Origin of the sequence: Enterobacter sp. V89_11 (assembly GCF_029967775.1) — a bacterium.
Taxonomy (GTDB): Bacteria; Pseudomonadota; Gammaproteobacteria; order Enterobacterales; family Enterobacteriaceae; genus Enterobacter; species Enterobacter ludwigii.
Genome location: NZ_JASCAN010000024.1, coordinates 1 through 56,270 on the forward strand (window position 1 = coordinate 1; position 56,270 = coordinate 56,270).

56 protein-coding genes (1 of these 56 running past the window's edge) are annotated in these 56,270 nt (G+C 55.0%); 34 read left to right on the plus strand and 22 right to left on the minus strand.

The window, feature by feature from the left end; all coding sequences use genetic code 11:
• Positions 1-322: 322 nt before the first annotated feature.
• Positions 323-1,462 (minus strand): tRNA epoxyqueuosine(34) reductase QueG, encoded by a 1,140-nt coding sequence (gene queG / locus QLG09_RS17360; protein ID WP_049023719.1) that lies wholly within the window; start codon positions 1,460-1,462, stop codon positions 323-325.
• Between queG and nnr the strand changes: the two genes are divergently transcribed.
• From nnr to rlmB, 14 genes are all read left to right on the plus strand, one after another.
• Entirely contained in the window at positions 1,461-2,984 is a 1,524-nt protein-coding gene (nnr, locus tag QLG09_RS17365) for a bifunctional ADP-dependent NAD(P)H-hydrate dehydratase/NAD(P)H-hydrate epimerase (protein ID WP_040018457.1), read from the plus strand. The two genes, queG and nnr, sit on opposite strands and share 2 nt — an antisense overlap.
• On the plus strand, positions 2,977-3,438 hold the full coding sequence (gene tsaE, locus QLG09_RS17370; RefSeq protein WP_020882947.1) for a tRNA (adenosine(37)-N6)-threonylcarbamoyltransferase complex ATPase subunit type 1 TsaE: 462 nt from the start codon (positions 2,977-2,979) through the stop codon (positions 3,436-3,438). The genes nnr and tsaE overlap by 8 nt, the downstream gene beginning before the upstream one ends.
• A gap of 16 nt (positions 3,439-3,454) precedes the next feature.
• Positions 3,455-4,792, plus strand: a complete 1,338-nt coding sequence (gene amiB / locus QLG09_RS17375) for an N-acetylmuramoyl-L-alanine amidase AmiB (RefSeq protein ID WP_014168308.1) — start codon at positions 3,455-3,457, stop codon at positions 4,790-4,792.
• Between the two features lie 9 nt (positions 4,793-4,801).
• Positions 4,802-6,646 (plus strand): DNA mismatch repair endonuclease MutL, encoded by a 1,845-nt coding sequence (gene mutL, locus QLG09_RS17380; protein ID WP_025206257.1) that lies wholly within the window; start codon positions 4,802-4,804, stop codon positions 6,644-6,646.
• Positions 6,639-7,589: a tRNA (adenosine(37)-N6)-dimethylallyltransferase MiaA gene (gene miaA / locus QLG09_RS17385; protein ID WP_282489204.1), complete on the plus strand. Its 951-nt coding sequence runs from the start codon at positions 6,639-6,641 to the stop codon at positions 7,587-7,589. Before mutL ends, miaA begins: the two co-directional genes overlap by 8 nt.
• Positions 7,590-7,674: 85 nt before the next feature.
• Positions 7,675-7,986, plus strand: a complete 312-nt coding sequence (gene hfq / locus QLG09_RS17390; protein ID WP_014168311.1) for an RNA chaperone Hfq — start codon at positions 7,675-7,677, stop codon at positions 7,984-7,986.
• 74 nt (positions 7,987-8,060) lie between these two features.
• Positions 8,061-9,341 carry a ribosome rescue GTPase HflX gene (hflX, locus tag QLG09_RS17395; RefSeq protein WP_020882944.1) on the plus strand — a complete coding sequence of 427 codons (1,281 nt, stop codon included), beginning with the start codon at positions 8,061-8,063 and terminating at the stop codon, positions 9,339-9,341.
• 56 nt (positions 9,342-9,397) lie between these two features.
• A complete protein-coding gene (gene hflK, locus QLG09_RS17400; RefSeq protein WP_014168313.1) occupies positions 9,398-10,660 on the plus strand; it encodes an FtsH protease activity modulator HflK in 1,263 nt (420 codons plus the stop codon).
• 2 nt (positions 10,661-10,662) lie between these two features.
• Complete coding sequence (gene hflC / locus QLG09_RS17405) at positions 10,663-11,667, plus strand: protease modulator HflC (RefSeq protein WP_014168314.1); 1,005 nt, start codon at positions 10,663-10,665, stop codon at positions 11,665-11,667.
• A gap of 71 nt (positions 11,668-11,738) precedes the next feature.
• Positions 11,739-11,936: a DUF2065 domain-containing protein gene (locus tag QLG09_RS17410; protein ID WP_014168315.1), complete on the plus strand. Its 198-nt coding sequence runs from the start codon at positions 11,739-11,741 to the stop codon at positions 11,934-11,936.
• Between the two features lie 104 nt (positions 11,937-12,040).
• Complete coding sequence (locus QLG09_RS17415; protein WP_025206256.1) at positions 12,041-13,339, plus strand: adenylosuccinate synthase; 1,299 nt, start codon at positions 12,041-12,043, stop codon at positions 13,337-13,339.
• Between the two features lie 192 nt (positions 13,340-13,531).
• On the plus strand, positions 13,532-13,957 hold the full coding sequence (gene nsrR / locus QLG09_RS17420; protein ID WP_014168317.1) for a nitric oxide-sensing transcriptional repressor NsrR: 426 nt from the start codon (positions 13,532-13,534) through the stop codon (positions 13,955-13,957).
• 38 nt (positions 13,958-13,995) lie between these two features.
• Positions 13,996-16,437 carry a ribonuclease R gene (gene rnr, locus QLG09_RS17425; RefSeq protein ID WP_041162388.1) on the plus strand — a complete coding sequence of 814 codons (2,442 nt, stop codon included), beginning with the start codon at positions 13,996-13,998 and terminating at the stop codon, positions 16,435-16,437.
• Positions 16,438-16,506: 69 nt separating this feature from the next.
• The gene (gene rlmB / locus QLG09_RS17430; RefSeq protein ID WP_014168319.1) at positions 16,507-17,241 is read left to right on the plus strand and encodes a 23S rRNA (guanosine(2251)-2'-O)-methyltransferase RlmB; all 735 of its coding nucleotides are present in this window, start codon (positions 16,507-16,509) and stop codon (positions 17,239-17,241) included.
• Positions 17,242-17,308: 67 nt separating this feature from the next.
• Here the strand turns inward: rlmB and QLG09_RS17435 are convergent, their stop codons facing one another.
• On the minus strand, positions 17,309-18,583 hold the full coding sequence (locus QLG09_RS17435) for an MFS transporter (protein ID WP_047954945.1): 1,275 nt from the start codon (positions 18,581-18,583) through the stop codon (positions 17,309-17,311).
• A 194-nt stretch (positions 18,584-18,777) separates the two neighbouring features.
• On the opposite strand from QLG09_RS17435, the gene QLG09_RS17440 reads away from it, so the two are divergent.
• Positions 18,778-20,400, plus strand: a complete 1,623-nt coding sequence (locus QLG09_RS17440) for an isovaleryl-CoA dehydrogenase (protein ID WP_032681874.1) — start codon at positions 18,778-18,780, stop codon at positions 20,398-20,400.
• On the opposite strand, the gene QLG09_RS17445 is transcribed toward QLG09_RS17440, so the two are convergent.
• The 3 genes from QLG09_RS17445 to bsmA form a co-directional block, all read right to left on the minus strand.
• Positions 20,397-22,328, minus strand: coding sequence for a methyl-accepting chemotaxis protein (locus QLG09_RS17445; RefSeq protein WP_049023717.1), 1,932 nt, complete (start codon positions 22,326-22,328; stop codon positions 20,397-20,399). The two genes, QLG09_RS17440 and QLG09_RS17445, sit on opposite strands and share 4 nt — an antisense overlap.
• Positions 22,329-22,500: 172 nt before the next feature.
• Positions 22,501-22,776 (minus strand): DUF1471 family protease activator YjfN, encoded by a 276-nt coding sequence (yjfN, locus tag QLG09_RS17450; protein WP_025206250.1) that lies wholly within the window; start codon positions 22,774-22,776, stop codon positions 22,501-22,503.
• Positions 22,777-22,924: 148 nt separating this feature from the next.
• Positions 22,925-23,254, minus strand: coding sequence for a biofilm peroxide resistance protein BsmA (gene bsmA, locus QLG09_RS17455; RefSeq protein WP_025206249.1), 330 nt, complete (start codon positions 23,252-23,254; stop codon positions 22,925-22,927).
• A 137-nt stretch (positions 23,255-23,391) separates the two neighbouring features.
• Between bsmA and yjfP the strand changes: the two genes are divergently transcribed.
• The gene (gene yjfP / locus QLG09_RS17460; RefSeq protein ID WP_025206248.1) at positions 23,392-24,114 is read left to right on the plus strand and encodes an esterase; all 723 of its coding nucleotides are present in this window, start codon (positions 23,392-23,394) and stop codon (positions 24,112-24,114) included.
• Here yjfP and ulaR read toward each other — a convergent pair.
• Positions 24,111-24,866, minus strand: a complete 756-nt coding sequence (ulaR, locus tag QLG09_RS17465; protein WP_014168326.1) for an HTH-type transcriptional regulator UlaR — start codon at positions 24,864-24,866, stop codon at positions 24,111-24,113. The two genes, yjfP and ulaR, sit on opposite strands and share 4 nt — an antisense overlap.
• Positions 24,867-24,977: 111 nt before the next feature.
• Positions 24,978-26,042, minus strand: coding sequence for an L-ascorbate 6-phosphate lactonase (gene ulaG, locus QLG09_RS17470; RefSeq protein WP_020882936.1), 1,065 nt, complete (start codon positions 26,040-26,042; stop codon positions 24,978-24,980).
• 358 nt (positions 26,043-26,400) lie between these two features.
• On the opposite strand from ulaG, the gene ulaA reads away from it, so the two are divergent.
• The 6 genes from ulaA to QLG09_RS17500 are packed head-to-tail and all read left to right on the plus strand — an operon-like array spanning position 26,401 to position 30,809.
• The gene (ulaA, locus tag QLG09_RS17475) at positions 26,401-27,801 is read left to right on the plus strand and encodes a PTS ascorbate transporter subunit IIC (protein ID WP_025206247.1); all 1,401 of its coding nucleotides are present in this window, start codon (positions 26,401-26,403) and stop codon (positions 27,799-27,801) included.
• A gap of 12 nt (positions 27,802-27,813) precedes the next feature.
• Positions 27,814-28,119 (plus strand): PTS ascorbate transporter subunit IIB, encoded by a 306-nt coding sequence (ulaB, locus tag QLG09_RS17480; RefSeq protein ID WP_014168329.1) that lies wholly within the window; start codon positions 27,814-27,816, stop codon positions 28,117-28,119.
• Between the two features lie 9 nt (positions 28,120-28,128).
• On the plus strand, positions 28,129-28,596 hold the full coding sequence (gene ulaC, locus QLG09_RS17485; protein ID WP_014168330.1) for a PTS ascorbate transporter subunit IIA: 468 nt from the start codon (positions 28,129-28,131) through the stop codon (positions 28,594-28,596).
• 13 nt (positions 28,597-28,609) lie between these two features.
• The gene (gene ulaD / locus QLG09_RS17490) at positions 28,610-29,260 is read left to right on the plus strand and encodes a 3-keto-L-gulonate-6-phosphate decarboxylase UlaD (protein WP_106503662.1); all 651 of its coding nucleotides are present in this window, start codon (positions 28,610-28,612) and stop codon (positions 29,258-29,260) included.
• 9 nt (positions 29,261-29,269) lie between these two features.
• The gene (locus tag QLG09_RS17495) at positions 29,270-30,130 is read left to right on the plus strand and encodes an L-ribulose-5-phosphate 3-epimerase (protein WP_014168332.1); all 861 of its coding nucleotides are present in this window, start codon (positions 29,270-29,272) and stop codon (positions 30,128-30,130) included.
• On the plus strand, positions 30,123-30,809 hold the full coding sequence (locus QLG09_RS17500) for an L-ribulose-5-phosphate 4-epimerase (protein WP_032679424.1): 687 nt from the start codon (positions 30,123-30,125) through the stop codon (positions 30,807-30,809). Before QLG09_RS17495 ends, QLG09_RS17500 begins: the two co-directional genes overlap by 8 nt.
• Before the next feature lie 141 nt (positions 30,810-30,950).
• Here the strand turns inward: QLG09_RS17500 and yjfY are convergent, their stop codons facing one another.
• Positions 30,951-31,226 (minus strand): DUF1471 family protein YjfY, encoded by a 276-nt coding sequence (gene yjfY / locus QLG09_RS17505; RefSeq protein ID WP_086533158.1) that lies wholly within the window; start codon positions 31,224-31,226, stop codon positions 30,951-30,953.
• Positions 31,227-31,567: 341 nt separating this feature from the next.
• On the opposite strand from yjfY, the gene rpsF reads away from it, so the two are divergent.
• The 5 genes from rpsF (at position 31,568) to QLG09_RS17530 (ending at position 34,086) form a co-directional block, all read left to right on the plus strand.
• Positions 31,568-31,963 carry a 30S ribosomal protein S6 gene (gene rpsF, locus QLG09_RS17510; protein ID WP_014068637.1) on the plus strand — a complete coding sequence of 132 codons (396 nt, stop codon included), beginning with the start codon at positions 31,568-31,570 and terminating at the stop codon, positions 31,961-31,963.
• Between the two features lie 6 nt (positions 31,964-31,969).
• Positions 31,970-32,284: a primosomal replication protein N gene (gene priB, locus QLG09_RS17515; protein ID WP_014068638.1), complete on the plus strand. Its 315-nt coding sequence runs from the start codon at positions 31,970-31,972 to the stop codon at positions 32,282-32,284.
• Between the two features lie 4 nt (positions 32,285-32,288).
• The gene (gene rpsR / locus QLG09_RS17520) at positions 32,289-32,516 is read left to right on the plus strand and encodes a 30S ribosomal protein S18 (protein WP_000135199.1); all 228 of its coding nucleotides are present in this window, start codon (positions 32,289-32,291) and stop codon (positions 32,514-32,516) included.
• 41 nt (positions 32,517-32,557) lie between these two features.
• Complete coding sequence (gene rplI, locus QLG09_RS17525; RefSeq protein WP_014168334.1) at positions 32,558-33,007, plus strand: 50S ribosomal protein L9; 450 nt, start codon at positions 32,558-32,560, stop codon at positions 33,005-33,007.
• Positions 33,008-33,156: 149 nt separating this feature from the next.
• Positions 33,157-34,086, plus strand: coding sequence for a DMT family transporter (locus QLG09_RS17530; protein ID WP_176586936.1), 930 nt, complete (start codon positions 33,157-33,159; stop codon positions 34,084-34,086).
• 45 nt (positions 34,087-34,131) lie between these two features.
• On the opposite strand, the gene QLG09_RS17535 is transcribed toward QLG09_RS17530, so the two are convergent.
• A complete protein-coding gene (locus QLG09_RS17535; protein WP_020882930.1) occupies positions 34,132-34,776 on the minus strand; it encodes an OapA family protein in 645 nt (214 codons plus the stop codon).
• Positions 34,777-35,009: 233 nt separating this feature from the next.
• On the opposite strand from QLG09_RS17535, the gene fklB reads away from it, so the two are divergent.
• Both fklB and cycA read left to right on the plus strand, forming a co-directional pair.
• The gene (fklB, locus tag QLG09_RS17540) at positions 35,010-35,630 is read left to right on the plus strand and encodes an FKBP-type peptidyl-prolyl cis-trans isomerase (RefSeq protein WP_025205816.1); all 621 of its coding nucleotides are present in this window, start codon (positions 35,010-35,012) and stop codon (positions 35,628-35,630) included.
• A gap of 313 nt (positions 35,631-35,943) precedes the next feature.
• On the plus strand, positions 35,944-37,353 hold the full coding sequence (cycA, locus tag QLG09_RS17545; RefSeq protein WP_014168338.1) for a D-serine/D-alanine/glycine transporter: 1,410 nt from the start codon (positions 35,944-35,946) through the stop codon (positions 37,351-37,353).
• Between the two features lie 65 nt (positions 37,354-37,418).
• Here the strand turns inward: cycA and ytfE are convergent, their stop codons facing one another.
• Positions 37,419-38,081 carry an iron-sulfur cluster repair protein YtfE gene (gene ytfE, locus QLG09_RS17550; RefSeq protein WP_014168339.1) on the minus strand — a complete coding sequence of 221 codons (663 nt, stop codon included), beginning with the start codon at positions 38,079-38,081 and terminating at the stop codon, positions 37,419-37,421.
• Positions 38,082-38,325: 244 nt separating this feature from the next.
• Between ytfE and QLG09_RS17555 the strand changes: the two genes are divergently transcribed.
• Positions 38,326-39,975 (plus strand): methyl-accepting chemotaxis protein, encoded by a 1,650-nt coding sequence (locus QLG09_RS17555; protein WP_282489205.1) that lies wholly within the window; start codon positions 38,326-38,328, stop codon positions 39,973-39,975.
• On the opposite strand, the gene QLG09_RS17560 is transcribed toward QLG09_RS17555, so the two are convergent.
• The 3 genes from QLG09_RS17560 to QLG09_RS17570 all read right to left on the minus strand — a co-directional run bounded on the left by QLG09_RS17560 (position 39,972) and on the right by QLG09_RS17570 (position 42,767).
• Positions 39,972-40,937 carry a DMT family transporter gene (locus QLG09_RS17560; protein WP_032681866.1) on the minus strand — a complete coding sequence of 322 codons (966 nt, stop codon included), beginning with the start codon at positions 40,935-40,937 and terminating at the stop codon, positions 39,972-39,974. The genes QLG09_RS17555 and QLG09_RS17560 overlap by 4 nt on opposite strands.
• A gap of 75 nt (positions 40,938-41,012) precedes the next feature.
• Positions 41,013-41,837 carry an AraC family transcriptional regulator gene (locus tag QLG09_RS17565; protein ID WP_104440417.1) on the minus strand — a complete coding sequence of 275 codons (825 nt, stop codon included), beginning with the start codon at positions 41,835-41,837 and terminating at the stop codon, positions 41,013-41,015.
• Positions 41,838-41,918: 81 nt separating this feature from the next.
• Positions 41,919-42,767, minus strand: a complete 849-nt coding sequence (locus tag QLG09_RS17570) for an SDR family oxidoreductase (RefSeq protein ID WP_163304290.1) — start codon at positions 42,765-42,767, stop codon at positions 41,919-41,921.
• 84 nt (positions 42,768-42,851) lie between these two features.
• On the opposite strand from QLG09_RS17570, the gene QLG09_RS17575 reads away from it, so the two are divergent.
• Positions 42,852-43,238 (plus strand): helix-turn-helix domain-containing protein, encoded by a 387-nt coding sequence (locus QLG09_RS17575; RefSeq protein ID WP_014168344.1) that lies wholly within the window; start codon positions 42,852-42,854, stop codon positions 43,236-43,238.
• 44 nt (positions 43,239-43,282) lie between these two features.
• On the opposite strand, the gene QLG09_RS17580 is transcribed toward QLG09_RS17575, so the two are convergent.
• Positions 43,283-45,226, minus strand: coding sequence for a bifunctional 2',3'-cyclic-nucleotide 2'-phosphodiesterase/3'-nucleotidase (locus tag QLG09_RS17580; protein ID WP_176586933.1), 1,944 nt, complete (start codon positions 45,224-45,226; stop codon positions 43,283-43,285).
• Positions 45,227-45,416: 190 nt separating this feature from the next.
• Here QLG09_RS17580 and cysQ point away from each other — a divergent pair, with 190 nt between their 5' ends.
• Complete coding sequence (gene cysQ, locus QLG09_RS17585) at positions 45,417-46,157, plus strand: 3'(2'),5'-bisphosphate nucleotidase CysQ (protein ID WP_014168346.1); 741 nt, start codon at positions 45,417-45,419, stop codon at positions 46,155-46,157.
• Here cysQ and QLG09_RS17590 read toward each other — a convergent pair.
• The gene (locus QLG09_RS17590; protein ID WP_014168347.1) at positions 46,151-46,708 is read right to left on the minus strand and encodes a YtfJ family protein; all 558 of its coding nucleotides are present in this window, start codon (positions 46,706-46,708) and stop codon (positions 46,151-46,153) included. The genes cysQ and QLG09_RS17590 overlap by 7 nt on opposite strands.
• Positions 46,709-47,032: 324 nt before the next feature.
• Here QLG09_RS17590 and QLG09_RS17595 point away from each other — a divergent pair, with 324 nt between their 5' ends.
• Positions 47,033-47,239: a DUF1107 domain-containing protein gene (locus QLG09_RS17595; RefSeq protein ID WP_003856054.1), complete on the plus strand. Its 207-nt coding sequence runs from the start codon at positions 47,033-47,035 to the stop codon at positions 47,237-47,239.
• Between the two features lie 78 nt (positions 47,240-47,317).
• Here the strand turns inward: QLG09_RS17595 and QLG09_RS17600 are convergent, their stop codons facing one another.
• The 6 genes from QLG09_RS17600 to QLG09_RS17625 form a co-directional block, all read right to left on the minus strand.
• The gene (locus tag QLG09_RS17600; protein WP_014168349.1) at positions 47,318-48,655 is read right to left on the minus strand and encodes a hemolysin family protein; all 1,338 of its coding nucleotides are present in this window, start codon (positions 48,653-48,655) and stop codon (positions 47,318-47,320) included.
• 193 nt (positions 48,656-48,848) lie between these two features.
• A complete protein-coding gene (locus tag QLG09_RS17605) occupies positions 48,849-50,396 on the minus strand; it encodes an MFS transporter (protein ID WP_025205807.1) in 1,548 nt (515 codons plus the stop codon).
• Positions 50,397-50,463: 67 nt separating this feature from the next.
• Complete coding sequence (locus QLG09_RS17610) at positions 50,464-51,498, minus strand: Gfo/Idh/MocA family oxidoreductase (RefSeq protein WP_163304293.1); 1,035 nt, start codon at positions 51,496-51,498, stop codon at positions 50,464-50,466.
• 12 nt (positions 51,499-51,510) lie between these two features.
• Positions 51,511-52,578, minus strand: coding sequence for a Gfo/Idh/MocA family oxidoreductase (locus QLG09_RS17615; RefSeq protein ID WP_032681859.1), 1,068 nt, complete (start codon positions 52,576-52,578; stop codon positions 51,511-51,513).
• Between the two features lie 2 nt (positions 52,579-52,580).
• Positions 52,581-53,759 carry a Gfo/Idh/MocA family oxidoreductase gene (locus QLG09_RS17620; RefSeq protein WP_282489210.1) on the minus strand — a complete coding sequence of 393 codons (1,179 nt, stop codon included), beginning with the start codon at positions 53,757-53,759 and terminating at the stop codon, positions 52,581-52,583.
• A 16-nt stretch (positions 53,760-53,775) separates the two neighbouring features.
• Positions 53,776-54,927, minus strand: a complete 1,152-nt coding sequence (locus QLG09_RS17625; RefSeq protein WP_282489211.1) for a Gfo/Idh/MocA family oxidoreductase — start codon at positions 54,925-54,927, stop codon at positions 53,776-53,778.
• Between the two features lie 193 nt (positions 54,928-55,120).
• Here QLG09_RS17625 and QLG09_RS17630 point away from each other — a divergent pair, with 193 nt between their 5' ends.
• Positions 55,121-56,179, plus strand: coding sequence for a LacI family DNA-binding transcriptional regulator (locus QLG09_RS17630; protein WP_014168356.1), 1,059 nt, complete (start codon positions 55,121-55,123; stop codon positions 56,177-56,179).
• On the opposite strand, the gene msrA is transcribed toward QLG09_RS17630, so the two are convergent.
• Positions 56,180-56,270: the 3' end of a peptide-methionine (S)-S-oxide reductase MsrA gene (gene msrA, locus QLG09_RS17635; RefSeq protein ID WP_078774351.1), read on the minus strand. Its footprint extends 551 nt past the window's final position; 91 of the gene's 642 nt are visible here — the last part of the coding sequence; its start codon lies beyond the right edge, outside the window; it ends in the stop codon at positions 56,180-56,182. It lies immediately after the preceding gene.

Below are 56,270 nucleotides of genomic sequence, written 5' to 3' on the forward strand. Positions count from 1 at the left end.
GCACGACCTTGCCAAGGTCGGGGTCGCGAGTTCGAGTCTCGTTTCCCGCTCCAAATTCTTATCATCTCCAGATTATCCACAGCGGAATGCTTCGTTGGGGACATTTTCTATTGCATCTGAAATACTCTTGTGAACAGAGTTATCCACAGAAGCCCTACTCAATTACAGACCAGAAGAAAATTAGCAGGGTGAATAATATCTTCGTAACATACTGAATTTAATGAAGTAAATTTCATTTCAAAATGTTATTTAGATCACTTGACCTCATGGCCAGCCCCGATGGCGCTTGAGTTTTTATTTTTATTCACAGGCTGTGAATATATCAAGCATCCCGTACAAGCCCTTTTTCAATCACTCTCACCAGCCGTTGTTTCTTCGGCAGCTGCACCTCGACAACACAGGCATTACGCTTCTCGATTTGCTGCGCAATCGCCCATTCTATGTGTTCATCAAGAAGTGGGTGCTCACCTCTGCGACTTTCGAGCGCCTGAATATTGGCTTCATCCCAGGGCGCATTACCCAGCGCAACGGCGACATTTCGTAGCCAGCGCAGATGCCCAATACGCCGAATGGCGGATCCTTCGGTGACTTTCAGGAACCAGTCCTCACTCCAGGCGAAGAGATCGATAAGCTGAGGCGCATGAAGCGCTTTACGAGGACTGAAATCGTCTTCATCCGTAAGCTGCGAGTAACGATTCCAGGGGCAGATCAGCTGGCAGTCATCGCAGCCGTAGATACGGTTCCCGATGAGCGGACGGAATTCTTCCGGTATCGCCCCTTCGAGTTCAATGGTGAGATAGGAGATGCAGCGGCGCGCATCCACCGTATAAGGCTCAACGATGGCACCCGTCGGGCAAATGGTCATGCAGGCCACGCAGCGCCCGCAACCTTCCTCTACCGGACCATCTACCGGCAGCGGCAAATCTATGAGCAGTTCACCGAGGAAAAAGAACGATCCGGCGTCGCGGCTAAGGATAAGTGAGTGCTTACCTGTCCAGCCAAGCCCGGCTTTTTCTGCTATCGGGCGTTCAAGAACAGGCGCAGAGTCTACAAACGGTCTAAAATTCAGCGACACACAGTGCTGCTGAATAGTTTCCCCAAGTTTTTTTAAACGGTTACGCAGAAGCTTATGGTAATCACGGCCCAGGGCGTACCGGCTGACGTAACCGAGAGCGGGATTTTTTAACGTGCGAGCAAACGCCGCGTTGGCGGGCAGGTAGTTCATGCGTACGCTGATGACGCGTAATGTACCGGGTAACAGCTCGTGTGGGCGGGCACGCATCATGCCATGACGCGCCATCCACTCCATTTCGCCATGGTATTGTTTATCCAGCCATGCCTGCAGTTTCGGCTCGCTGGCGGAAAGGTCGGTATCGGTGATACCCACCTTCTGGAAGCCAAGCTCAGCACCCCACTGTTTAATTTTTTGCGCTAATTCATTGAGATCGAGGGGCTGTGACATGACGGACCATACTGTGAAGAAAAACCCCGAAAGTATACCACATTCCATCTGGCATGCGGATGACCTCCGGCACGCCGAAAAAGAGGCCGCAGACAGCCTCGGCATTACCCTGTATGAACTGATGCAACGCGCGGGCGAAGCGGCGTTTAACGTTACCCGCACGGCTTACCCTGAATCGTCGCATTGGCTGATTTTATGCGGACACGGCAATAACGGCGGTGACGGTTATGTCGTCGCCCGACTGGCGGTTGCCGCCGGGATCCACGTGACGTTGCTGGCGCTGGAGAGCGATAAACCGCTGCCAGAAGAGGCCAGTGCGGCGCGGGAAGCCTGGCTGAACGCGGGCGGTGTTATTCATGCCACCGATATCGTCTGGCCGGAAGAGATTGATGTGATTATTGATGGCCTGCTGGGCACCGGACTACGCAGTGCGCCGCGCGACCCGGTTGCCACCCTGATTGCACGTGCCAATGCCCACAGCGCGCCGGTGGTGGCCCTGGATATACCTTCTGGCCTGATGGCGCAAACCGGCACGACGCCGGGCGCGGTGATTCAGGCCGCGCACACCGTTGCCTTTATCGCCCTGAAACCGGGGCTGCTTACCGGTAAAGCGCGGGATGTCACGGGAACGTTGCACCATAACGCACTGGGGCTGGAGAGCTGGCTTGCCGGACAGGAAACCCACGTTTCGCGCGTTGATGCTTCGCTGCTGGCACAGTGGCTACCGCCGCGCCGCCCGACGTCCCATAAAGGCGATCACGGCAGGCTGGTGATCATTGGAGGTGACCACGGCACGGCGGGGGCTATCCGCATGACGGGGGAAGCGGCATTGCGTTGTGGTGCCGGTTTAGTGCGGGTGCTGACGCGCATCGAAAATAGTGCGCCAATTATTACGGCCCGTCCGGAGCTGATGGTGCATGAATTGACGCCGCAGTCGCTTGAAGAGAGTCTCGAATGGGCGGATGTCGTGGTCATTGGCCCGGGGCTTGGGCAGCAGGCCTGGGGGAAACAGGCCCTGCAGAAGGTCGAGAATTTTCGTAAACCGATGCTGTGGGATGCCGACGCGCTGAACCTTCTGGCAATCAATCCTGATAAGCGTCACAATCGCATTCTGACGCCGCACCCCGGCGAAGCCGCGCGCCTGCTTAACTGCAGCGTGGCAGAAATTGAAAGCGATCGCTTACTTTCTGCCCGGCGTCTGGTAAAACGTTACGGAGGTGTTGCCGTTCTGAAAGGGGCAGGAACCGTTGTCGCCAGCGACGAGGCACTGGGCATTGTCGATGCCGGAAATGCGGGCATGGCGAGCGGCGGAATGGGCGATGTGCTTTCCGGCATCATTGGCGCATTGCTTGGACAGAAACTTCCCCTTTATGATGCAGCCTGCGCTGGCTGTGTGGCCCATGGTGTCGCGGCGGATAAGCTGGCGGCACGTTACGGTACACGCGGAATGCTGGCCACCGATCTTTTTTGCACGCTACGGCGTGTTGTTAACCCGGATGTGATTGACGTAGAAAATGACTAATCGAGCGATTTCTTTACCTGATGAACAAGCCACTTTAGATCTTGGCAAACGCGTGGCACAGGCCTGTCAGGGGGCAACCGTCATTTATCTGTATGGTGATTTAGGTGCGGGTAAAACCACCTTCAGCCGGGGTTTTCTGCAGGCGTTAGGCCATAAAGGCAATGTGAAAAGCCCAACCTACACGCTGGTAGAACCGTACACCCTTGAAAATCTCATGGTGTACCACTTTGATTTATACCGCCTTGCGGATCCCGAGGAGCTGGAATTTATGGGGATCCGTGATTATTTTGCCAATGATGCCATCTGCCTGGTGGAGTGGCCGCAACAAGGTGCGGGTGTGTTGCCTGACCCGGATGTCGAAATTCACTTAGATTACCAGGCACAAGGGCGTGAGGCACGCATCAGTGCTGTTTCCTCATCAGGTAGTTCCTTACTGGCGCGTCTGGCCGGTTAAGCGTAGGGATGACGGGATGATTAGTCGCGTTAAAGGTTGGTTATTGGCTGCCACGGTGCTGCTGTGCGCGCAGGCCGGGGCGGCAAGCCTGTCGGATATTCAGGTGTCGAACGGCGAAAGCCAGGCCAGGATCACATTCAGCTTTATGGGCGATCCGGAATATGCTTTTTCACAGCCAGACAGCCACAGCGTGGCGCTGGATATCAAACAAACCGGGGTTATCCAGGGGTTACCGCTCCAGTTCAGCGGCAATAATCTGGTTAAAAGCATTCGTTCCGGCTCGCCAAAAGATAGCCAGTCATTGCGTCTGGTGGTCGACCTAACCGAAAAGGGTAAAACCAGAGCGGTTAAACAGCAAAACGGTGCGAATTATACGGTGGTCTTTACCATCAACGCTGACGCCCCTCCGCCGCCTCCGCCTCCACCTGTGGTGGCGAAACGCGTGGAAGAGCCGGTATATACCCCGCGCCCATCTGAACCGGCACGTAATCCGTTTAAAACGGACAGCGACCGCATTACCAGCGTTACCAGCAGCAATACCGTGACGCGGCCGGCGGCCAGCGCACGTCGCGCGGTCAGCGGTGATAAAGTGATTATCGCCATTGATGCGGGGCACGGCGGTCAGGATCCCGGCGCAATTGGCCCGGGCGGTACGCGGGAGAAAAATGTCACCATCGCGGTTGCCCGTAAGCTGCGGACGCTGTTAAACGACGATCCTATGTTTAAAGGCGTGCTGACGCGCGACGGCGATTACTTTATCTCGGTGATGGGCCGTTCGGATGTAGCACGTAAGCAAAATGCCAATTTCCTGGTGTCCATTCATGCGGATGCCGCGCCAAACCGTAACGCCACGGGAGCCTCAGTGTGGGTGCTGTCAAACCGTCGGGCGAACAGTGAAATGGCAAACTGGCTTGAAGAGCACGAGAAACAGTCCGAACTGTTAGGTGGAGCGGGTGATGTGCTGGCAAACAGCCAGGCCGATCCCTATCTCAGCCAGGCGGTGCTGGATTTACAATTCGGTCATTCCCAGCGCGTCGGGTATGATGTCGCCACAAATGTATTGAACCAGCTGCAGGGCATCGGGTCATTGCACAAGCGCCGTCCGGAGCATGCGAGCCTTGGCGTTCTGCGATCGCCGGATATTCCATCGATTCTGGTGGAAACAGGCTTTATCAGTAATAACGCTGAAGAACGCCTGCTGGGCAGCGACAGCTATCAGCAGCAAATTGCCGAAGCGATCTATAACGGTCTGCGTAAATACTTTGATGCGCATCCGCTGCAGTCCGCGCCACAGGGCGGTGCCGCCCAGACGGCCAGCGCAGCGCAGCCAGGTGAGATGACCGCGACCAATTAAGGAGAATTCATGCCGATTCAGGTTCTACCGCCGCAGCTCGCGAACCAAATCGCCGCCGGTGAGGTGGTGGAGCGCCCTGCATCGGTGGTGAAGGAGCTGGTAGAAAACAGCCTTGATGCGGGGGCCACCCGCATTGATATTGATATCGAACGCGGCGGCGCAAAGCTGATTCGCATTCGTGACAACGGCTGTGGAATTAAAAAAGACGAGCTGGCGTTAGCGCTGGCGCGTCATGCCACCAGTAAAATTGCCTCTCTTGATGACCTGGAAGCGATCATCAGCCTCGGTTTTCGCGGGGAAGCGCTGGCCAGTATCAGCTCCGTTTCCCGTCTCACGCTCACCTCCCGTACCGCTGAACAGCAGGAAGCCTGGCAGGCGTACGCCGAAGGGCGTGATATGGACGTGACGATTAAACCAGCGGCGCACCCGGTCGGTACGACGCTGGAAGTGCTGGATCTGTTTTATAACACCCCCGCCCGACGCAAGTTTATGCGTACCGAAAAAACCGAGTTTGGGCATATCGATGAGATCATTCGTCGCATTGCCCTGGCGCGGTTTGACGTGACCATTAACCTTAGCCATAACGGCAAAGTCATGCGCCAGTACCGCGCTGTGGCGGAAGGTGGGCAGAAAGAGCGCCGCTTGGGCGCTATCTGCGGCGTACCCTTCCTCGAGCACGCGCTGGCCATTGAGTGGCAGCATGGCGATCTGGCCATGCGCGGCTGGGTGGCTGACCCCAACGCGAGCAGCGCCGCCTTCGCTGAGATCCAGTATTGCTACGTGAACGGCCGCATGATGCGTGACCGCCTCATCAACCACGCCATTCGTCAGGCCTGTGAAGATAAACTGGGCGCAGATCAGCAACCGGCGTTTGTGCTCTATCTAGAAATCGATCCACACCAGGTGGACGTTAACGTCCATCCTGCCAAGCATGAAGTGCGGTTCCACCAGTCACGTCTGGTGCATGATTTTATCTATCAGGGCGTGCTGAGCGTATTGCAACAGCAGGCTGAACCGACGCTGCCGCTGGAAAAAGAAGAACCCGCCCCGCGCGCGTTTCCGGAAAACCGTGTTGCAGCGGGCCGGAACCATTTTGCTGAACCTGCCGTGGCGCGTGAGCCGGATGCCCCGCGTTTCTCTGCTGCGGGTAGCACACCGCGCCCAACGGGAGCGAACTATCCCAACGCCCAACCTGGCTATCAAAAACAGCAGGGAGCGTTGTACCGGAAATTGCTGGAAACTCCCGCGGTGGAGCGCAAAGCGCCTGTCGCGGTGCCAGCGCCTTCGCTGGATGGCCACAGCCAGAGTTTTGGCCGGGTTCTGACGATTATCGCACCGGATATGGCGCTGCTGGAGCGCGAAGGCCACGTGATGCTTCTGGCATTGCCGGTGGCGGAACGCTGGCTTAAACAAGTGCAGCTTACTCCGGGTGAAAACGCGGCCTGTGCACAACCGTTGCTGATCCCCGTTCGGCTAAAAATATCCCCTGAAGAAACAGGGGTACTGCGTCGCGCAGAGGCCCTGTTGGCGCAGATGGGCATTGAAATGGTGCTCGAACCGCAACATGTGACCATTCGCGCAGTGCCTTTACCCTTACGCCAACAAAATTTACAAAACTTGATTCCTGAACTGATAGGCTACCTGGCGCAGCAAACGTCGTTTGATGCCGCCAACACCGCGCAGTGGATCGCCCGCCATCTGGCAAGCGAACATGCGCCGTGGAGTATGGCGCAGGCCATTAGCGTGCTGGCGGAGGTTGAACGCCTTTGTCCGCATCTGGTGAAGACACCGCCAGGTGGGTTATTACAACCTGTTGATTTACAAACGGCGATGAATGCCCTGAAACATGATTGACGTAAGCAAGGCGAGCCTGCCAAAGGCGATTTTTTTAATGGGCCCTACGGCCTCCGGCAAAACGGCACTGGCCATTGAGTTGCGTAAAGTTTTGCCTGTAGAGTTGATTAGTGTCGATTCTGCCCTTATCTACCGAGGGATGGACATCGGCACGGCGAAGCCTGACGCAGACGAACTGCGTGCGGCACCGCATCGTTTGCTGGATATTCTCGACCCGTCTCAGGCATACTCCGCAGCGGATTTCCGCCGCGATGCGTTAGCTGAGATGGCCGAGATAACGGCGGCGGGACGTATACCGCTGTTGGTTGGCGGAACCATGCTTTATTTCAAGGCGTTGCTGGAGGGTCTTTCACCTCTGCCATCAGCGGATCCGGAAGTAAGAGCAAAAATTGAGCAGCAGGCGGCAGAGCAGGGATGGGACGTTTTGCATAAGCAACTGGCCGAGATTGACCCGGTTGCCGCAGCACGGATCCATCCAAATGATCCGCAAAGGCTTTCCCGGGCACTGGAAGTTTTTTTCATTTCGGGTAAAACTTTAACGGAACTGACGCAAACGTCAGGAGACGCTCTGCCGTATCAGGTGCATCAGTTCGCCATCGCCCCGGCGAGCCGTGAACTGCTCCATCAACGAATTGAGCAGCGTTTTCATCAGATGTTAGCTTCAGATTTTGAAGCAGAAGTGCGGGCGCTATTTGCCCGTGGAGATTTGCATACGGATATGCCTTCCGTTCGTTGTGTGGGATACCGCCAGATGTGGTCATATCTTGAAGGCGAGATTTCATATGATGAAATGGTTTATCGAGGTGTTTGCGCCACGAGACAGTTAGCGAAGCGCCAGATCACCTGGTTGCGCGGTTGGGACGGTGTTCACTGGTTAGACAGTGAAAAACCGCAACAGGCGTTAAACGAAGTGATTGAGGTTGTTGGTGATATCGCTCACTGAATGTGTACAATTGAGTCGTATCGTGCGCAATTTTTCAGAATCGCAAGGTTCTAAGTACAAAACAAGCATATAAGGAAAAGATAGAATGGCTAAGGGGCAATCTTTACAAGATCCGTTCCTGAACGCATTGCGTCGGGAACGTGTTCCAGTTTCTATTTATTTGGTGAATGGTATTAAGCTGCAAGGTCAGATTGAATCTTTCGATCAGTTCGTGATCCTGTTGAAAAACACGGTCAGTCAGATGGTCTATAAGCACGCTATTTCTACAGTTGTTCCGTCTCGTCCGGTATCCCATCACAGCAATAACACTGGCGGCGGCACGGGTAGTAACTACCATCATGGCAGCAGCGCGCAGGGTTCTTCTTCTCCTGCGCAGGACAGCGAAGATACCGAATAAGGTTTCGGGCTGTTATCCACACGGGGAGCCAGGGATCCTGCGTTCCCCGCTGATCTTTTTTGAGGAATTTACGCTTGTTTGACCGTTATGATGCCGGTGAGCAGGCGGTGCTGGTACACATCTATTTTACGCAAGACAAAGATATGGAAGACCTCCAAGAGTTTGAATCTCTGGTCTCTTCCGCCGGTGTCGAAGCAATGCAGGTGATTACCGGTAGCCGTAAAGCGCCGCACCCAAAGTATTTTGTTGGTGAAGGTAAAGCAGTTGAAATTGCGGATGCCGTAAAAGCAACCGGCGCGTCAGTCGTGTTGTTTGATCATGCGCTGTCTCCGGCTCAGGAACGTAACCTGGAACGTCTTTGCGAATGCCGTGTTATCGATCGCACGGGTTTGATTTTAGATATTTTCGCTCAACGTGCGCGTACTCACGAAGGTAAGCTGCAGGTTGAGCTGGCGCAGTTGCGCCATCTGGCAACGCGGCTTGTGCGTGGCTGGACCCACCTTGAAAGACAAAAGGGCGGGATTGGTTTGCGCGGTCCGGGTGAGACCCAGCTTGAAACCGACCGCCGTCTGTTGCGTGGCCGTATTACCCAGATCCTTTCACGTCTGGAACGCGTTGAAAAACAGCGTGAGCAAGGACGTCGGGCGCGATCGAAAGCTGACATCCCGACGGTGTCGCTGGTGGGGTATACCAACGCCGGTAAATCCACCCTGTTTAACCAGATTACTGAGGCCCAGGTTTATGCCGCAGACCAGCTGTTTGCGACCCTGGACCCCACATTGCGTCGTATTGACGTCGCCGACGTCGGTGAAACGGTGCTGGCGGATACCGTAGGGTTTATCCGTCACCTGCCGCATGACCTGGTGGCTGCGTTTAAAGCCACCCTGCAGGAGACGCGTCAGGCGACCCTGCTGCTGCACGTCATTGATGCTGCAGACGTTCGCTTGCAGGAGAACATCGACGCGGTAAACGTGGTGCTCGACGAGATCGACGCCGACGACATCCCAACGCTGTTGGTGATGAACAAGATCGATATGCTGGAGGATTTTGAGCCGCGTATCGACCGAGATGAAGAGAACAAACCGATTCGGGTCTGGCTTTCCGCTCAGACCGGTATTGGTGTGCCACTGCTTTTCCAGGCTTTGACAGAACGTCTTTCCGGTGAGGTAGCCCAGCACACGCTGCGATTGCCGCCACAGGAAGGCAGGCTGCGCAGCCGGTTTTATCAGCTTCAGGCGATAGAAAAAGAGTGGATGGAGGATGACGGCAGCGTGGGGATGCAGGTGCGTTTGCCGATCGTTGACTGGCGTCGCCTCTGTAAACAAGAACCTGCGCTGGTCGACTATATCGTCTGATCAGAAAGGGGATGCCTGAATAATTCGCCCTTGCATAACAAATATGGAGCATATACATGGCGTGGAATCAGCCCGGTAATAACGGACAAGACCGCGACCCGTGGGGAAGCAGCAATAATCAAGGCGGCAACTCTGGGGGAAATGGCAACAAAGGTGGTCGCGAGCAGGGGCCGCCGGATCTGGATGATATCTTCCGCAAGCTAAGCAAGAAGCTTGGTGGTCTTGGCGGAGGTAAAGGTTCTGGCTCTGGTGGGGGTTCCACTCAGGGGCCGCGCCCGCAGTTAGGGGGCCGCGTGGTGGGCATTGTTGCCGCTGCCGTGGTGATCATCTGGGCTGCCAGCGGGTTCTACACCATTAAAGAAGCGGAACGCGGTGTGGTCACCCGTTTCGGGAAGTTCAGCCATCTGGTTGAGCCAGGTCTGAACTGGAAACCGACTTTCATTGACGACGTGACCGCGGTGAACGTGGAGTCTGTCCGTGAACTGGCGGCATCCGGCGTGATGCTGACCTCCGACGAGAACGTTGTGCGCGTTGAGATGAACGTCCAGTACCGCGTCACCGATCCGCAGCACTACCTGTTTAGCGTGACCAGTGCAGATGACAGTCTGCGTCAGGCCACAGACAGTGCGCTGCGCGGTGTGATCGGTAAATACACCATGGACCGCATTCTGACCGAAGGTCGTACCGTTATTCGTAGCGATACCCAGCGTGAGCTGGAGGAGACCATTCGCCCGTACAACATGGGTATCACCCTGCTGGACGTCAACTTCCAGGCTGCTCGTCCGCCGGAAGAGGTGAAGGCCGCGTTTGATGACGCCATTGCCGCCCGTGAAAACGAACAACAGTACATCCGTGAAGCGGAAGCGTACACCAACGAAGTTCAGCCACGTGCTAACGGTCAGGCGCAGCGTATTCTTGAAGAAGCGCGTGCGTATAAAACCCAGACCGTCCTGGAAGCTCAGGGTGAAGTGGCGCGCTTCGCGAAGATTTTGCCAGAATATAAAGCGGCTCCGGAGATTACCCGTGAACGTCTTTATATTGAGACCATGGAAAAAGTGCTGAGCCATACGCGTAAGGTACTGGTTAACGACAGCAAAGGTGGAAACCTGATGGTACTGCCGTTGGATCAGATGCTGAAAGGCGGTTCGGCGCCGGCGGCAAAGGCGGATACCAGCGGTGCCAACAACCTGCTGCGTCTGCCACCTGCGGCATCCGGTAGCTCAAGCGCCACAACCACGCCTTCTTCGAACGATGGTGACATTATGGACCAACGCCGTGCTAACGCGCAGCGTAACGACTACCAGCGTCAGGGGGAATAAGGATGCGTAAGTCAGTTATTGCGATCATCATCATCGTATTGGTCGTGCTTTATACCTCTATCTTTGTGGTGAAAGAGGGCGAGCGTGGAATTACCCTGCGTTTTGGTAAAGTTCTGCGCGACAGCGAGAACAAGCCGCTGGTGTTTGAGCCGGGCCTGCACTTTAAAATGCCACTGATTGAATCGGTGAAAACGCTCGACGCCCGTATCCAGACCATGGATAACCAGGCCGACCGTTTCGTGACCAAAGAGAAGAAAGACCTGATCGTTGATTCCTATATCAAATGGCGTATCAGTGATTTCAGCCGCTACTACCTGGCAACGGGCGGTGGCGACGTTTCTCAGGCGGAAGTGCTGTTGAAACGTAAGTTCTCTGACCGTCTGCGCTCTGAGATTGGTCGTCTGGATGTGAAAGACATTGTCACCGACTCCCGTGGTCGTCTGACGCTGGAAGTGCGTGATGCGCTGAACTCCGGTTCTGCAGGAACCGAAGACGAAGTCACCACCCCGGCAGCGGATGATGCCATTGCCAAAGCGGCAGAACGCGTTCAGGCTGAAACCAACGGCAAAGTGCCGGTGATCAACCCGAACAGTATGGCTGCTCTGGGTATCGAAGTGGTCGACGTCCGTATCAAGCAGATCAACCTGCCAGCGGAAGTGTCCGAGGCGATTTACAACCGTATGCGCGCCGAGCGTGAAGCGGTAGCACGTCGTCATCGTTCACAAGGTCAGGAAGAGGCGGAGAAACTGCGTGCGGCAGCGGATTACGAAGTGACCAAGACGCTGGCAGAATCTGAGCGTCAGGGCCGTATTCTGCGCGGTGAAGGGGATGCCGAAGCGGCAAAACTGTTTGCCGATGCCTTCAGCCAGGATCCCGACTTCTACGCCTTTATCCGTAGCCTGCGTGCTTACGAGAACAGCTTCCAGAGCAACCAGGATGTGATGGTGCTCAGCCCGGACAGCGATTTCTTCCGTTACATGAAGACGCCGGCTAACGCAACGCGATAAACTCAGGCCAGTTTGAGTATTCAAACCACCGCTCTCAACGGAGCGGTGGTTTTCTTTTATAAGGATGAAAAATGAATTCAACGATTTGGCTTGCGCTGGCCCTGGTTCTGGTGCTGGAAGGCCTTGGACCGATGCTTTATCCGCGTGCATGGCGTCGGATGATAGCCTCTCTGAGCCAGTTGCCGGATAATATTTTGCGTCGATTTGGGGGCGGACTTGTGGTTGCCGGCATCGTTATCTACTACATGTTGAGGAAAACGATTGGCTGATCAAAAAGTAATCTGGTTTGGCGTATTTTGAGGTCAAAAAGTGCTGTATATCTGAAAAAGCGATGGTAGAATCCATTTTTAAGCAAACGGTGATTTTGAAAAAAATGGGTAACAACGTCGTCGTACTGGGCACCCAATGGGGTGACGAAGGTAAAGGGAAGATTGTTGATCTTCTGACTGAACGGGCTAAATATGTTGTACGCTACCAGGGCGGTCACAACGCAGGCCATACTCTCGTAATCAACGGTGAAAAAACCGTCCTCCATCTTATTCCATCAGGCATTCTTCGCGAAAACGTCACCAGCATCATCGGTAACGGCGTTGTGCTGTCTCCGGCTGCTCTGATGAAAGAGATGAAAGGTCTGGAAGACCGTGGTATCCCCGTTCGCGAGCGTCTGCTGCTCTCCGAAGCCTGCCCGCTGATCCTTGATTATCACGTGGCGCTGGACGTAGCGCGTGAAAAAGCGCGTGGCGCGAAAGCGATCGGCACGACCGGTCGTGGTATCGGCCCGGCTTATGAAGACAAAGTTGCTCGTCGCGGTCTGCGCGTGGGCGATCTGTTTGATAAAGAGACGTTCGCTGAAAAACTGAAAGAAGTGATGGAATATCACAACTTCCAGCTGGTGAACTTCTATAAAGCTGACGCTGTTGACTACCAGAAAGTGCTGGATGACGTCATGGCGATTGCTGACATTCTGACCGGTATGGTTGTTGATGTGTCCGATCTGCTGGACCAGGCGCGCAAGCGTGGCGATTTCGTCATGTTCGAAGGTGCGCAGGGTACACTGCTGGACATCGACCACGGTACCTATCCGTACGTTACCTCCTCTAACACCACCGCAGGTGGCGTTGCGACCGGTTCTGGTCTGGGTCCACGTTATGTGGATTACGTTCTGGGCATCATCAAAGCTTACTCCACTCGCGTGGGTGCGGGTCCATTCCCGACTGAGCTGTTTGATGAAACCGGCGAGTTCCTGTGCAAGCAGGGTAACGAGTTTGGCGCGACCACCGGTCGTCGTCGTCGTACCGGCTGGCTGGACGTGGTAGCCGTGCGTCGCGCAGTACAGATTAACTCCCTGTCTGGCTTCTGCCTGACCAAACTGGACGTGCTGGACGGTCTGAAAGAGGTGAAACTCTGCGTAGGCTACCGTATGCCTGATGGTCGCGAAGTGACCACCACTCCGCTGGCTGCGGATGACTGGAAAGGCATCGAGCCAATCTACGAAACCATGCCAGGCTGGTCTGAAACGACGTTCGGTGTGAAAGAGCGTAGTGGTCTGCCGCAGGCAGCGCTGAATTACATCAAGCGTATTGAAGAACTGACCGAAGTGCCGATCGACATTATCTCTACCGGCCCTGATCGTACTGAAACGATGATCCTGCGCGACCCGTTCGACGCATAATCTTCGTGACTGCTGGCCTGCGGGACAACCCGCAGGCTGGATACGCGTCGCGCCATCCGGCGAACGCTCCTCGATCTCCGCTTTTTCGCCCCGTCTGTCAAATAAATTAGCCGCTTACTATCTGGCTGGTTTATCATCATTAATGAATATCTGTGCGGTTTATCCGCGTTTTCCCTTTTTCCTGAGGTTGATGTGCAGTTAACAAGTTTCACCGATTACGGCTTACGCGCGCTGATTTACATGGCGTCGTTACCCGATGGGAAAATGACCAGTATCTCTGAGGTTACAGAGGTATACGGTGTGTCCCGTAATCATATGGTCAAAATAATCAATCAACTTAGTCGTGCCGGATACGTTGCTGCCGTCCGCGGGAAGAATGGTGGGATCCGTCTCGGTAAACCGGCGCAGAGTATTCGTGTTGGGGATGTGGTACGTGAACTGGAGCCGTTGTCTCTGGTGAACTGCAGCAGCGCGTTCTGCCACATTACGCCCGCTTGTCGCCTTAAACAGGCACTTTCTCTGGCCGTGCAAAGTTTTCTCAAGGAACTGGATAACTACACGCTGGCCGATTTGGTTGAAGAGAATCAACCACTTTATAAATTATTGCTGGTGGAATGAAGAAAATTTCCACCGGAGCTGACAACGGAGGAACCGATATGTCACATGATCCTTTCCAGGAACGCGAAGCCGAAAAATACGCGAATCCTATCCCCAGCCGCGAGTTCATCATTGAACACTTAACAAAACGCGAAAAACCCGCCAATCGTGAAGAACTTGCCGTTGAATTAAACATTGAAGGTGAAGAGCAAATTGAAGCCCTTCGCCGCCGCCTGCGCGCGATGGAGCGCGACGGGCAACTGGTCTTTACCCGCCGTCAGTGCTATGCGCTTCCCGAACGTCTTGACCTGCTGAAAGGCACCGTCATCGGCCACCGTGATGGCTATGGCTTCCTGCGCGTAGAAGGCCGTAAAGACGATCTTTATCTTTCCTCTGAGCAGATGAAGATGTGCATTCACGGTGACCAGATCCTGGCGCAGCCGCTGGGCGCGGACCGTAAAGGTCGACGCGAAGCGCGCGTGGTGCGTGTCCTGGTCCCTAAAACCAGCCAGATTGTTGGCCGCTACTTTACCGACGCTGGCGTGGGCTTTGTGGTGCCGGACGACAGCCGCCTGAGCTTCGATATCCTGATCCCGCCTGAAGAGGTGATGGGCGCCCGTATGGGCTTTGTGGTGGTGGTTGAACTCACCCAGCGTCCTACCCGCCGCACCAAGGCGGTCGGGAAAATCGTCGAAGTGTTAGGCGATAACATGGGCACCGGCATGGCCGTTGATATGGCGCTGCGTACTCATGAAATTCCTTACGTCTGGCCGAAAGCGGTTGAAGAGCAGGTTGTCGGCCTGAAAGAAGACGTGCCGGAAGAGTCCAAAGTGGGCCGCGTGGATCTGCGCGATCTGCCGCTGGTGACTATTGATGGTGAAGATGCCCGCGACTTCGATGATGCCGTTTATTGCGAGAAAAAACGCGGCGGCGGCTGGCGTCTGTGGGTTGCCATCGCTGACGTAAGCTATTACGTTCGCCCGCATACTCCGCTGGATAACGAAGCGCGCAGCCGTGGAACGTCGGTCTACTTCCCGTCACAGGTAATTCCGATGCTGCCGGAAGTCTTGTCTAACGGCCTGTGCTCCCTGAACCCGCAGGTTGACCGCCTGTGCATGGTCTGCGAGATGACCATCTCCACCAAAGGGCGCTTAACGGGTTACAAATTCTACGAAGCGGTAATGAGCTCCCATGCGCGCCTGACCTACACCAAGGTCTGGCATATGCTGCAGGGCGATCAGGATCTGCGTGAGCAGTATGCGCCGCTGGTGAAACACATCGAAGAGCTGCATAACCTCTACAAAACGCTGGATCAGGCGCGTGAAGAGCGCGGCGGGATCTCGTTTGAGAGCGAAGAGGCGAAGTTCATCTTTAACGCTGAACGCCGCATTGAACGTATTGAGCAGACCCAGCGTAACGATGCCCATAAGCTGATTGAAGAGTGTATGATTCTGGCAAACATCTCGGCGGCACGTTTCGTTGAGAAAGCCAAAGAACCTGCGCTGTTCCGTATTCACGATAAACCGTCGACCGAAGCCATCACTGCGTTCCGCTCCGTGCTGGCTGAACTGGGTCTGGAACTGCCTGGCGGTAACAAGCCAGAGCCGCGTGATTACGCTGAATTGCTGGAGTCGATTGGCGATCGCCCGGATGCAGAAATGCTGCAGACCATGCTGCTGCGTTCCATGAAGCAGGCGATTTACGATCCGGAAAACCGCGGTCACTTCGGTCTGGCGCTGCAGTCTTACGCCCACTTTACCTCGCCGATCCGTCGTTATCCGGACCTTTCCCTGCACCGCGCGATCAAGTATCTGCTGGCGCAGGAGCAGGGTCATAAAGGTAATACGACCGAAACCGGTGGCTACCATTATTCAATGGAAGAGATGCTGCAACTCGGTCAGCACTGTTCCATGGCCGAACGTCGTGCAGATGAAGCGACGCGCGACGTGGCAGACTGGCTGAAGTGTGACTTTATGCTGGACCAGGTGGGTAACGTCTTTAAAGGCGTGATTGCCAGCGTCACCGGCTTTGGTTTCTTCGTCCGTCTGGATGAACTGTTTATCGACGGTCTGGTGCATGTCTCCAGCCTGGATAACGACTATTACCGTTTCGACCAGGTCGGGCAGCGCCTGATTGGTGAATCTGGCGGCCAGACCTATCGTCTTGGCGATCGCGTGGAAGTGAAGGTCGAAGCCGTTAATATGGACGACCGTAAAATCGACTTTAGCCTGATCTCCAGCGAGCGTGCCCCGCGTAATGTGGGTAAAACGGCGCGTGAAAAGACGAAAAAAGGGGGCAACGGCAACAGCGGTGGCAAACGTCGTCAGGCGGGTAAGAAGGTAAACTTCGAGCCAGACAGCGCGTTCCGCGGTGAGAAGAAACAGAAGCCGAAGGCCGCAAAGAAAGAGGCCCGGAAGGCGAAAAAGCCGTCCACCAAAACGCAGAAAATTGCGGCTGCCACCAGGGCAAAGCGCGCAGCGAAGAAACAGCAGGCGGAGTAATTCTCCCCCTCAACCTGACCCTCTCTCCTGCGGAGAGAGGGAAAAGAAAAGACAGAACGAGAACCATCAATGAGTGAAATGATTTACGGCATCCACGCGGTGCAGGCCCTGCTGGAGCGCGCACCGGAGCGTTTTCAGGAAGTGTTTATTCTGAAAGGGCGTGAAGACAAACGTCTGATGCCGCTGATCCACGCCCTGGAAGCACAAGGTGTCGTGATCCAGCTGGCGAACCGCCAGTTCCTGGATGAGAAAAGTGAAGGTGCCGTTCACCAGGGCATTATTGCCCGCGTTAAGCCCGGTCGTCAGTATCAGGAAAACGATCTGCCGGATCTTATCGCCGGGCTGGAAAATCCATTCTTCCTGATCCTTGACGGCGTGACCGACCCGCACAACCTTGGCGCATGTCTGCGAAGCGCAGATGCGGCAGGTGTTCATGCGGTTATCGTGCCGAGGGATCGCTCTGCACAGCTTAACGCGACGGCGAAGAAAGTGGCCTGTGGCGCAGCGGAAAACGTACCGCTGATCCGCGTCACCAACCTGGCGCGCACCATGCGTATGCTGCAGGAAGAGAATATCTGGATCGTCGGTACCGCGGGTGAAGCGGATCATACTCTGTATCAGAGCAAGATGACCGGCCGTCTGGCCCTGGTGATGGGTGCTGAGGGCGAAGGTATGCGCCGTCTGACCCGTGAGCATTGCGATGAGCTGATCAGCATTCCAATGGCGGGCAGCGTGTCGTCTCTGAACGTCTCCGTGGCAACAGGTATCTGCCTGTTTGAAGCGGTACGTCAGCGCGGGGAATAAACAGCAAGGCCGTCCTGAGGACGGCCTTTCGTATTTTCTGTGGGAGAGTCACCAGACGGTGAAAAACTCACTCCTCCAGTGACCGCAAATGGTCATCCTTCCTGAGCGTCATTAGCGCGAAGATACTCACTACCGCCGTCGCCATGACGTAATAAGCCGGAATATCCAGGTTGCCCGTCTCTTTAATCAGCCCGGTAATAATCAGCCCCGCACAGCCCGAGAAAAGGGCGTTCGACAGGGAATAAGCCAGCCCAAGCCCGGTATACCGTACGCGCGTCGGGAACATCTCTGAGAGCATCGCCGGCCCGGGACCTGCCAGCATCCCCACCAGACCACCCGCAATCAGCACCACCAGCGCTTTGATGGCCAGCGTGCTGGACTCCGCCTGTAAAACCTTCAGCAGCGGCAGGGCAAGGAGCAGCAGCAACGTGGTGGCGACGATCATCACCGTGCGGCGTCCGATTTTGTCGCTCAGGATCCCGGACGGAATAATCGTCAGCGCAAAACCGATATTCGAAATCACCGCAATCAACAGCGCCTGGTTAAACCCGGTATGCAGCGCCGACTGCAGATAGGTGGGCATTATCACCAGATAGGTATAACCCGCCGCTGACCAGACCATCACCCGGCCAATACCCATCACAATGGCGTTGAGCGTGGCGACGGTATCAGCCTGAGCGGCAACCGGCTTTTCCTGCTGTTGCACAAAGCTTGGCGTCTCTTCCATACTCACCCGCAGCCACAGCGCCACCACGCCCATCGGTAATGCCAGGAAGAACGGGATGCGCCAGCCCCAGTCATGCAGGGCTTCCGGTGTCAGAAGGGTGGAGAGCAGTGCGACAATGCCAGCGCCTGCTAACAGGCCCAGCGCGACGGTAAATGACTGCCATGCACCGTAGAGGCCCCGCTTGCCGCGTGGGGCAAACTCGGTCATCAGCGAGACGGCGCCACCATACTCACCACCGGCGAACAACCCCTGCAGGATGCGCAGCAGCGTGATAATCAGCGGGGCGGCAATACCGATGCTGGCATAGACCGGCACAATACCGATTGCGGCGGTGGCCAGCGTCATCAGCACCAGTACAATAATCAGCGTCGGTTTTCGGCCTATCCGGTCACCTATTCTGCCAAACACCACCGCGCCCAGCGGGCGGAAGAAGAAGGCGATGGCAAAGGAAGCGTAGGTAAGGATCAGGCTGGTTAGCCCCGCGTCCCCCTCAAGCTGGAAGAAGTTCTTCGCAATTACGGTCGCCAGAAAACCATAGACCGCAAACTCATACCACTCGATAAAGTTACCAATGGAGCCTGCAATTAATGCACGCTTGTGCGCGTCCGGTTGCATAACGTTCCTCACTGAAAGGGGGTAAGAATAAATTATTCAACAAAAGCGAATGCGCGAAATAGTTTATTCTTATGTTCTGTGAGCTATTTCACGAATGATATCAGCGGGATCGTCATCGTGTGACCTCACTCCCATGCAGCGTGCACGTGGCCTGTCCATACTTATCTTCATTGCCACTGAAGGAGGGAGACAGCATGCACTGGCAGACCCATACCGTTTTTAATCAACCTGCACCGCTCTCAAACAGCAACCTTTTCCTCTCTGATTGTGCTCTGCGTGACGCGGTTGTTCGCGAAGGCGCCGAGTGGGATATCGAGCTTCTTGCCAGCATCGGCCAGCAGTTAGGAACCGCGGAATCGCTGGAGCTGGGCAGGCTGGCGAACGTTAATCCGCCGGAGTTATTACGCTATGACGCCACCGGGGAGCGACTGGATGATGTTCGCTTTCATCCCGCATGGCACCTCTTAATGCAGGGACTTTGCGCCAACCGTGTCCATAACCTGGCGTGGGAAGAGGAGGCGCGCAAAGGCGCGTTTGTCGCCAGAGCTGCACGTTTTGTCCTGCACGCTCAGGTAGAAGCGGGCACGCTTTGCCCTGTCACCATGACCTTTGCTGCTACACCGCTGCTGCAACAGGCGCTGCCCGAGCCGTTCCGTGACTGGATCACGCCGTTAATGAGCGATCGTTACGATCCTCATCTTGCCCCAGGGGCGCAAAAGCGTGGCCTGCTGATTGGCATGGGGATGACAGAAAAACAGGGCGGCTCGGACGTACTCAGCAATACCACCAAAGCGGAAAAGTGCAATGACGGCAGCTACCGGCTTATCGGGCATAAATGGTTTTTCTCTGTGCCGCAAAGCGATGCGCATCTGGTGCTGGCCCAGGCGAAAGGGGGGCTGTCCTGCTTTTTTGTTCCACGCTTTTTGCCTGACGGGCAACGCAATGCCGTACGTCTGGAGCGGCTGAAAGAGAAGCTCGGCAACCGCTCTAACGCCAGCAGCGAAGCGGAATTCCTGGATGCGTCCGGCTGGCTGCTGGGGGAGGAAGGAGAAGGGGTACGCCAGATCCTCCGAATGGGCGGGCTGACGCGGTTTGACTGCGCGCTGGGCAGCCATGGGCTGATGCGTCGGGCTTTATCCGTGGCGCTTTACCATGCGCATCAACGCCAGACGTTTGGTAAAAACCTTATCGACCAGCCGCTCATGCGCGATGTGCTGAGCCGCATGGCGCTTATGCTGGAGGGCCAGACGGCACTGTTGTTCCGTCTGGCCCGGGCGTGGGACAGGCGTGCCGATCCTCAGGAGGCAGCCTGGGCGCGCCTTTTCACCCCCGCGGCGAAATACAGCGTCTGCAAAGCGGGTATCCCGTTTGTGGCGGAAGCCATGGAAGTGCTCGGCGGCACAGGCTACTGCGAGGAGAGTGAGCTTCCCCGTTTGTACCGTGAGATGCCCGTGAACAGCATCTGGGAAGGGTCCGGCAATATTATGTGCCTGGACGTTCTGCGTGTACTGACGAAGCAATCCGGCATCCTCGACCTGCTGGTGGATGATTTTGCCCAGGTAAAAGGGCAGGACAGGCACTTCGATCGCAGCTGGCGTCAGCTTCAGCAAAAACTGCGAAAACCGCAGGAGGCGCAGGGACGGGAGATCACGCAACAGCTTTTCCTGCTGGGGGCCGGAAGTCAGATGCTGCGGCATGCATCGCCACCCGTGGCGCAGGCGTGGTGCCGCATGATGCTTGATACCCGTGGCGGTACGCTGATGAGCGAGCAGGTGCAAAATGACCTGCTGTTGCGTGCCACGGGCAGGGTTGGCTAACTCTTTAGCTGGAACAGGCTCACCAGTTGGGTGAGGTGTGAGCCTTTCTCACGCAGCGTGTGTGCGGTTTGTTCGCTGCGTAAGACGCGGTCGGCGTTGATGTGCGACGCTTCGCCAATGTGGGTCATGGCCAGATTAACCTGGCCTATTCCCGCGGATTGCTCGCGGGACGCATGGTTAATCTCCGTGACCAGCTTGTTGATGTTATCGATATGCACGATGATGGAATCCATCGCCAGACGCGTTTGTTCAGACAGCGCATGGCCTTCGCTGACTTTTCTGAGCGTATCACCGATGAGCTGTTCAATCTCCTTCACCGCGTTGGCGCTGCGTCCTGCCAGCGCGCGTACTTCCTGCGCCACCACCGCAAAACCTTTTCCGTGCTCGCCTGCGCGGGCTGCTTCAACCGCTGCGTTAAGCGCCAGAATGTTGGTCTGAAACGCGATGGATTCAATCACGCGCGTGATGTCTTCGATTCGCTTTGATGCTTCGCGAATATCATCCATGGTAGCGACAGCGTGGGTGACCGTCTCACCGCCCTGGTGTACCGCGCGCGACGTTTCGCCTACCAGCTGCTGCGTTTGCTCCATGTTGGCGGCATTTTGCTGCACGGTCGCGGCCAGTTGCTCCATGCTGGCAGACGTCTCTTCTACACTGCTGGCCTGCTTGTTAATCTGCCCGGAGATTTCTTCGCTATCGGATGCCAGCGCGTTGGTGCCCATATGGATCTCCGCTGCGGCCTCGCGCACCTGAAGAACAATTTTCTGCAGTCCCCCTCCAATACCGTTAATGGCATCGATGAGCTGACCGACCTCATCCTGGCGGGTCACGGGCAGGCTGGAGCGCAGATCGCCTGCGGCATACTGTCGGGCCAGGTGGATCACATTGCGCAATGGGCGTGTCAGTATGCGTCGTATAATGACCACAAACAGACCCGCGAAGAGCACTGACAGCACCACCCCTGCCAGCAGGAAACGGTCGCGCATGGTGATTACGCTTGAGAGCAGTACCGATTTATCCACTTCGCCGACAATGGCCCAGTTCCAGCCTGGCAGCGGCGTATACGCCATGGTCAGCGTGCGACCATCGGCACTGACGCGCTCCAGCGTGCCGGATTTATCACTCAACAGCTGTTGCTGGATAGCGCTATCCCACTCCGGTACTTTTCCCTCCGCGCTGGTGTGGAACAGATACTGCCCGCGCGTTTTGCCGTGGCTGCGGTCCAGAACAAAGAAGTGACCGCTCTCGCCCAGTCGACGGTTGAGGATTTTCTCGCGCATGACGTTCCAGGAGTGAGTGATGTCCACACCAACAAAGATGATTGCAATGACCTGGCCGTCCGCGTTTTTAACCGGCTGGTATTGGGTGATATAGCGCTTGCCGAACAGCAGCGCCAGACCGCGATAAACCTCGCCCCGGGTGACGGCGGCAAAGGCCGGGCTGGTGGTATCCAGAACGGTGCCCATTGCCCGCCCGCCGTTCTCTTTACGCAGCGATGTGGCGACGCGCACAAAGTCATTACCGCTACGCACAAACAGGGTCGAGATTGCCCCTGTCCGGCTCAGAAAATCGTCTGAAAGGGTATTGTTTTCATGTAGCCCGGTTTCCCCTCCTTTCAGGAGCGGAACGTTAATCCCGTTAATCGTCTGGGTTTGAGTGTTATCAACGCTCAGTGGCTGGGGCAAAAAGGTGGTAAACAGCCGGGTATAACTCTCGACCTCTTCACTCAGGCTGGTGTTAAACATCTGCACCATATCGACCATGCCGGTGGACTGATTATGCAGGTCTTCTATCGCGAGGGCTTCAAGCTGCTGGCTGGCTTTTTGGCTGAGCAGAAAAGTGAAAAACAGAAACAGGATGGCGACACTGGCACCAGTAAGCAGCGACAGCTTTGCACCCAGACCTGCACGACGGAAAAAGTTGATCATAAATTGCTCATCATTGAAAAGGTATGGCTTTTCAACGGCAGAGCAGAGATAACGTTTACTGGTTTAGTGTAACAAAATGTTATTTAATTGTTTTTAATTGGTTTGCTAAAAGATAAAAAATTTGCAAAAACGAAAAGCCACTAAAAGTAAGTGGCTTTTATCGGAGGGGGGATTACGCGTAGAGAATGGCCTGTACCCGCCAGTGATCGATGTACTGATCTTCCTGCATCTGGATAATGCGATACCATGAAGCACCCTGCTCATCGGCCTTTAATGCAACGACACGTTCAACGTCCTGCGGGCTCCCCGAGATATTATTCACGGAGATCTGGCCAATTTCATTCAGGCCAGTCACACAATCAGCACTGGCAAATTCAGCTGACTGCGCGGTTGTGCTCACAAGACCTGCTGAGAGCAACAGTGTGGTCAAAGCAAGAGTTCGTTTCATCGTCAGCTCCATTTCACATGTCTCCGGTATCCGCCGGGCAATCCTTCGCGAATAAACTCACTTCCATTGTTGCGGGCATGGAGTTTATTGTGGACAGGAAAGTGTCTATGGACGCAAAGCAGTGTAAATGTCGTTCAAATGAAGACGATCATTGACGATACAGAATGGCCTGTGAGTACCACTGTCCCGTAATGATGGTTTCGTCGATCATAATGATGACGTAATAATCTGCTTTGGCGGCGACGGCTTGTGCCTTTATTGCTTCTTCCGCGTCATCCGGGGAGCCGCGAACCAGCGCAGAGACGGTACCCATACGCTGTAATCCTTCCGTCTGATTACGACGGATTTCCTGCGGGTGATCGGCCACCGGGGGAGCGGGTTGTGGCGTTCCCTGCAGCGCGCTACAGCCACTGAGCAGTAACATCAGCAATAAAGCAGCAAACCTGCGCATAACCATATCTCGTTTCCTGATAGCCATAGTGTAGTTGTCTGTGAATTTAGTTTTGGGGGAATGTTCCCGAAGTGTTAGCTGGGGCGTAATTTTCGAATGAAAATAGCGTGAAATCGTAACCCAGTTCTCAACATTATGAATCATTCATCATTACAGGGTCGACAATGATTGAAATTGAAATACGCCATCTGGGTGATCGTGAAATATTACACGCAACACCCGCCGGAAAACGTGAGGAACCACTGCCTGTTATAGTGTTTTATCATGGATTTACCTCATCGAAGCTGGTCTACAGCTATTTTGCGGTGGCACTCGCGCAGGCCGGTTTTCGTGTGGTCATGCCGGATGCACCTGACCACGGCGCACGTTTTACCGGCAACGAACAGGCGCGACTTGGGCAGTTCTGGCACATTTTGCACGGTAGCCTGACCGAGTTTGCCGGGCTGCGCGATGCGCTTTATCAGGCAGGGCTGGTGGCTGATAATCGGCTGGCCGTGGCTGGGGCATCGATGGGCGGGATGGCGGCGCTGGGGATCATGACGCACCATCCAGAAGTGAAGTCAGTGGCTTGTCTGATGGGCTCGGGCTACTTTACCTCACTGGCGAAGACGCTTTTTCCACCTCAGGCACTCACGGAGGTTGAGGCGGCGCTTGCAGAGTGGGAGGTTACCCGGGCGTTACCGCGTCTGGCCGATCGTCCTCTGCTGTTGTGGCATGGTGATGCGGACGATGTGGTCCCACCCGGAGAAACGTTCCGGCTTCAGCAGGCGCTGCAGCACGAGGGGCTGGATGGCAACCTGACCTGCCTGTGGGAAGCGGGCGTTCGCCACCGCATTACGCCAACGGCGCTGGACGCCACGGTGGACTTCTTCCGCCAGCACCTTTAAACGCACAGGACGTTGACACCCTGATCTTTCAGTTTCTGGAGGATCTCAGGGTTGGCACCTTTGCCGGTGATCACCATGTCTATCTGTTCAGCACGGCTGAACAGCATTCCTGCGCGTTCGCCCACTTTACTGCTGTCGACCAGCACAACGAGCTTGCCCACCACGTTAAGCATGTTTTGTTCTGCCATGGCGGTCAACATATCGGTTTTGTAGAGGCCATCTGCGGTCAGGCCTTTGCCACTGGTAAACATCCAGTGTCCGGCATAAAGACTGTTTTCGCTGTCCTGCGGGCTGAGCGTAATGGACTGGCTCTTGTTGTACTGGCCGCCCATGATCACCACGCTCTCATGCTCCTGATCGATAAGATAGTTGGCGAGCGGCAAGTAGTTCGTGATGATTTGTACTGGCTTTCCGCACATCTCCCGACCTAACAGAAACGCCGTGGAGCCGCAGTTGATCACCACGCTCTCGCCGGGGTTCACCAGCTGGGATGCCGCTCTGGCAATACGGACTTTTTCATCATGATTTTGCGCCTGATGAATGTTCATCGGCGTCCAGCGTGGACGCTGCTGGCTAATCGCTTCCGCACCGTTGCGGACTTTTTTCAGCTTACCGCTTTCATCCAGCTTATTAATATCCCGCCGCGCTGTTGCCGGGGAAATCCCTAAACGTTCGATCACTTTCTCAACGGTGACAAACCCTGTTTGCGCCAGGAGTTCCAGTAATATTTGATGCCGTTGCGCTTCCGTCATGAGCTATTCCGATAAGAATTGATTTTAAAAGATGATATTTGAAATAGCGTGAAATTACTAAAAGAAATATGAAACCGCCAGACACTCGGGTCTGGCGATGGGCCTTAATAATCAGAGGAATGACTTGAACGGCAGGTCTGGCTCAAGAGTAAAGCAATCATCAAAGCCACGTGGGTAGTGATACTCGAGATTGTCTTTGTCCAGCGGCCAGGTGAACTTGCCTCCTACCTGCCAGATGAACGGCTTAAAGCCATACTTCAGGCGATCTTTTTTCATTTCCCACAGTACGCGTATCTCCTGCGGGTCGGCCTGGAAGTTTGACCAGATATCGTGGTGGAAAGGGATCACTACTTTGGTGTTCAGCGCTTCCGCCATGCGCAGCATATCGGCGCTGGTCATTTTGTCTGTAATGCCGCGTGGGTTCTCCCCGTATGAGCCGAGCGCCACATCAATCTGATGCTCATTGCCGTGCTTTGCATAGTAGTTTGAGTAGTGAGAGTCACCGCTGTGGTACAGGGAACCGCCGGGCGTTTTAAACAGGTAGTTCACCGCACGTTCGTCCATACCGTCTGGCAGTACGCCTGCGGCTTTCTGATCGGCCGGAAGGGTAATCAGTGCAGTGCGGTCAAAGGCATCCAGCGCGTGGATCTCAACGTCTTTAATTTTGACCACATCGCCCGGTTTCATGACGATGCAGCGCTCTTTCGGTACGCCCCAGCCGATCCATAAATCCACGCAGGTTTGCGGCCCGATGAACGGTACGTCATCGGCACAGTTTTGCATGACCGCTGCCGCCACGTTGACATCAATATGATCGTTATGATCGTGCGTAGAGAGAACGGCATCGATCTGGCGAATGGCGAACGGATCAAGAACAAACGGTGTGGTACGCAGGTTTGGCTGAAGTTTTTCCACGCCCGCCATGCGTTGCATCTGATGGCCTTTTTTCATCAGCGGGTTACCGTGACTCTGTTTGCCGGTGCCGCACCAGAAATCGACGCAAATATTCGCGCCACCTTCTGATTTCAGCCAGATCCCCGTGCACCCCAGCCACCACATTGCAAAGGTACCAGGAGCAACCTGTTCCTGCTCAATCTCTTCATTCAGCCAGCTACCCCATTCCGGGAAAGTGCTCAGAATCCATGATTCACGGGTAATGGTGTTCACTTTACTCATCGTTTTGACTCCTGGTTTAATCAAAAGTAATCAACTGGTGATTTGTTGTGATTAATGCTGGCACCATTTCACGCGTATTGCAACGATCAAAATGTGTAATTTTATCTGCATGACGTCACGGATGCTCTTCTCGCTTCTTGTTATCTTTTACTGTATTAATCATTAATTGCATGAATTATATGGAAATAATTCTATGTGGCATGCCGAAGTGAAAATCATTACTAACACCAGGGAAATAATTTGCGTGATGCGTCACAAATAATCAGATTTAATCTTGTGATGATTATTTGTGATTAATAGAGTGTTGTCACCAACCGCACAGGGATTGCCCCTCGTGTTCTCATTTCTGGAGAGAGTTATGGAGATCCTCTACAACGTCTTTACCGTGTTCTTTAATCAGGTAATGACTAATGCCCCGCTGTTGTTGGGCATCGTGACGTGCCTTGGCTATATCCTGCTGCGCAAAAGCGTCAGCGTTATTATTAAAGGCACCATTAAAACCATCATCGGTTTCATGCTGTTGCAGGCGGGTTCAGGCATTTTGACCGGCACCTTCAAGCCGGTAGTGGCCAAAATGTCGGAAGTCTATGGCATCAACGGCGCCATCTCTGACACCTACGCCTCGATGATGGCCACCATCGATCGCATGGGCGATGCCTACAGCTGGGTAGGGTATGCGGTTCTGCTCGCGCTGGCGCTGAACATCATTTACGTTCTGTTGCGCCGCATTACCGGTATTCGCACCATCATGCTGACTGGCCATATCATGTTCCAGCAGGCGGGGCTGATTGCGGTTTCCTTCTTTATCTTCGGCTACCCAATGTGGACGACCATTATCTGCACCGCGGTGCTGGTCTCGCTCTACTGGGGTATCACCTCCAACATGATGTACAAGCCCACGCAGGACGTCACCGACGGTTGCGGCTTCTCCATCGGCCACCAGCAGCAGTTTGCCTCCTGGATTGCCTATAAAGTCGCGCCGTATCTGGGTAAAAAAGAAGAGAGCGTCGAAGATCTTAAACTGCCGGGCTGGCTGAATATTTTCCACGACAATATCGTCTCTACGGCGATTGTGATGACCCTCTTCTTCGGTGCCATTCTGCTCTCCTTTGGCATTGACGTCGTACAGGCGATGGCGGGTAAAACCCACTGGACTGTCTATATCCTGCAGACCGGTTTCTCCTTCGCGGTGGCGATTTTCATTATCACCCAGGGCGTGCGTATGTTCGTTGCCGAGCTGTCCGAAGCCTTCAACGGTATCTCTCAGCGTCTGATTCCAGGTGCGGTACTGGCGATTGACTGCGCGGCTATCTATAGCTTCGCGCCAAACGCGGTGGTCTGGGGCTTTATGTGGGGCACCATCGGCCAGCTGATTGCGGTGGGTATCCTGGTGGGCTGCGGCTCTTCCATTCTGATCATTCCTGGCTTTATCCCGATGTTCTTCTCCAACGCCACCATCGGCGTCTTTGCGAACCACTTTGGTGGCTGGCGCGCGGCACTCAAGATCTGCCTGGTGATGGGGATGGTGGAAATCTTCGGGTGTGTGTGGGCGGTCAAGCTCACCGGTATGAGCGCCTGGATGGGCATGGCCGACTGGTCAATTCTGGCACCACCGATGATGCAGGGCTTCGCCTCTGTTGGCCTGATCTTTATGGCCGTCATCATCCTCATTGCCCTGGCTTATATGTTCTTCGCTGGTCGCTCTCTGCGGGCTGAAGAAGATGCAGAAAAACAAACAGCAGAAGTTTCTGCTCATTAAGGAGTTTCGATTATGACCGTACGTATCCTGGCTGTGTGTGGCAATGGGCAAGGGAGTTCCATGATCATGAAGATGAAAGTGGACCAGTTTTTAACCCAGTCAAACATCGACCACACGGTGAACAGCTGCGCAGTGGGCGAATACAAAAGTGAACTCAACGGCGCGGACATCATCATCGCCTCTACCCACATCGCCGGTGAGATCACCGTGACAGGCAACAAATATGTGGTAGGCGTGCGCAACATGCTGTCGCCAGCCGACTTTGGGCCAAAGCTGCTGGAAGTGATCAACGCGCATTTCCCACAAGATGTGAAGTAAGGACGCAACATGAAACTACGTGATTCGCTGGCAGAGAATAGCTCCATCCTTTTACAGGCCGACGCCAGCACCTGGCAGGAAGCGGTGAAACTTAGCGTAGATCTGCTGGTAAAAGCCGATGTTGTCGAGCCGCGTTATTACCAGGCCATTCTGGATGGTGTTGCAGAGCACGGCCCTTACTTCGTGATTGCACCAGGGCTGGCGATGCCGCATGGCCGCCCGGAAGAGGGCGTTAAAAAAACCGGCTTTGCGCTGGTTACGCTGAAAACACCACTGGCTTTCAACCACGAAGATAACGACCCGGTCGACATCCTCATCACCATGGCGGCTGTTGATGCCAACACTCACCAGGAGGTGGGCATTATGCAGATCGTGAATCTGTTTGATGATGAGGCCAACTTCGACCGTTTACGCGCCTGCCGCACCGAGCAGGACGTGCTGGATTTAATTGATAACGCCACTGCGGCGGCAGTTTAAGAGGGAATTGAAAATGTCATTACCAATGTTGCAGGTCGCGCTGGATAACCAGACTTTGTCTCACGCTTACGAAACTACCCGCCTGATTGCGGAAGAAGTGGACATCATCGAAGTCGGTACCATTCTGTGCGTGGGCGAAGGCGTTCGCGCCGTCCGCGACCTGAAGGCGCTGTATCCGCATAAAATCGTGCTGGCGGATGCCAAGATTGCCGATGCGGGCAAAATTCTTTCCCGTATGTGTTTTGAAGCCAATGCCGACTGGGTCACCGTTATTTGCTGTGCGGATATCAACACGGCTAAAGGTGCGCTGGATGTGGCAAAAGAGTTCAACGGTGATGTGCAGATTGAGCTGACCGGGTTCTGGACCTGGGAGCAGGCGCAGGAGTGGCGTGACGCGGGCATTCAACAGGTGGTTTATCACCGCAGCCGTGATGCGCAGGCCGCTGGGGTAGCGTGGGGGGACGCGGATATCAGCGCGATTAAGCGTCTGGCCGATATGGGCTTCAAAGTGACCGTGACCGGAGGCCTGGCGCTGGAAGATCTGCCGCTCTTCAAAGATATCCCAATTCATGTCTTTATCGCAGGCCGTAGCATCCGTGATGCCGCCTCTCCGGTAGAAGCCGCGCGTCAGTTCAAACGCTCAATCGCTCAGCTTTGGGGCTAAGGAGCGGGTATGTTGTCTAAACAAGTCCCGCTCGGCATCTATGAAAAGGCACTCCCTGCGGGGGAGTGCTGGCTGGAGCGGCTGCAACTGGCGAAACAACTCGGTTTCGATTTTGTCGAAATGTCAGTGGATGAGACAGACGAACGCCTGTCTCGCCTGGACTGGAGCCGCGAACAGCGTCTGGCACTGGTAAGCGCCATCGCTGAAACGGGGGTACGTGTGCCTTCCCTGTGCCTCAGCGCCCACCGTCGTTTTCCGCTTGGCAGTGAAGATGATGCTGTGCGTGCTCAGGGGCTGGAGATCATGCGTAAAGCCATTCGCTTTGCCCAGGATGTCGGCATCCGTGTGATCCAGTTGGCGGGGTATGACGTTTACTATCAGGACGCCAATAATGAAACGCGCCGTCGTTTTCGTGACGGCCTGAAAGAGAGCGTCGACATGGCCAGCCGTGCTCAGGTGACGCTGGCGATGGAGATCATGGATTATCCGTTAATGAACTCCATCAGCAAGGCGCTGGGTTACGCGCACTACCTGAATAATCCGTGGTTCCAGCTCTACCCTGATATCGGCAATCTGTCAGCCTGGGATAACGACGTGCAGATGGAACTGCAGGCGGGTATTGGTCATATCGTGGCGGTTCATGTCAAAGATACCCGGCCTGGTGTATTCAAAAATGTTCCGTTCGGCACCGGGGTGGTGGATTTCGAACGGTGCTTCCAGACGCTCAAACAGACAGGGTATTGCGGGCCTTACCTGATTGAGATGTGGAGTGAAACGTCGGACGACCCGGCAGCCGAAGTGGCGAAGGCGCGGGACTGGGTCCGTGAACGTATGGCGCGGGCTGGGTTGATGGAGGCTGAGCATGCATAAGCTTAAGCAGCAGGTCTTTGAGGCCAATATGGATCTACCTCGCTACGGTCTGGTGACGTTTACCTGGGGTAACGTCAGCGCCATCGACCGTGAGCAGGGGCGGGTCGTGATTAAGCCCAGCGGTGTGCCCTATGAGTCCATGACCGCCGACGACATGGTGGTTGTGGATCTTCATGGCAACGTGGTTGACGGAAAGTGGCGTCCTTCTTCTGATACCGCCACCCATCTGGCACTGTATCAGCGTTATCCCTCCCTGGGCGGCGTTGTGCATACACACTCGACTCATGCCACGGCCTGGGCGCAGGCAGGGCTGCCCATTCCGGCTCTTGGCACCACGCATGCAGACTACTTCTTTGGCGATATTCCCTGCACGCGGGCATTAACGCAGGCCGAAGTGGAAGGGGAGTATGAACTCAACACCGGTCGCGTCATTATCGATACGCTGGCTGAGCGTGAGCCGCTGCATACGCCGGGTATTGTGGTGTATCAGCACGGTCCATTCTCGTGGGGAAAAGACGCTCACGATGCCGTGCATAACGCGGTGGTGATGGAGGAAGTGGCGCGAATGGCGTGGATCGCCCGCGGCATCAATCCGCAGCTTCAGGGCATTGATGATTACCTTATGAATAAACATTTCATGCGTAAACATGGGCCCAACGCCTATTACGGGCAGAAGTGAATAAGTGCTCTGGAATACCGAAAAACAGTTGTAACCGGTGGTATTTCAGAGCCATTAGCAAAAAAAAGCCCCCGGGCAGGGGGCAAGTTAAACTATGGCTATGTTCTCTTTGTTGGCTTTCCTGGTGCTAGCGTTAAAGCGTTATCGGTAGATATCTGCACTGGCGTGCATATTGCCGTTGCTGCCGGGCTCACGCATCAGTATGACGTGATAATATTGTGCACTCTGAGCATCGGTCTCTTGATTGAGTGCCTGATCTGCTTCACTTTCAGTGGCGAAATTATGATTGATGTAGATTACGCCTAAGCTCTGCACATCATCCATGTTTTGGGCCTGCCGGCCGTCTATCTTGATGGCTGCCATCGCGTTTGCACTGAGCAAAAGTGCAGCCATTACGGCAAATGCGATTTTTTTCATGATATGCGCTCCACGACTGCGTGCTGTGAAAGGGGGTGTTGCTCTCCTTTTATAAATAAGGTCTCTGATTAAAGTGTAATCACTTATCCGGCGGGAATGCGTGACCATTTCTGATGCTGTTGTTCAAAAAAACAACGCTTCCTGATGTGATTAATTTTAAATCACCCACTTAGACCAGCTTTACGCTTTGTGCGAATTATTTGTGCAATCAGCTTGAGTTTCCAGGGGCGCGCAAGTATTATGACGCGTCAATTTTTCAGCCGACCTTTAACACGTTCCTTGCCTCCCCGGGCCTCGGCTGACCCAGACAGGAGGCTGAATAATCCGTAAGGAGCAATTCGATGCGTCATTACGAAATCGTTTTTATGGTCCATCCTGACCAGAGCGAACAGGTTCCGGGCATGATCGAGCGCTACTCTGCTGCCATCACTGGTGCAGAAGGTACGATCCACCGTCTGGAAGACTGGGGCCGCCGTCAGCTGGCTTACCCGATCAACAAACTGCACAAAGCACACTACGTTCTGATGAACGTTGAAGCGCCGCAGGAAGTGATCGATGAGCTGGAAACTACCTTCCGCTTCAACGATGCCGTTATCCGCAGCATGGTTATGCGTACCAAAAACGCAGTGACCGAAGCATCTCCGATGGTTAAAGCGAAAGACGAGCGCCGTGAGCGTCGCGATGATTTCGCAAACGAAACCGCAGATGATTCTGATGCTGGGGATTCTGAAGAGTAATTTCTGATGACCAACCGTCTGGTGTTGTCCGGTACCGTGTGCAGGACCCCCCTTCGTAAGGTCAGTCCATCAGGAATTCCGCATTGCCAGTTCGTGCTTGAGCATCGTTCTGTGCAAGAGGAAGCCGGCTTTCACCGGCAGGCGTGGTGCCAAATGCCCGTTATTATTAGCGGACACGAAAACCAGGCCATTACTCACAGTATAACGGTCGGTAGCGCAGTAATCGTTCAGGGGTTCATTTCTTGCCACAAGGCAAAGAACGGCCTGAGCAAAATGGTTCTGCATGCCGAGCAGATTGATTTGATAGATTCTGGAGACTAGCCATATGGCACGTTATTTCCGTCGTCGCAAGTTCTGCCGTTTCACCGCGGAAGGCGTTCAAGAGATCGACTATAAAGATATCGCAACGCTGAAAAACTACATCACCGAAAGCGGTAAGATTGTCCCAAGCCGTATCACCGGTACTCGTGCAAAATACCAGCGTCAGCTGGCTCGCGCTATCAAACGCGCTCGCTACCTGTCCCTGCTGCCGTACACTGATCGTCATCAGTAATCGGGCACGGTCCATTAATACGACTTTAAGAGGATAAGGTAATGCAAGTTATTCTGCTTGATAAAGTAGCAAACCTGGGCAGCCTGGGTGATCAGGTAAACGTTAAAGCGGGCTACGCTCGTAACTTCCTGGTTCCACAGGGTAAAGCTGTTCCAGCTACCAAGAAAAACGTAGAGTTTTTCGAAGCACGTCGCGCTGAACTGGAAGCCAAACTGGCTGACGTTCTGGCGGCTGCTAATGCTCGCGCTGAGTCAATCAACGCACTGGGCACTGTTACCATCGTTTCCAAAGCTGGCGACGAAGGTAAACTGTTCGGTTCCATCGGTACCCGCGATATCGCTGATGCAGTAACTGCAGCTGGCGTTAAAGTGGCTAAGAGCGAAGTTCGTCTGCCGAACGGTGTTCTGCGTACCACTGGTGAGCACGAAGTGGACTTCCAGGTTCACAGCGAAGTGTTCGCTAAACTGGTTGTTAACGTTGTAGCTGAGTAATTTTACTCTGCTCACGTCGAAGCGCCGGCCTTGTGCCGGCGTTTTGCTTTTTAAGGGACCAGATTCGCGCTTTAGTGCTTGTAGGGTCGCTATTCCTGGCGCATTCTCTGATAATAAAATGAAACGCAATTTTATTTATGAGATTCGACATGAAAACCGCTCTGCCCACGCCCGTATTTGCCCGTCGAAAGGTGGCCTATGCCTGCGCCACGCTCTGCTGTCTGCTTTGGGGTAGCTCTTACCCGGCCATAAAAAGCGGCTATGAACTCTTCCAGATTGCCACCGATGATATTCCCTCAAAGGTCGTGTTCGCCGGTTACCGTTTTCTGTTTGCGGGTGTGCTGCTGCTTCTCTTTGCATTAGCACAGCGCAAGCCCATCGGCAGGTTCACGCCCGGGCAGTTTGGCCAATTGACCGTCCTGGGACTGACGCAGACGAGCATTCAGTACACCTTCTTTTATATCGGATTGGCCTACACGACAGGCGTGAACGGCTCAATCATGAACGCCACCGGCACTTTCTTCAGCGTGCTGCTGGCGCACTTCATCTACCACAACGACAAGCTCAGCTATAACAAAACGCTTGGCTGTATTCTGGGCTTTGCCGGAGTGATGCTGGTTAACTTCCACGACGGGTTAAGCGAATTCAGCTTCGTCTGGAAGGGGGACGGGTTTGTGGTGCTGGCAGCCTTTATCCTTTCTGCCGCCACGCTTTACGGAAAACGCATCTCCCAGACCGTCGACCCGACGGTGATGACCGGCTGGCAGCTGGCTATCGGCGGCGCGGCGCTGGTGGCGGGTGGCTATCTCACGGGAGGGACGCTGGAAGTGCATAGCATGACGGCCGTCGCGGTGCTGGGGTATCTGACGTTACTCTCTTCGGTAGCGTTCGCCCTCTGGAGCGCGCTGCTGAAAGTGAACCGCGTAAGTATGATTGCCCCGTTCAACTTTGTGATCCCCGTTGCCGGGACGGTGCTGTCTGCCATTTTCCTCGGTGAAAACATTCTGGACATCAAATATGCGATTGCGCTGGTGCTGGTCTGCTCGGGGATCTGGTGGGTCAATAAGCGGAGTCACTAAGAAGGGCATTGCCGGGGGGCTGGCTCGCCTTACCCGGCCTGAACATTAACGTGCTCTGATAAAACTACCGTCAGGCTGGCGGGTAAACAGCACCTGCTGGCCATTTCCCGTATCAATCGTGAGCCCGGTGACGACACCGCTGGCATTCTGACGTATCTGCACCAGCTGGCCGTTCTGCAAATTACTGAGCGGCTTGCCCGCGCCTTCCACCTGCGCCATGGCATACACATCGGTTGGTGGCAGATTGTGGTCGCGGAACAGCTGCGCAAGGGTTTTACCCGGCTCTACGCGATAGGAACGCCACTGCTGCTCAATGCCGGTTGGCTGCTGAGCCTGTGGCTCTGCCGGGGCCGCGGCCTGTTCCTGTGGCTGTTCATCCTGAATGGGTTCCGGTTCAACAGGCGCAACCTGTCCCGGATCGTTCGACGGGGTGACCAGTTGCGTCTGCACAGGCTGGGTGTCCGGCTGCGGTCGCGTTTGCGACTGAATATCCAGCTGGGCATTGCGGGTCACCGTCGCGGTGTCGGCGTCATCGCCACCGGAAGGAAGCAGGAAACCCACGATCACCATCAGCGCGCCAATGATGATCCCTCTGCGATGCAGAGGCGGCAGCGGGTCCATGATGCGAAAATTGTCCGGCGCCTGCCAGATTTTCGCCAGGGTAGGTTTCAGTTCAAATCGCCCGGGCATGGCTCTCCTCCTGCTCCGCGTCTTTTTTATCCTGTGCTCCGAAGTATAGTTTGCTAACTGCCTGAACGGCGTAGCAAACCCGACATCCGTGACATTCGTTCGGGATTAATCCTGGTTCTCTCTATTGTTTCTGTTTCGTCGCGGTTTGTCACCTTAACTTCAGACAAAGTTTTACCCATAAGGGCATGGCTGATATGCTGCCCGCTACTTTAAATGTGATGGAAGGAAAACCCATGACCACCCCGACTTTTGACACTATCGAAGCGCAGGCAAGTTACGGTATCGGCTTGCAGGTAGGACAGCAGCTGAGCGAATCCGGCCTGGAAGGTCTGTTACCCGAAGCGCTGGTGGCGGGTATCGCTGATGCGCTGGAAGGCAACAACCCGGCAGTTCCGGTTGATGTTGTGCACCGTGCGCTGCGTGAAATCCACGAACGTGCTGACGCCGTGCGTCGCGCGCGTTTCGAAGAGATGGCTGCAGAAGGCGTGAAATATCTGGAAGAGAACCGTGAGCGTGAAGGCGTGAACAGCACTGAGTCTGGCCTGCAGTTCCGCGTGATCAACCAGGGCGACGGCGCAATCCCGGCGCGTACTGACCACGTTCGCGTGCACTACACCGGTAAACTGATCGACGGTACGGTGTTCGACAGCTCTGTAGCACGTGGCGAACCGGCTGAATTCCCGGTTAACGGCGTTATCGCGGGCTGGATCGAAGCGCTGACCCTGATGCCAGTGGGTTCCAAATGGGAACTGACTATCCCGCACAACCTGGCGTACGGCGAGCGTGGCGCTGGTGCGTCCATCCCGCCATTCAGCACCCTGGTGTTTGAAGTCGAGCTGCTGGAAATTCTGTAATCAGCTTTTCTTATTTCCTCTCTCCTTCGGGGGAGAGGAATATAGTGATAAAACCTATAGTTACGACGGAATCAACATTTTATCTTGCAAACGAAACTGTTGCGTGTATTTTTGTGAGCTGTTTCGCGTTGTATGAGTGATATGACACTCACTTTAAACATATTATTAACATAATATCCAAATCATAGTATTCATCCCGCCGATTCTTACCTAATATCGATGAGTCCTTTCATGGGGACCGTTATTTTTTTGACGTATTTAAAGGCCAGAAGAGCCTTAACAACACAGACAGGCATAAACAGGAAAATATCACATGGTAGATCAGGTTAAAGTCGTCGCCGACGAAGAGGCGTCGTCTGAACAGTCGCTACGGCGCAATCTCACAAACCGTCATATTCAGCTCATTGCCATCGGGGGTGCCATCGGTACTGGGCTGTTTATGGGGTCAGGTAAAACCATCAGTCTTGCCGGGCCGTCGATCATTTTCGTTTATATGATCATCGGTTTTATGCTCTTCTTCGTGATGCGTGCAATGGGTGAATTGCTGCTCTCGAACCTCGAATACAAGTCCTTTAGCGATTTCGCTTCCGACCTGCTTGGCCCCTGGGCGGGCTACTTCACCGGCTGGACCTACTGGTTCTGCTGGGTGGTGACCGGCATGGCGGATGTGGTCGCCATCACGGCCTACGCGCAGTTCTGGTTCCCGGGATTATCGGACTGGGTGGCCTCGCTGGCGGTGATTGTTCTGCTGCTGAGCCTTAACCTCGCCACCGTTAAAATGTTCGGTGAGATGGAGTTCTGGTTTGCGATGATCAAAATCGTGGCGATTATCGCCCTGATTGTTGTCGGCCTGGTGATGGTACTGACGCACTTCCAGTCTCCAACCGGCGTTCAGGCTTCGTTCGCGCATCTGTGGAATGACGGCGGCTGGTTCCCGAAAGGCATCAGCGGCTTCTTTGCCGGTTTCCAGATTGCGGTGTTTGCCTTTGTGGGGATTGAGCTGGTCGGTACCACGGCGGCGGAAACTAAAGATCCGGAGAAATCCCTGCCGCGCGCGATTAACTCCATCCCGATTCGTATCATTATGTTCTACGTGTTCGCGCTGATTATCATCATGTCCGTGACGCCGTGGAGCTCCGTTGTACCGACCAAGAGCCCGTTCGTTGAGCTGTTTGTGCTGGTTGGACTGCCTGCGGCCGCAAGCCTGATTAACTTCGTGGTGCTGACCTCCGCGGCCTCTTCGGCCAACAGTGGGGTGTTCTCTACCAGCCGTATGCTGTTTGGTCTGGCACAGGAAGGGGTTGCGCCACGCGCGTTTGCCAAACTGTCTAAGCGTGCGGTGCCGGCGAAAGGGCTGACCTTCTCCTGTATCTGCCTGCTGGGCGGTGTGGTGATGCTCTACGTGAACCCGAGTGTGATCGGTGCGTTTACCATGATCACCACGGTCTCTGCGATCCTGTTCATGTTCGTCTGGACCATCATCCTGTGTTCTTACCTGGTGTACCGCAAACAGCGTCCACACCTGCATGAAAAATCGATCTACAAAATGCCGCTGGGCAAGCTGATGTGCTGGGTGTGCATGGCGTTCTTCGTCTTCGTGCTGGTTCTGCTGACGCTGGAAGACGATACCCGTCAGGCGTTAATCGTCACGCCGCTGTGGTTCATCGCGCTGGGGCTGGGATGGTTATTTATCGGTAAGAAACGTATGGCAGGCATGCGTTAATAAAAAAGGCCACAGATGCTGTGGCCGAATGATAACCTCAGGAAGGCGCTCTCGGGCGCCTTTTTTTATTCACCTGCGAGGGCACGCGGGAACAGGACGTTGTTCTCAAGACTGATGTGCTCCATCAGGTCGTCGATCATCTCGTTAATGCCGTTGTACATCGCTTTCCACGTGGTGCACGCCTCTGGTGGCGGTGTAACGTTATGGGTAGTGTGTTTAATCACTTCCAGCAGTTCGCCTGCATCATCATGTTCGCTTTCCATGACGCTGATGGGCCCCATCGCCTGGCTGCCCATACCCTGTTTGATCATCGGGAAGAGGATTTGCTCCTCTTTCATCATGTGGCTGGAAAGCTCTTCGTGAAGCAGGGTCAGGTATTTCGCCAGACCGCGTGGTACGGAAGGTTTGTCGGCGTGAACGCGCTCCACTTTTGTCGCCTGCAGGATCAGTTCAGGCAGCTGTTCACGGTGACGGTCGTGAAAACGCACGATGATATGGTCGATGATGTCGGCAAGGGCTGCAGTGCGCCAGTCTTTCTCAATGGGCTGCTCAGCCAGTTGCGCCAGCTCCGCTTCAATGAGCCCCACATCCAGCTCTTTACGCGAGGCGGCACGTGCCAGGGTTTGCTTACCGCCACAGCAGTAATCCATATCGTATTTACGAAACAGCGCGGACGCGCGCGGGATGGAGAGCGCCAGCTCGCCAAGGGGTTGGTCGCGGAAGGCCATAGCAGTTACCTCATCATCAATAATATAAAGTGCATTTTAAATGCATCTTTAAGGCGACGCTATAACCCTTTAGAGGGAAGGGAAAAAGTGAGAACCAGATCACAAAAAATAATGACTTTTAACTTGCTGAATGAATGCAGGAAATTACTTTAGAAAGTTTTTTAACGTGGGGAAACAGTAAACAACTCGCCGTGCCTGCCGATATATCCACGTCAGACAAACCTGCATATAAAAAAGGCAACGCATGTTTAAACGTATAAAAGTCATTACCCTTCTTATTTCGGTGCTGCTTGTGCTCGGCATCATGCAAGTCATTTCCGCCGGCATTTTTATCAACGCGCTGAATAACGACAAAGATAACTTCACCGTCTCGCAGCTCTCAAGCCAGAATGTCGCCGAGTTTACCGATGCATGGATCAGCCTCAACCAGGCCCGCGTGACCCTGAACCGCGGCATGCTGCGTCTGCAAAGCAGCATGGCGTCTCAGATTAACGGCGGCCAGTTGAATGAACTGGTGAACACGGCGAAGAACCTGCTGGCGGATGCGCAGTCCCATTACGATAAATACTACGCTTTGCCTAATACTCCGGGTCTGGACGAGAATCTGGCTAACCGTCTGGAAGAGCAGTACCGTATTTACTCCGCCACGCTGACGCAAATGAACGTTCTGCTGGGCCAGGGCAATCTGGAAGATATGTTCAAGCAGAATGCGGAGCAGAAACAGACCGCGATGCAGAACGTGTACCGTGAATGGCGTGAAGCGCAGGCCGTCCTCACGGACAGAGGAATTAAAGACAACGAAAACGATTATAAACGTATCCTGTGGATCCTCTCTGCGGTCATGCTGCTGGTGATTGCCGTGATCGTCTCCAGCTGGATTGCGATGCGCCGCGTTCTGCTGCTGCCGCTCCAGGATGTGATCGGCCATATCCGCGCCATTGCCGCAGGGGATTTGACCCAGCCGATTCAGGCAGAGGGTAAGAATGAAATGGCAATCCTGGCGCTCAACGTTCAGGAGATGCAAACCTCGCTGGCAAACACGGTGGGCGTGGTGCGTGAAGGCGCAGACACCATTTACACCGGTGCAGGGGAAATCTCTGCGGGCAGCAACGACCTCTCTTCCCGCACCGAGCAGCAGGCTGCCTCTCTGGAAGAGACGGCTGCCAGCATGGAACAACTGACCGCCACGGTAAAACAAAACGCCGATAACGCACGTCAGGCTTCCCGTCTGGCGCTCGATGCCTCCTCAACCGCGAAGAAGGGCGGTAACGTGGTGGAGGGTGTGGTGCGCACCATGGACGACATTGCGACCAGTTCCAGCAAAATTGCGCAAATTACCAACGTAATCGACGGCATTGCCTTCCAGACCAACATCCTGGCGCTGAACGCGGCGGTGGAAGCCGCGCGTGCAGGCGAGCAGGGCCGTGGCTTTGCGGTGGTCGCAGGTGAGGTGCGTACCCTTGCCCAGCGTAGCGCTCAGGCTGCAAAAGAGATTAAAGCGCTGATCGACGATTCCGGCGAGCGCGTGAATGCCGGCTCACAGCTGGTAAACGAAGCCGGGGCGACGATGGCGGAGATCGTGAATGCGGTCACCCGCGTGACCGACATCATGGGCGAGATTGCCTCTGCCTCTGACGAGCAGAGCCGCGGTATCGATCAGGTAGGTCAGGCGGTGGCCGAGATGGATCGCGTGACCCAGCAGAACGCCTCGCTGGTAGAGGAGTCTGCGGCAGCGGCGGCCGCGCTGGAAGATCAGGCGGCACGCCTGAACGAAGCGGTAGCGGTGTTTAAAATTACCCGCAACCCGGTAGTCAACGCCGCGCCGGTGAAAAGCTACACTCCAGCGGCTAAACCTGTCGCGGCGACGTCTGAAGCGAACTGGGAAACGTTTTAACTCTCTGAAGCCGGAACGACCATCGGTTTTTCCGGCTTTGCTCTTACCGCCATCACGACCCCAACGACCAGCAATATAATCCCGCAGGCGGTTAACAGCGGCGGTACGCTCTGGCGCATCAGGAAGGTGTAAAGCAGCCCGGCCAGCGTTTCGAATACAATCAGCGGCCCTAAAATCACCGTCGGCAGCTTCTGGCTGGCGATATTCCAGCACAGCGCGCCCACCCACGAGCAGAGCACCGCAATCGCCAGCATCAGCCCGACGAAGACCCACGGTCTCGGCCCGAACGGTTGAGCGAAATCCGGTTGCTGATGGCCTAACCAGAGACAGGCCCCCACATAGCCCATAAGCGAAACCGGGAGCGTGACCAACGCCTGAGCCGTCGCCCACATCATCGGGTGTTTATCCGGGTTTTCCCGCAGCCAGCGCGCATTGCGCAGGGCATACCACGCCCAGCACACCACGGAAACGAATGCCAGCAGGATGCCAGAACCGTAACGCAACAGCGAGAAGTCCTCCAGCCCATGCTGCAGCTCGGCAATGTTGACGCAGACCAGCCCCACGGCGGTACACCCCAACGCTGGTACCATTTTTGACCACGCCAGTTTCCCGTCGCGGTGGCTGTAAAGCAGGTTAGCGAAGACCGGGATCACCACGGGCAGCGTGCCGATAATCATGGTAGATACCGGTGCACCGGTTCGCTGAATGGCGCTCGCCAGGCAAACATAATAGATAAGGTTGCCCATCATGGTCAGCGCCAGCGCGGTGAACCAGTCCTGTCGGCCGAGTTGACGCAAACGTGCACGACCGAGCCACGCCAGCGGGAGAGCAATCAGCCCCAGTGCCAGATAACGTCCGGTCGACTGCAGTATTGCCGGGTACTCCGGCACGATCAGCGGGCCGACAAAAATCAGTCCCCACATCAGACCCGCAAGCAGGGCATACAACACACCACTAATCATTTTTCCATCCACATCGGTTTATTCTGCGTTCAGTGTAGGAGGGGGAAGGGTGCGCGTATTGTATGAGGTTGCGCATCAGCGCTTAACGACCTGTTTCTGGTAGCGCACGGGGGTAATGCCGTAGCGGCGGGTAAAGGCGCGAGTCAAATGGGACTGATCGGTCAGCCCGGTCGCGGCGGCGACTTCGGCGGCGGGCATGCCGCGCGTGAGAAACGCTTTGGCGCGCCACAGGCGGATAGCCATCAGCATCTGATGCGGAGTGACATGGAAATGCGCCTTGAACTGGCGCTGAAAATGGTAGGGGCTCAGTGAGACCACGTTGGCCAGCTCGTCCAGCGTCAGGGCGTGCATGTAGTTGTCGTGCATATACTCACGAACCCGTTCGAACCGGTGTGTACCTTCCCGGGTAACCGGCGCGTGGCGGGCTAACGGCTGGAAGGTCTCGATCAGATCCAGCAGCAGGCCTTTTTGCGCCAGCGGGTCGTCCGTATGCCACAGGCCATAGATAAGCCTGCCGATTTGCTGTGAGCGCAGCGGGTCATGGCGGGTTACGTCGCTAAACCACCAGTGGCGAAGGCCGGTCACCTCTTCCAGCAGATCGGGTTCAATGTAAACCATCCGGTAGCGCCAGCCGCCATCCGTCGCCGACTCCCCGGTGTGGATCTCGTCCGGGTTCATGGTCACGACGGATTTTTCCGCCGCGAGATGCTGGGTACCGCGATAGCGAAAGCGTTCGGCACCGGTTTCAATGGTGCCGATGCCGAAGGCTTCATGCGTATGAGGCTCAAAGGCGTAGTCAGAAATATGCGCGTGATAAAGCTCCAGGCCCGGCAAATGCGCCAGATGGCGAAAGCGCGCGCTGTCTCTCTCATCAATGAACTGTTCCGGTACGCCCTGCACGGTGAACCTCCTCATGAGTCATCTCTCCATTATCAGAGATGACCCGAGGGGATGCTACAAAAAATAACCATTTTGCAACATTTACAGGATGGCTTTAATGCTCTCTGAAAGCGGTGTGGTTGGACGCCCGATCAGTTTGCTCAGCGTATGGCTGTCGTCAAACAGACCGCCTTTAGACGCGCCCACATCGGAGTCCGCCAGCATATCCGCCAGCCCGGCAGGCAGGCCAACGCCCTTCAGCGCCGCGGCAAAATCCGCCTCGCTCATGTTCTGATACGTCACGTTTTTGCCGCTCTGTTTGCTGAGTTCGGCCGCCAGTTCGCTCAGCGTCCAGGCGTGGTCGCCGGCCAGCTCGTATACGTTGCCTGCATGGCCGTCCCCGGAGATGACTTTTGCCGCGGCAGCCGCGTAATCCGCACGGGTGGCAGAGGCGATTTTGCCTTCACCGGCCGCGCCAATAAATACGCCGTGCTCCAGCGCGGGTGGTGCGCTCGCCAGATAGTTTTCGGTGTACCAGCCGTTACGCAGCAGGGCGTAAGGGATGCCGGACTCCGCCAGCGCCTTCTCCGTCGCGACGTGTTCAACGTGCAGACCCAGCGGTGATTTATCAGCATGCAGCAGGCTGGTATAGGCGATGAATTTCACGCCAGCGGCTTTGGCAGCATTAATGACGTTCTGATGTTGGGTGGCGCGCTGACCCACTTCGCTGGAGGAGATCAGCAGCAGCTTATCTACGCCCTTAAGCGCGGAGGTCATTGTGCTTTCGTCAGCGTAATCCCCCTGACGAACGGTAATTCCCTGCTGGCGCAGGGCTTCAGCTTTTGCCGGATTGCGGACAATCGCCACAATCTGGTTTGCCGGTACGGTGTTTAACAACTGTTCGATAACGAGCTGGCCAAGCTGGCCGGTTGCGCCGGTAATTGCGATCATGATGAATCCTCTTCGTGTTTGTCTGGTGTTGTGGCACACTAGCACCATAGCTAACTTTTAGTAAGTACGTACATAAAGGTAAGTATGAAAACAACGATACCGACACTCAGCGAACAAATGCGCGATGGCAACCTCTTCGCGGAACAGTGTCCTTCCAGAGAGGTCCTCAAACATGTCACCAGCCGCTGGGGTGTGCTGATTCTGGTGGCCCTGCGACAGGGAACCCACCGTTTCAGCGACCTGCGCCGAAAAATGGGAGGCGTCAGCGAAAAGATGCTGGCCCAGTCGCTACAGGCGCTGGAACAGGACGGGTTTGTTAATCGCGTCTCGTATCCGGTTGTACCACCGCACGTTGAGTATAGCCTGACGCCGTTAGGGACAGAGGTGAGTGAGAAAGTGGCCGCGCTGGCGGACTGGATAGAAGTGCATACGCCGCAGGTGATGGCGAACCGGGAAGAACGCGCGGCGTAAAGGCAGGCCGGGTAAGGCGAAGCCGCTACCCGGCACACACCGCGTTACTTGCTTAAATCCACCTGATAAATGGCGAAGCCAATATCATCCATTGCAACTTTCTTCATCGGATAGTGGGCGTTATCGTTAATAAACGCCGCCGCTTTATCGGACGGTGAGGTTTCAAAACGGATGTCCAGCGGCGTGTCGCTGTGAATGGGGGCCAGGCGCCAGTTGTTGTCCACTGCCGGATGAATGCCCCCCGCTTTTTTGGACTCCGCACTGATCCACGCCGCCAGCACCGAGCGATTCTCGTCCGGTGAGGCAAAGGCAATATGGCTATCTCCCGTGCCGGCAAACTTGCCGCCGTAGGCGCGGTAGTTATTGGTTACCACCAGGAAGGTGGCATTCGGGTCGATGGCTTTGCCCTTAAAGGTCAGGTTTTTGATGCGCTCGGCCTGCGGGTTAATGACCTGGCATTCGCCGTCATATTTTGCAGGCAGGGTAACATCAATCTGATACTCCACGCCGTCAATCACGTCAAAGTTATAGGTCCGGAACCCGTCCCAGTTAATCAGCGACTGCGGTTTACTGCTCTTCGGATCGATCTGGTTAAACTGCCCGGCGGAGCACTCCAGCCATTCCTTCACCTCTTTACCCGTCGCTTTCACTACCACCAGGGTGTTCGGATAGAGATAGAGATCGGCGGCGTTACGGAAGGTCAGCTGGCCCTTTTCGACTTCAACGTAGCTTGCCGGGTCATTCTTACGCCCGCCCACTTTGAACGGTGCCGCGGCCGACAGCACCGGCAGTTTTGCCAGGTCCGGGTCGCCCTGAATAACGTGTTCGACATAGGCTTTTTGCGCCATGTTAACCACCTGGACAGTTGGGTCATCCTGCACCAGCGCCAGGTAGCTGTACATGTTATCCGCCGATTTACCGATCGGCTTGCTGACGAAGTCGCGGGTGGCGTCGTGATCGTGCTTCAGCACGTCGACCAGTTTTTTATCTTCGGCGGCGAGTGATTTTTTAGCCGCAGCGTCGTAAATCGGGCGCGCCTCTGCTTTTGACTGAGTGACCTTCCAGTCGCCGCCGTCGTTATTGAGGACCAGATCCATCACACCAAGGTGATCGCCCCACATGCCCGGCATCACCGACGGCACGCCATTGAGCGTCCCTTTCTCGATGTCTGCACCCTTAATGTTGGCAAAGTCCTTACCCGGGAAGACCGCGTGGGCGTGGCCGAACAGAATCGCATCGACGCCCGGGACTTCACTCAGATAATAAACGGAGTTTTCCGCCATGGCCTGATACGGATCGGCGGAGAGTCCCGAGTGCGCAACCACCACCACCAGATCTGCGCCTTTTTCGCGCATTTCCGGCACGTATTTGCGCGCAGTTTCGGTAATATCGTTAACGGTCACTTTACCGTCGAGGTTGGCTTTATCCCAGGTCATGATTTGCGGCGGCACAAAGCCGATATAGCCGATTTTAAGCGTCTGTTTTTTACCGTCCTGATCGACAACCTCGGTCTCTTTAATCAGATAGGGGGTAAAGAGCGGCTTCTGCGTCTTAACGTCGATGATATTGGCGTTAACGTACGGGAATTTCGCGCCAGCCAGCGCATCGTGCAGGTACTTCAGGCCGTAGTTAAATTCGTGGTTGCCCAGGTTGCCGACGGTATAGTCCAGGGTGTTCATCGCTTTATACACCGGGTGGATCTCGCCTTTCTTCAGCCCCTTCGCCGCCATATAGTCCCCGAGCGGGCTACCCTGAATGAGATCGCCGTTGTCGACCAGTACGCTGTTTTTAACTTCATTGCGGGCGGCAGCGATCAAACTTGCCGTGCGTACCAGTCCGAATTTTTCCGTCGGGGTATCTTTGTAGTAATCGAAGTCCATCATGTTGCTGTGCAGGTCGGTAGTTTCCAGAATTCGCAGGTCTACCGTCGCCGCCTGTACGCTCACTGCAATCAGCGTCGCCAGGAGCGTTGCGCTAAACTTAATCATCAGAGGAGTCCTTTTTTCGATCCAGGCCACAAAAGAGTATGTATCTATAGCGTGTTGCTTACAGAAATGTGAATCCTGACAGAAAAAAGCGCCATGAAACCAGAATTGCTTCACAGATAGCGGAATTGTTCCCATTACGATATAACTAAAACAAAGAGTTAACCCCACTGCGTTAACAAAGAGGTGGAGAATGTTAGATAAGATTTGTCAGCTCGCACGGGATGCGGGAGATGCCATCATGCAGGTGTATGACGGTGCAAAACCGATGGAGGTCGTCAGCAAGGCTGATGACTCTCCGGTCACCGCGGCAGATATCGCGGCTCACAAGGTGATCCTGCAAGGGCTGCAGGCCTTAACGCCGGATATCCCGGTCCTGTCAGAAGAAGCGCCGCAGAGCTGGGACGAGCGTCAGCACTGGCAGCGTTACTGGCTGGTGGACCCCCTCGACGGCACCAAAGAGTTTATCAAGCGTAACGGTGAGTTCACCGTCAACATCGCGCTGATTGAAAAAGGCAAAGCGGTGCTTGGGGTGGTATACGCGCCGGTGATGAAAGTCATGTACAGCGCTGCAGACGGTAAGGCGTGGAAGGAAGAGTGCGGCGTGCGTAAGCAGATTCAGGTGCGCGATGCGCGTCCACCGCTGGTGGTGATCAGCCGGTCGCACAGCGACAGCGAACTGCAGGAATATCTGCAACAGCTGGGTGAACACCAGACGACCTCGATTGGTTCATCACTGAAATTCTGTCTGGTGGCGGAAGGTCATGCTCAGCTCTACCCTCGCTTTGGGCCAACGAACGTCTGGGATACCGCGGCAGGGCATGCGGTCGCCACGGCCGCCGGGGCACATGTTCATGACTGGCAGGGTAAGCCGCTGGACTACACCCCGCGCGAATCCTTCCTTAACCCCGGCTTCCGCGTCTCTATTTATTGAGCCAGCAGTTTGTGCAGCAGGGCGACAACCTGCTGCACCTCTTCCTGGGTTAATGCCCCGTCTTTCACCCACTGCACGCGGCCGTCTTTATCCAGCACGATGATTGCGGAGCTCTCTTCCTCCAGCTGCCACGCCTTACGCGTCACGCCGTTGCTGTCGACAATAAACTGCGACCACGGATAGAGTTTTTTATTGCTCTCAAGGCTTGAACGCACAAACATGCCGGAGCCAGGAATGGCATCGTCAGTATTAACAATCGTGGTGGTCTGGTAGCGGTCGTGTGGGAATTTTGCGGCCTTGATCGCTTCCACCAGGTTGGCATTTTTCTCTTTTGCGGATGTACGACCGGCAATATGTTGTACAACTCTCACTTTGCCTGCGAGCTGCGCGCTATTCCACGCTTTGTAGCTAAACTTATCATTGTCGAGAATCAATTCTCCCCGGTCAGCAATGCCGACTGGTGGTACTCGTTGTCCTTTTTCAATCGCGTGAGCGCTAGCCCACAGAGGCAGAAGCAGACAGGCTGCTGCAAGGATAGTACGTAGGGTCATGGTGTTTCCTTATTGTTTGCAGGTGATCCGACCACTTGGTCATACGCTTTTAATCATAAGTGCGATCAATGTGGTTTTCCCGCAATCCCGATGCCAGTTTGCGGGTGAACGCACATATCCATGAAAAAACGACGGCTTATACTGCCCTGAGTGAAGCTTTGCAAAGATTATTCTGAATAATTGTAATCAAACGGTAAATAAACTTATGCATACTGGGTAACACCGTAGTTCTGGTCTATAGTCTTTGGGCAACAAAATTTGCGCTCAGGACAGTCGGGCCGATTGTGGCACCGCAAGAGCGTATGATTCGCAGGAGATACAAGAATGAAAATTTTCCAACGCTACAACCCGCTTCAGGTGGCGAAGTACGTGAAGATCCTGTTCCGTGGACGGTTGTATATCAAGGATGTTGGCGCTTTTGAGTTTGATAAGGGCAAGATCCTTATCCCAAAAGTGAAGGACAAGCAGCACCTGTCTGTGATGTCTGAAGTCAACCGTCAGGTTATGCGTCTGCAAACTGAGATGGCTTAACCAACGTGCTATGCAGTAGTTAAAAACGCAGTTGATAAAAAAACGGCTCCCGATGGGAGCCGTTGATGTTTATGGGCCTTACGCCGACACTTTCTCTTCTGCGTCAGGCATCCGCGGCACCAGCACGGTCGGTTTATTATCGATACGCGTCACCAGCAGCTGGTCGATGCGGTAGTTATCAATATCCACCACTTCAAACTTGTAGCCAGAGAACTTCACCGAGTCGGTACGTTTCGGGATTTTTCGCAGCATAAACATCATAAAGCCGCCAATGGTCTCGTAATTACCTGACTGCGGGAACTCGTCGATATCCAGCACGCGCATGACATCGTCAATCGGCGTACCGCCGTCGATAAGCCATGAGTTCTCGTCACGCTGCACAATCTGCTCTTCCAGACCCTGGCCAACCAGGTCGCCCATCAGCGTGGTCATCACATCGTTGAGGGTGATGATGCCCACCACCAGCGCGTATTCGTTCATGATAACGGCAAAATCTTCACCGGCCGTTTTGAAACTTTCCAGCGCTTCAGAGAGGGTGAGGGTATCCGGAACAATCAGGGTATTGCGGATCTGAACGCCGCTGTTGAGCGCCAGGCTCTGGTTGGCCAGCACGCGGTTCAGCAGGTCTTTCGAGTCCACATAACCGATGATGTGGTCGATATCTTCATTACAGACCAGGAACTTGGAGTGCGGGTGCTCGGCCACCTTTTGCTTCAGGCTCTGCTCGTCTTCGTGCAGGTCGAACCAAATCACGTTTTCGCGTCCGGTCATGGATGACGGTACGGTACGGGATTCCAGCTCAAACACGTTCTCAATCAACTCGTGCTCCTGCTTGCGCAGCACGCCCGCCAGGGCACCCGCTTCGAAGACCGCATAGATATCATCAGAGGTGATATCGTCTTTTCGCACCATCGGAATTTTAAACAGGCGGAAAATGCTGTTGGCCAGGCCGTTGAAGAACCACACCAGCGGACGGAACAGGAACAGGCAGAAGCGCATCGGGTTGATGATGCGCAAAGCCACAGCTTCTGGCGCAATCATACCGATGCGTTTCGGGGTCAGATCAGCGAAGAGGATGAACAGGCCAGTCACCAGCGAGAAGGAGAGAATAAAACTCAGTTGCTCGGAGAGTTCAGGTGAAAAGTAGCGTGCGAAGAGACCATGAAACACCGGTGAAAATGCTGCATCCCCCACGATACCGCCCAGGATGGCGACCGCGTTAAGGCCAATCTGCACCACGGTGAAAAACATTCCCGGGTTTTCCTGCATTTTGAGTATGCGTGATGCGTTAACGTTGCCTTCGTCAGCAAGCAGTTTCAGTTTGATTTTACGGGAGGCGGCCAGCGAGATCTCGGATATCGAGAAAAATGCACTGACGGCAATGAGACAAAGTATCACTAAAATACTGTTTAACATAGTTTATCCGGCTTCAGCCAGATCCTCGGAAGGGAAGTTAATTACATTTGTGTGAAGACACATAGAACGTCAGCTCGTAGCGTTGAGCTGATTATTTCAGCGGGTAGTATAGCGTAAAGGCGTGTAAATCTGCCAGAGGTCACATTTTGGCATAAAACCGGCCGGACAGCGAAGCGCTGTCCGGTACGTACGGCTATTTTACTGCGGATAAACTTGCGTTTCCTGCCGCCCGGCGCGTGGCATCCCCTCCCCACACCTGATCATACTCATAGCCGGTGAGCTGTTTGATCACCACGCGGGTGTTGGCGTCGCAGTCGCGATAATCTCCGCCCAGCTTGCGGCGCGCAATCTCCTTCAGCAGCAGCTTGTGCGTCTCGCGGGTCAGTTTAAATTTATAGGTCGTGAAGAAGCTCACGGCCAGAAGGGCCGCCGTCGCGAAAATCAGCAGGCCGATAATGGCCCCCAGCGCGCTTTCAGGCTGTGCGCCGCTGCCCTTCACAAACCCTGACTCCTGCAGCACCAGGCCGATGATCATAATGGCAATCGCCACGGTGCTTTTGCGGGTCAATACCATCACCCCGGCAAAAATCCCTTCGCGGCGCTGCTGCGTCACAATCTCATCGATATCAGGGATGAAACTGTAGATATTCCACGGGATGTAATAAAGACCAGAGCGGGCGGCACCGAGCAGGATAAAGACCCCCGAGAACAGCAGCGTTGGCACCTGCGTTTTGGTGAGGTAGACCGTAAGCAGGAATACCAGCACGGCGAAGATACAGCCATAAGAGAGGCGCAGCGCGGCGGACGGCGTGATATTCAGCCGGTTCAAAAGCAGCATAAATCCGTACGTGCCTGGTACCGAGGCAAAGGCGGCAATGCTCAGCCAGCCCGACACGGCCGCCGCATCCTGGCTCAGACAATAAACGACATAATAGGTAAAGACTGAGCCGAAGACGTCCATCGCAGTAAACGAGAAGATATAAATAATGATATGCAGGCGGAATGCGCGGATGCGAAAGGACGAAAAGAGGTCCAGTACCAGATATTTCAGATGATTGGCTACCCCGCTGCTGCGCTGGTTATCTATCTTAAAATCGGACTCCTGATGCACATCTTTCGCTTCCCACGTGGTGTACCACGTAATAAACACCGCAAGGCAAAAAACGCAGGAAAATATCAGTCCGGTGAGCGTATAGGTAAACGGATTGTCTTTCCCGGTGAACTGCATAATGACGCCGGGGACGGAAACGGCAAGGAACCCCCCAAGCTGAGAGCAGATCATGCGCACCCCTGAAAGTCGGCTGCGCTCTTCGTAGCGGTTCGTCATTTCTGCGGCCAGCGTCTCCCACGGCACCAGCACCATCGCCGACAGCAGTTCAATCGAGAGATAGGTTCCCAGGTAATACCAGTACCCCATATCCGTCAGCCATAACAGGGCATACAAAAACATTAACGGGGAACTCAGTAATAAAAAGAAACGGCGACGGCCAAATTTACGTCCGAGCCAGGTACCCGCAAAATTATCAGTGATATAACCCATGATCGGGCTTAACAGCGCATCAATGACGCGGGCGATAGCAAATATAGAGCCCGCTTCAATAACAGACAGCCCGCAATAGGTCGTGTAAAAAAATAACAGCCAGGTGCCGATAATGGCGAAAGCGCCTCCGCCAAACAGATCGGTTATGCCGTAGCCAAGCGCCACGCCATAACCAACTCTACGTTCAGTTGGTTTGACCATAATAATATCCAGTGTAGGGTAATGATTAACCCGTTTTACGGGGCGTATTTTTATTAACGTCTGGAATTCAAATTACGTTCTGGTTGTTGATATTTATCCATTGTCTTGTTTGAGATGACCGATAAATAGCCTCCACAAGGGTGAGTGATTTTCCGGCGGTACGGATATCGATATAGTCTCTGTTTTCCGGATGATGAACGGCAGTATAAAACCGGTGGATCGCCTGCTGATGACCCAGCCCCCAGTAGCTTTTTACCGTGCCGTCGGGGGAATCATCGCTTGCCAGTTTTAACCGCTCACCCGGTGTGACGCGCCAGAGAGTGTTGTCATTGAGCAGCAGCGAGCCGCGTTCACAGTGGATCTCCAGCAGGAGAGGGGCGTCCGTGGTGTGGCAATTGCTGGCATAAAACAGGCCGCGGGCGCCGTTGGCGAAGTGTAGCGTGGCCATTGCGCTGTCTTCGCCTTCGGTCACGTCTGCCAGCTCACCGCTATCCACCACGCCTTTCACTCGCGTCACGCCTTCACCGAACCACTGCATCAGGTCGAGCGTATGGATTGCCTGGTTGATCAGCAGACTCCCGCCTTCTGTCGCCAGCCGGCCGCGCCAGGGGCTTTGCGTGTAGTAAGCGCCCGCGCGTGACCATGTGAGTACTGCCCTGATGCTGAGCATTTTCCCCAGCTGTCCATGGCCTAACTCCTGCCAAATACGCTGGCTGGTGGGGTTGAGCCGGTTCTGATAGCACACGCCGAGCAGGCTCTGAGCCCGATCGGCGGCACGGGTGATATCAATGAGTTCACGGGTGTTCATGCCCACCGGTTTTTCGCAAAAAACATGCTTCCCGGCGGCGAGTGCCGCCAGAATCATCTCTTTATGCTCGAAATGGGGCGTACAGATGTGTACCACGTCGATGGCATCATCCAGCAGCATTTCCCGGTAATCCTGATAAAAACGGCATTGATAGTCTTTCGCCAGCGCCAGTCCTTTAACGCTGTCGATGTCGACCAGCGCACGCAGCGCGACGTTGGGTATCTGGCGCAGGGCATTGACATGGCAGCCATGAATCGCCCCGCCGCCGATGATAGCGGTATTCAGGATAGTCATCTCCGGCTCCCCTTAACCCGCCGCGTTGGCGAGCATTTGAGCCTTCACGCACAGCTCCGCAGCCTTGAAAGCGTGCGCCTGCGTCATGGCATTTTCAGTCCGATGGAGACAGTCGAGGATCAGTTCGCCAAAGAACGGGAATCCGACCTGGCCTGCTACCGGATAACGGAACTCCCCCTCTTTATTGACGAGATAAACCACATCCTGCTCGCCGCGGGTTAAATCGACGTATTTGCGGATTTCGATGTAGCCCTCGGTGCCGAGCAGCGTCAGTCGCCCGTCACCCCATGTGGACAGCCCGTCCGGGGTAAACCAGTCGCAGCGGAAGTAGCCGCTGGCGCCGTTTTCTCCTTTGAGCATTGCGTCGCCAAAATCCTCAAAGGCGGGGTACTGCGGGTGTTTAACGTTCCGGACCTGGCTTGCCATCACGGTGGCATCGCGGTTGCCGGTGTAAAAAAGGAACTGCTCAATCTGATGGCTGCCGATGTCACACAGGATGCCGCCGAAGTATCGCCGATCGTAAAACCAGTCTGGCCTTCCTTCGCCTTCACGGTGTGGGCCTGTCCCCAGCGTTTGTACCACGTCGCCGATGGCACCTTGCTTTACCAGTTGACCGGCAAAGACAGCACTCTCAACATGCAGACGTTCGCTGTAGTAAACCGCGTATTTCTTACCGGTTTTTTCAACCATCGCTTTGGCATCTGCCAGTTGTTCAAGGGTGGTGAGCGGCGCTTTGTCGGTAAAGTAATCCTTCCCCGCTGCCATCGATTTCAGCCCCAGCGCACAGCGTTCAGAGGGGATGGCGGCGCCTGCCACCAGACGCACCTCGTTATCGGCGAGGATCGCCTCCAGCGAATCTGCCACTCTGGCCTGCGGATACTGCTGGATAAATTTATCCACTCTGGACGGATCGGGATCGTAAACCCATTTCAGCGTGGCGCCGGCTTCAATCAGCCCATTACACATTCCATAAATATGCCCGTGGTCGAGCGCGGCAGCGGCAAAGACAAATTCACCTTCCCGGACAACGGGCTGAGGTTTGCCGACTGGCGCGTAGTTCATTCCGTCATGTTTATTCATCTTCAGATTCCTCGATCCAGATCTTTACCCAGGGGGATAGCCCCCACTTCGCTGAAGTTGGCCACGCTTGCGGATTTCTCATGAAAACGGGGGGCGAGGGTGTTAATCCCGCCGGTACGGTAAAACGGATCGTCACGTGGAATGGGGAGCGAGACCACGGTGCGGGTGATGGCAGATTTATAAATTGCGGTAATCAATTCCAGCGAGCGTTTTCCCTGTAATCCATCCACCAGCGGGGCCGTGCCGCGTTCAATACTCAGCAGCAGGTCGTTAATCTGCCCGGTATGCAGCGTCCACGCGAGTGTCGGCGTCTGCGCAAAAACAGCGTTGAGCTGTGCTTCCCGCTGCTGGTCGTGAGTTTCCTGAGGAAAACCGTTATCGGCACTCACGCTGGCACAGGCTTGCCAGGGGGCAGAGATGCGTGCGCGCTCGCCCTGGATGACGATCTTCTGATCTTCGCCGTGATGCACCACCGAGGCGGTAAGCTGCGTGAGTGCGCCGCTGGGATATTTGAATATTGCGGCGCTGAGGTCTTCCACTTCGGCATTGTCATGCGCTACGTTGGTCATCATCGCCACCACCTCGGATGGAAACCCGAGCATCCACTGAATGGCGTCGATATGGTGAACCGCGTGATTGAGCGTGCAGCCGCCCCCCTCTTTTTCCCAGGTGCCACGCCACCACAGATCGTAATAGCAGTGGCCGCGCCACCAGAACGAATCCACCTGCGCATGGCAGATTTTGCCCGCGAGGCCGGAATCCAGCGCTGCTTTTAAGCGCCAGAAGGCATCGGTAAAGCGATTTTGCGCAATGATGGAGAGCGTTTTGCCGCTGGCCTGCTGAGCCGCAATCATCGCGTCGCACTCCTCAAGCGAGGCGGCCATCGGCTTTTCACACAGCACATGACACCCGGCCTCCAGTGCATCAATGCTTATTTGTGCGTGGACATACGGCGGGGTGCAGACATCGACGATATCGACGTCTGGCTCGGATGCCAGCATCTGCTGATGGCTCTCATACACGCGGGCCTGCGTCAGGCCATAGCGCGTTTTTTTCTCGTGCGCTTTTTCCGGGTAGATATCCACCAGCGCGACAATCCGGCAGCGCTGACCAAACTGCAAATAACCCTGAATATGGTTATGTGAGATATTGCCTGTACCTACAATGGCGATATTTAGCATCGTGTCGTCTCCGGAGTTACCAGGTGCCTGAGGCATCAAGCGTCACGTTTATGGCCTCTTTAGCAACTGAGGTGCTGATGCGTTGCTGGAGCAGGCGCAAGTAGTGTTTCTCGTTGATCGGCAGTTCGACCCAGTCGTCAGTCCAGGTGGAAAGATGCATGGCATTGGAGAGCGTCAGGCCTTGGATCCCGTCCAGGCCCGGCGCAATCAGCGGTTCACCGCGCAGGATGGCGGCGCAGAAGTTTGCGGTAATGACATGATGTTCGCTGCATTCGGCGGCGACAGGAATGTCGACCTCCCAGCATTCAGGCTCCCCAAAACCGTTTTGCCAGCGGGCGTTAAACGCGGTTTCGGACTCACGTAGCCGCCAGTAGCGAAGTCGCCCCTCTTCGACCACCACTTTGCCGCGATCCCCGACGATCTCCAGGCGATTTGTCCCCGGCGTTTCTGCCACGGTAGTGATAAATACACCGGTAGCCCCACCGGCATATTCGGCATAGGCGGTGACCTCGTCTTCCACTTCAATGTCACGATGTTTGCCGAACTGGCAAAACGCGCGCAGACGGACCGGCATGCCCACCAGCCACTGCCAGAGATCGAGCTGATGCGGATCCTGGTTGAGCAACACGCCGCCGCCTTCTCCTTTCCAGGTCGCGCGCCAGCCGCCGGAGTTGTAGTAGCTCTGCGAGCGGTACCAGTTGGTGATTATCCAGTTAGAACGGCGGATCTCGCCCAGCTCACCGCTGTCGATAAGATCCTTAACCTTCCGGTAGAGCGGGTTTGGTCGCTGGTTGTACATGATGCCAAACACCACGTCGCACTCGCGCGCGCAGGCGTTCATCTCCTGCACCTGCGCCGTATAAACGCCTGCCGGTTTTTCACACAGGGTATGAATGCCGTTACGCATTGCCAGCATCGACAGGCGCGGATGTTCGTAATGGGGCGTGGCGACAATCACCGCGTCGATAAGCCCGCTCTGGATCATCTCCTGGGCATCACTGAACAGGGGAATGGCCCCCACCAGCTGGCGAATGGCCGGGTGTTTTTCCGGTGCATTGTCACAAACTGCCGTCAGGCAGGCGTCATTGACCGTACCCGCGAGTAAATAACGTGCGTGGACCGTACCGATATTACCTATACCAATAATGCCAAAACGTACCTTCTCCATGTCACACCTTAATTTCAGTTGAAAAGAAGTGATGACCGGAAAATAGGAAAGGCGAGGCGTAGCGACAATGTGTTTTTGTGAGAATACTCGCAAGGTGAATAAGTAATCTCCAGGCTTTCTGAAATTTGGTTTTAAAATCAAAAGGCTGTTTCTGCAAATATTTGCAAAAACTGATTGAGAGCGAGGTCACACTATGCCGGGCAGGTTAAAAATGGAGGAGATCGCGGCCCTCACGGGATATTCCGTTAGCACGGTGTCGAGGGTATTAAGCGGCAAGTCATATACCAGCGATAAAGCCCGGGATGCGATCGTTCGCACCGCACGAGAGCTGGGCGTGCTGGAGTCCATGGCCAGTGGACGGCTGTTGATTAACGGTATTGCCGTTTTTGCTCCGGAAAGAACCTTTCAGGGGCGCGGCGATATTTTTTATCTTGAGGTGACCAAAGGGATTGCTGAGGCCTGCTCGCCACACAATGTGTGGGTCAGCTGTTGCGGATTAGAAGAACAGCACGCCGATGTAAAATTATTTATGGAAAAGGCCAGCCAGAAGAACATCAACGCGATAATTATTATTGGTACTGATGATGCCACCATATTTAAACTGGCCAGCACGCTCAATAAACCCTGCGTCTTAATTAATTCCGTGGACCGGGAGCGGGTACTGGATTCGGTATCACCCGATCACCGGGCGATTGGCTTCACCGCCATGCAGTATCTCTTTGAACAGGGGCATCGGCGGGTCCTGACGCTGACCTGCCTTCGGCGAGATACGCTTTACGCTCGTCTGGATGGCATTAAAGAGGCGTATCGCCATTTTCACGTCGCCTTTGAGCCGCAGCGTGATTTACTCGTGACGGAGTGGTTTACCGCAGACGAAGCCGAGCGGGCGCTGGATGAGTGGCTGCTGAGTCATGACAGAGCGCAGTGGCCAGAGGTGATTTTCCCAAACAGCACCAGCATGACCGAAGGTGTGGTGAGGGCATTAACCCGCCACGGGCTGCGCGTTCCGGAAGACATCTCTCTGATTACCACCGATTTTGCCTGGAATTTAGCGCACCGGCTGGAAAAACCGGTCACGGGGGTCACGGTGCCCTGCCGCGAACTGGGGATTGAGGCCGTGCACCTGTTGCAGACCCGCCTTAACAGGCCGCAGGCACCGGTTTTTAACCTGCTGTTGCAGGGAAAAGTCATGAATTATGGGTCGGTCAGTAATGCCACGCGCCACGCGGCTCGCGTGGCGCTAGACCAGTAATCAGGCCAGCTGTGGCGGCAGGCAGACGCCGATACCCCCGATACCGCAGTAGCCGTACGGGTTTTTATGCAGGTACTGCTGGTGGTCGTCT

Excerpts from the sequence above, each read along its gene's own strand:
- nnr (WP_040018457.1), top strand. The coding sequence starts at position 1,461 with ATGACGGACCATACTGTGAAGAAAAACCCCGAAAGTATACCACATTCC.
- queG (WP_049023719.1), bottom strand. The coding sequence starts at position 1,462 with ATGTCACAGCCCCTCGATCTCAATGAATTAGCGCAAAAAATTAAACAG.
- tsaE (WP_020882947.1), top strand. The coding sequence starts at position 2,977 with ATGACTAATCGAGCGATTTCTTTACCTGATGAACAAGCCACTTTAGAT.
- amiB (WP_014168308.1), top strand. The coding sequence starts at position 3,455 with ATGATTAGTCGCGTTAAAGGTTGGTTATTGGCTGCCACGGTGCTGCTG.
- mutL (WP_025206257.1), top strand. The coding sequence starts at position 4,802 with ATGCCGATTCAGGTTCTACCGCCGCAGCTCGCGAACCAAATCGCCGCC.
- miaA (WP_282489204.1), top strand. The coding sequence starts at position 6,639 with ATGATTGACGTAAGCAAGGCGAGCCTGCCAAAGGCGATTTTTTTAATG.
- hfq (WP_014168311.1), top strand. The coding sequence starts at position 7,675 with ATGGCTAAGGGGCAATCTTTACAAGATCCGTTCCTGAACGCATTGCGT.
- hflK (WP_014168313.1), top strand. The coding sequence starts at position 9,398 with ATGGCGTGGAATCAGCCCGGTAATAACGGACAAGACCGCGACCCGTGG.
- hflC (WP_014168314.1), top strand. The coding sequence starts at position 10,663 with ATGCGTAAGTCAGTTATTGCGATCATCATCATCGTATTGGTCGTGCTT.
- QLG09_RS17410 (WP_014168315.1), top strand. The coding sequence starts at position 11,739 with ATGAATTCAACGATTTGGCTTGCGCTGGCCCTGGTTCTGGTGCTGGAA.
- QLG09_RS17415 (WP_025206256.1), top strand. The coding sequence starts at position 12,041 with ATGGGTAACAACGTCGTCGTACTGGGCACCCAATGGGGTGACGAAGGT.
- rnr (WP_041162388.1), top strand. The coding sequence starts at position 13,996 with ATGTCACATGATCCTTTCCAGGAACGCGAAGCCGAAAAATACGCGAAT.
- rlmB (WP_014168319.1), top strand. The coding sequence starts at position 16,507 with ATGAGTGAAATGATTTACGGCATCCACGCGGTGCAGGCCCTGCTGGAG.
- QLG09_RS17435 (WP_047954945.1), bottom strand. The coding sequence starts at position 18,583 with ATGCAACCGGACGCGCACAAGCGTGCATTAATTGCAGGCTCCATTGGT.
- QLG09_RS17440 (WP_032681874.1), top strand. The coding sequence starts at position 18,778 with ATGCACTGGCAGACCCATACCGTTTTTAATCAACCTGCACCGCTCTCA.
- QLG09_RS17445 (WP_049023717.1), bottom strand. The coding sequence starts at position 22,328 with ATGATCAACTTTTTCCGTCGTGCAGGTCTGGGTGCAAAGCTGTCGCTG.
- yjfN (WP_025206250.1), bottom strand. The coding sequence starts at position 22,776 with ATGAAACGAACTCTTGCTTTGACCACACTGTTGCTCTCAGCAGGTCTT.
- bsmA (WP_025206249.1), bottom strand. The coding sequence starts at position 23,254 with ATGGCTATCAGGAAACGAGATATGGTTATGCGCAGGTTTGCTGCTTTA.
- yjfP (WP_025206248.1), top strand. The coding sequence starts at position 23,392 with ATGATTGAAATTGAAATACGCCATCTGGGTGATCGTGAAATATTACAC.
- ulaR (WP_014168326.1), bottom strand. The coding sequence starts at position 24,866 with ATGACGGAAGCGCAACGGCATCAAATATTACTGGAACTCCTGGCGCAA.
- ulaG (WP_020882936.1), bottom strand. The coding sequence starts at position 26,042 with ATGAGTAAAGTGAACACCATTACCCGTGAATCATGGATTCTGAGCACT.
- ulaA (WP_025206247.1), top strand. The coding sequence starts at position 26,401 with ATGGAGATCCTCTACAACGTCTTTACCGTGTTCTTTAATCAGGTAATG.
- ulaB (WP_014168329.1), top strand. The coding sequence starts at position 27,814 with ATGACCGTACGTATCCTGGCTGTGTGTGGCAATGGGCAAGGGAGTTCC.
- ulaC (WP_014168330.1), top strand. The coding sequence starts at position 28,129 with ATGAAACTACGTGATTCGCTGGCAGAGAATAGCTCCATCCTTTTACAG.
- ulaD (WP_106503662.1), top strand. The coding sequence starts at position 28,610 with ATGTCATTACCAATGTTGCAGGTCGCGCTGGATAACCAGACTTTGTCT.
- QLG09_RS17495 (WP_014168332.1), top strand. The coding sequence starts at position 29,270 with ATGTTGTCTAAACAAGTCCCGCTCGGCATCTATGAAAAGGCACTCCCT.
- QLG09_RS17500 (WP_032679424.1), top strand. The coding sequence starts at position 30,123 with ATGCATAAGCTTAAGCAGCAGGTCTTTGAGGCCAATATGGATCTACCT.
- yjfY (WP_086533158.1), bottom strand. The coding sequence starts at position 31,226 with ATGAAAAAAATCGCATTTGCCGTAATGGCTGCACTTTTGCTCAGTGCA.
- rpsF (WP_014068637.1), top strand. The coding sequence starts at position 31,568 with ATGCGTCATTACGAAATCGTTTTTATGGTCCATCCTGACCAGAGCGAA.
- priB (WP_014068638.1), top strand. The coding sequence starts at position 31,970 with ATGACCAACCGTCTGGTGTTGTCCGGTACCGTGTGCAGGACCCCCCTT.
- rpsR (WP_000135199.1), top strand. The coding sequence starts at position 32,289 with ATGGCACGTTATTTCCGTCGTCGCAAGTTCTGCCGTTTCACCGCGGAA.
- rplI (WP_014168334.1), top strand. The coding sequence starts at position 32,558 with ATGCAAGTTATTCTGCTTGATAAAGTAGCAAACCTGGGCAGCCTGGGT.
- QLG09_RS17530 (WP_176586936.1), top strand. The coding sequence starts at position 33,157 with ATGAAAACCGCTCTGCCCACGCCCGTATTTGCCCGTCGAAAGGTGGCC.
- QLG09_RS17535 (WP_020882930.1), bottom strand. The coding sequence starts at position 34,776 with ATGCCCGGGCGATTTGAACTGAAACCTACCCTGGCGAAAATCTGGCAG.
- fklB (WP_025205816.1), top strand. The coding sequence starts at position 35,010 with ATGACCACCCCGACTTTTGACACTATCGAAGCGCAGGCAAGTTACGGT.
- cycA (WP_014168338.1), top strand. The coding sequence starts at position 35,944 with ATGGTAGATCAGGTTAAAGTCGTCGCCGACGAAGAGGCGTCGTCTGAA.
- ytfE (WP_014168339.1), bottom strand. The coding sequence starts at position 38,081 with ATGGCCTTCCGCGACCAACCCCTTGGCGAGCTGGCGCTCTCCATCCCG.
- QLG09_RS17555 (WP_282489205.1), top strand. The coding sequence starts at position 38,326 with ATGTTTAAACGTATAAAAGTCATTACCCTTCTTATTTCGGTGCTGCTT.
- QLG09_RS17560 (WP_032681866.1), bottom strand. The coding sequence starts at position 40,937 with ATGATTAGTGGTGTGTTGTATGCCCTGCTTGCGGGTCTGATGTGGGGA.
- QLG09_RS17570 (WP_163304290.1), bottom strand. The coding sequence starts at position 42,767 with ATGATCGCAATTACCGGCGCAACCGGCCAGCTTGGCCAGCTCGTTATC.
- QLG09_RS17575 (WP_014168344.1), top strand. The coding sequence starts at position 42,852 with ATGAAAACAACGATACCGACACTCAGCGAACAAATGCGCGATGGCAAC.
- QLG09_RS17580 (WP_176586933.1), bottom strand. The coding sequence starts at position 45,226 with ATGATTAAGTTTAGCGCAACGCTCCTGGCGACGCTGATTGCAGTGAGC.
- cysQ (WP_014168346.1), top strand. The coding sequence starts at position 45,417 with ATGTTAGATAAGATTTGTCAGCTCGCACGGGATGCGGGAGATGCCATC.
- QLG09_RS17590 (WP_014168347.1), bottom strand. The coding sequence starts at position 46,708 with ATGACCCTACGTACTATCCTTGCAGCAGCCTGTCTGCTTCTGCCTCTG.
- QLG09_RS17595 (WP_003856054.1), top strand. The coding sequence starts at position 47,033 with ATGAAAATTTTCCAACGCTACAACCCGCTTCAGGTGGCGAAGTACGTG.
- QLG09_RS17600 (WP_014168349.1), bottom strand. The coding sequence starts at position 48,655 with ATGTTAAACAGTATTTTAGTGATACTTTGTCTCATTGCCGTCAGTGCA.
- QLG09_RS17605 (WP_025205807.1), bottom strand. The coding sequence starts at position 50,396 with ATGGTCAAACCAACTGAACGTAGAGTTGGTTATGGCGTGGCGCTTGGC.
- QLG09_RS17610 (WP_163304293.1), bottom strand. The coding sequence starts at position 51,498 with ATGACTATCCTGAATACCGCTATCATCGGCGGCGGGGCGATTCATGGC.
- QLG09_RS17615 (WP_032681859.1), bottom strand. The coding sequence starts at position 52,578 with ATGAATAAACATGACGGAATGAACTACGCGCCAGTCGGCAAACCTCAG.
- QLG09_RS17620 (WP_282489210.1), bottom strand. The coding sequence starts at position 53,759 with ATGCTAAATATCGCCATTGTAGGTACAGGCAATATCTCACATAACCAT.
- QLG09_RS17625 (WP_282489211.1), bottom strand. The coding sequence starts at position 54,927 with ATGGAGAAGGTACGTTTTGGCATTATTGGTATAGGTAATATCGGTACG.
- QLG09_RS17630 (WP_014168356.1), top strand. The coding sequence starts at position 55,121 with ATGCCGGGCAGGTTAAAAATGGAGGAGATCGCGGCCCTCACGGGATAT.